At 72.7% G+C, this 56,147-nt stretch carries 49 protein-coding genes (1 of these 49 cut by a window edge); 21 read left to right on the top strand and 28 right to left on the bottom strand.

Features of this window, described 5'->3' with window-relative positions; genetic code table 11:
- The first annotated feature begins 24 nt into the window (after positions 1-24).
- Positions 25-477, top strand: coding sequence for a hypothetical protein (locus ACZ418_RS36935; protein WP_468371658.1), 453 nt, complete (start codon positions 25-27; stop codon positions 475-477).
- 27 nt (positions 478-504) lie between these two features.
- Here the strand turns inward: ACZ418_RS36935 and ACZ418_RS36930 are convergent, their stop codons facing one another.
- The 3 genes from ACZ418_RS36930 to ACZ418_RS36920 form a co-directional block, all read right to left on the bottom strand.
- Positions 505-3,879, bottom strand: coding sequence for a pyruvate carboxylase (locus tag ACZ418_RS36930; RefSeq protein ID WP_468371657.1), 3,375 nt, complete (start codon positions 3,877-3,879; stop codon positions 505-507).
- Positions 3,880-4,036: 157 nt separating this feature from the next.
- Positions 4,037-4,918: a hypothetical protein gene (locus tag ACZ418_RS36925; RefSeq protein WP_468371655.1), complete on the bottom strand. Its 882-nt coding sequence runs from the start codon at positions 4,916-4,918 to the stop codon at positions 4,037-4,039.
- 133 nt (positions 4,919-5,051) lie between these two features.
- Positions 5,052-5,288 carry a PNPOx family protein gene (locus ACZ418_RS36920; RefSeq protein WP_468371654.1) on the bottom strand — a complete coding sequence of 79 codons (237 nt, stop codon included), beginning with the start codon at positions 5,286-5,288 and terminating at the stop codon, positions 5,052-5,054.
- A gap of 467 nt (positions 5,289-5,755) precedes the next feature.
- On the opposite strand from ACZ418_RS36920, the gene ACZ418_RS36915 reads away from it, so the two are divergent.
- Positions 5,756-6,745, top strand: coding sequence for an aldo/keto reductase (locus tag ACZ418_RS36915; RefSeq protein ID WP_468371652.1), 990 nt, complete (start codon positions 5,756-5,758; stop codon positions 6,743-6,745).
- Between the two features lie 343 nt (positions 6,746-7,088).
- Here ACZ418_RS36915 and ACZ418_RS36910 read toward each other — a convergent pair whose 3' ends face one another.
- Entirely contained in the window at positions 7,089-7,445 is a 357-nt protein-coding gene (locus tag ACZ418_RS36910) for a DUF6343 family protein (RefSeq protein WP_468371651.1), read from the bottom strand.
- 377 nt (positions 7,446-7,822) lie between these two features.
- Between ACZ418_RS36910 and ACZ418_RS36905 the strand changes: the two genes are divergently transcribed.
- Positions 7,823-9,076, top strand: coding sequence for an MFS transporter (locus tag ACZ418_RS36905; protein ID WP_468371720.1), 1,254 nt, complete (start codon positions 7,823-7,825; stop codon positions 9,074-9,076).
- A gap of 63 nt (positions 9,077-9,139) precedes the next feature.
- Here ACZ418_RS36905 and ACZ418_RS36900 read toward each other — a convergent pair whose 3' ends face one another.
- From ACZ418_RS36900 to ACZ418_RS36890, 3 genes are read right to left on the bottom strand one after another with little or no spacing between them, the layout of a single operon-like run.
- The gene (locus ACZ418_RS36900; RefSeq protein WP_468371649.1) at positions 9,140-9,883 is read right to left on the bottom strand and encodes a metallophosphoesterase family protein; all 744 of its coding nucleotides are present in this window, start codon (positions 9,881-9,883) and stop codon (positions 9,140-9,142) included.
- The gene (locus tag ACZ418_RS36895; protein ID WP_468371648.1) at positions 9,880-10,158 is read right to left on the bottom strand and encodes a hypothetical protein; all 279 of its coding nucleotides are present in this window, start codon (positions 10,156-10,158) and stop codon (positions 9,880-9,882) included. The genes ACZ418_RS36900 and ACZ418_RS36895 overlap by 4 nt, the downstream gene beginning before the upstream one ends.
- Positions 10,155-10,832: a nucleotidyltransferase family protein gene (locus ACZ418_RS36890; RefSeq protein WP_468371646.1), complete on the bottom strand. Its 678-nt coding sequence runs from the start codon at positions 10,830-10,832 to the stop codon at positions 10,155-10,157. The genes ACZ418_RS36895 and ACZ418_RS36890 overlap by 4 nt, the downstream gene beginning before the upstream one ends.
- Positions 10,833-11,082: 250 nt before the next feature.
- Between ACZ418_RS36890 and ACZ418_RS36885 the strand changes: the two genes are divergently transcribed.
- Positions 11,083-12,237 carry a PP2C family protein-serine/threonine phosphatase gene (locus ACZ418_RS36885; protein ID WP_468371644.1) on the top strand — a complete coding sequence of 385 codons (1,155 nt, stop codon included), beginning with the start codon at positions 11,083-11,085 and terminating at the stop codon, positions 12,235-12,237.
- 91 nt (positions 12,238-12,328) lie between these two features.
- Here the strand turns inward: ACZ418_RS36885 and ACZ418_RS36880 are convergent, their stop codons facing one another.
- From ACZ418_RS36880 to ACZ418_RS36860, 5 genes are all read right to left on the bottom strand, one after another.
- On the bottom strand, positions 12,329-15,079 hold the full coding sequence (locus tag ACZ418_RS36880) for an AAA family ATPase (RefSeq protein ID WP_468371642.1): 2,751 nt from the start codon (positions 15,077-15,079) through the stop codon (positions 12,329-12,331).
- 220 nt (positions 15,080-15,299) lie between these two features.
- Positions 15,300-16,196 (bottom strand): SDR family oxidoreductase, encoded by an 897-nt coding sequence (locus ACZ418_RS36875; protein ID WP_468371640.1) that lies wholly within the window; start codon positions 16,194-16,196, stop codon positions 15,300-15,302.
- A 94-nt stretch (positions 16,197-16,290) separates the two neighbouring features.
- Positions 16,291-17,031, bottom strand: coding sequence for an SDR family oxidoreductase (locus ACZ418_RS36870; RefSeq protein ID WP_468371638.1), 741 nt, complete (start codon positions 17,029-17,031; stop codon positions 16,291-16,293).
- 47 nt (positions 17,032-17,078) lie between these two features.
- The gene (locus ACZ418_RS36865) at positions 17,079-18,086 is read right to left on the bottom strand and encodes an aldo/keto reductase (RefSeq protein ID WP_468371636.1); all 1,008 of its coding nucleotides are present in this window, start codon (positions 18,084-18,086) and stop codon (positions 17,079-17,081) included.
- A 51-nt stretch (positions 18,087-18,137) separates the two neighbouring features.
- Positions 18,138-19,034 carry an SDR family NAD(P)-dependent oxidoreductase gene (locus ACZ418_RS36860; RefSeq protein ID WP_468371635.1) on the bottom strand — a complete coding sequence of 299 codons (897 nt, stop codon included), beginning with the start codon at positions 19,032-19,034 and terminating at the stop codon, positions 18,138-18,140.
- Between the two features lie 123 nt (positions 19,035-19,157).
- Between ACZ418_RS36860 and ACZ418_RS36855 the strand changes: the two genes are divergently transcribed.
- The 3 genes from ACZ418_RS36855 to ACZ418_RS36845 all read left to right on the top strand — a co-directional run bounded on the left by ACZ418_RS36855 (position 19,158) and on the right by ACZ418_RS36845 (position 21,144).
- Positions 19,158-19,907 (top strand): TetR/AcrR family transcriptional regulator, encoded by a 750-nt coding sequence (locus tag ACZ418_RS36855; protein ID WP_468371634.1) that lies wholly within the window; start codon positions 19,158-19,160, stop codon positions 19,905-19,907.
- Positions 19,908-20,332: 425 nt separating this feature from the next.
- Positions 20,333-20,719, top strand: coding sequence for a histidine kinase (locus tag ACZ418_RS36850; RefSeq protein ID WP_468371632.1), 387 nt, complete (start codon positions 20,333-20,335; stop codon positions 20,717-20,719).
- A gap of 68 nt (positions 20,720-20,787) precedes the next feature.
- Positions 20,788-21,144: a response regulator gene (locus ACZ418_RS36845; protein WP_468371630.1), complete on the top strand. Its 357-nt coding sequence runs from the start codon at positions 20,788-20,790 to the stop codon at positions 21,142-21,144.
- Here ACZ418_RS36845 and ACZ418_RS36840 read toward each other — a convergent pair.
- The 3 genes from ACZ418_RS36840 to ACZ418_RS36830 all read right to left on the bottom strand — a co-directional run bounded on the left by ACZ418_RS36840 (position 21,134) and on the right by ACZ418_RS36830 (position 24,136).
- Positions 21,134-21,793 carry a response regulator transcription factor gene (locus tag ACZ418_RS36840; protein ID WP_468371629.1) on the bottom strand — a complete coding sequence of 220 codons (660 nt, stop codon included), beginning with the start codon at positions 21,791-21,793 and terminating at the stop codon, positions 21,134-21,136. The two genes, ACZ418_RS36845 and ACZ418_RS36840, sit on opposite strands and share 11 nt — an antisense overlap.
- Before the next feature lie 125 nt (positions 21,794-21,918).
- Positions 21,919-22,752 (bottom strand): alpha/beta fold hydrolase, encoded by an 834-nt coding sequence (locus tag ACZ418_RS36835; RefSeq protein WP_468371627.1) that lies wholly within the window; start codon positions 22,750-22,752, stop codon positions 21,919-21,921.
- Between the two features lie 355 nt (positions 22,753-23,107).
- Positions 23,108-24,136, bottom strand: a complete 1,029-nt coding sequence (locus tag ACZ418_RS36830; protein ID WP_468371625.1) for a DUF4331 family protein — start codon at positions 24,134-24,136, stop codon at positions 23,108-23,110.
- A gap of 351 nt (positions 24,137-24,487) precedes the next feature.
- Here ACZ418_RS36830 and ACZ418_RS36825 point away from each other — a divergent pair, with 351 nt between their 5' ends.
- The gene (locus ACZ418_RS36825; RefSeq protein ID WP_468371624.1) at positions 24,488-25,546 is read left to right on the top strand and encodes a PAS domain-containing sensor histidine kinase; all 1,059 of its coding nucleotides are present in this window, start codon (positions 24,488-24,490) and stop codon (positions 25,544-25,546) included.
- A gap of 187 nt (positions 25,547-25,733) precedes the next feature.
- Here the strand turns inward: ACZ418_RS36825 and ACZ418_RS36820 are convergent, their stop codons facing one another.
- The 4 genes from ACZ418_RS36820 to ACZ418_RS36805 all read right to left on the bottom strand — a co-directional run bounded on the left by ACZ418_RS36820 (position 25,734) and on the right by ACZ418_RS36805 (position 28,771).
- Complete coding sequence (locus tag ACZ418_RS36820; RefSeq protein WP_468371622.1) at positions 25,734-26,234, bottom strand: hypothetical protein; 501 nt, start codon at positions 26,232-26,234, stop codon at positions 25,734-25,736.
- Between the two features lie 178 nt (positions 26,235-26,412).
- Positions 26,413-26,898: an SRPBCC domain-containing protein gene (locus tag ACZ418_RS36815; protein WP_468371620.1), complete on the bottom strand. Its 486-nt coding sequence runs from the start codon at positions 26,896-26,898 to the stop codon at positions 26,413-26,415.
- A gap of 118 nt (positions 26,899-27,016) precedes the next feature.
- Positions 27,017-27,832, bottom strand: coding sequence for an SAM-dependent methyltransferase (locus tag ACZ418_RS36810; RefSeq protein WP_468371618.1), 816 nt, complete (start codon positions 27,830-27,832; stop codon positions 27,017-27,019).
- Positions 27,833-27,895: 63 nt separating this feature from the next.
- Positions 27,896-28,771: a helix-turn-helix domain-containing protein gene (locus tag ACZ418_RS36805; protein WP_468371616.1), complete on the bottom strand. Its 876-nt coding sequence runs from the start codon at positions 28,769-28,771 to the stop codon at positions 27,896-27,898.
- Positions 28,772-29,344: 573 nt separating this feature from the next.
- Between ACZ418_RS36805 and ACZ418_RS36800 the strand changes: the two genes are divergently transcribed.
- The 3 genes from ACZ418_RS36800 (at position 29,345) to ACZ418_RS36790 (ending at position 31,953) form a co-directional block, all read left to right on the top strand.
- The gene (locus ACZ418_RS36800) at positions 29,345-30,109 is read left to right on the top strand and encodes an ATP-binding protein (RefSeq protein WP_468371614.1); all 765 of its coding nucleotides are present in this window, start codon (positions 29,345-29,347) and stop codon (positions 30,107-30,109) included.
- 340 nt (positions 30,110-30,449) lie between these two features.
- The gene (locus tag ACZ418_RS36795) at positions 30,450-31,115 is read left to right on the top strand and encodes a GNAT family N-acetyltransferase (RefSeq protein WP_468371612.1); all 666 of its coding nucleotides are present in this window, start codon (positions 30,450-30,452) and stop codon (positions 31,113-31,115) included.
- Between the two features lie 40 nt (positions 31,116-31,155).
- On the top strand, positions 31,156-31,953 hold the full coding sequence (locus ACZ418_RS36790; protein ID WP_468371610.1) for an SAM-dependent methyltransferase: 798 nt from the start codon (positions 31,156-31,158) through the stop codon (positions 31,951-31,953).
- Positions 31,954-32,107: 154 nt separating this feature from the next.
- Here the strand turns inward: ACZ418_RS36790 and ACZ418_RS36785 are convergent, their stop codons facing one another.
- The 3 genes from ACZ418_RS36785 to ACZ418_RS36775 form a co-directional block, all read right to left on the bottom strand.
- Positions 32,108-32,371, bottom strand: coding sequence for a hypothetical protein (locus ACZ418_RS36785; RefSeq protein WP_468371609.1), 264 nt, complete (start codon positions 32,369-32,371; stop codon positions 32,108-32,110).
- Between the two features lie 36 nt (positions 32,372-32,407).
- Positions 32,408-34,582 (bottom strand): acetoacetate decarboxylase family protein, encoded by a 2,175-nt coding sequence (locus ACZ418_RS36780; RefSeq protein ID WP_468371607.1) that lies wholly within the window; start codon positions 34,580-34,582, stop codon positions 32,408-32,410.
- A gap of 256 nt (positions 34,583-34,838) precedes the next feature.
- Positions 34,839-35,297 (bottom strand): flavodoxin family protein, encoded by a 459-nt coding sequence (locus ACZ418_RS36775; RefSeq protein WP_468371606.1) that lies wholly within the window; start codon positions 35,295-35,297, stop codon positions 34,839-34,841.
- A gap of 103 nt (positions 35,298-35,400) precedes the next feature.
- On the opposite strand from ACZ418_RS36775, the gene ACZ418_RS36770 reads away from it, so the two are divergent.
- Both ACZ418_RS36770 and ACZ418_RS36765 read left to right on the top strand, forming a co-directional pair.
- On the top strand, positions 35,401-36,345 hold the full coding sequence (locus tag ACZ418_RS36770; protein ID WP_468371605.1) for a GNAT family N-acetyltransferase: 945 nt from the start codon (positions 35,401-35,403) through the stop codon (positions 36,343-36,345).
- A 47-nt stretch (positions 36,346-36,392) separates the two neighbouring features.
- Positions 36,393-37,091: a lipoprotein gene (locus tag ACZ418_RS36765; protein ID WP_468371603.1), complete on the top strand. Its 699-nt coding sequence runs from the start codon at positions 36,393-36,395 to the stop codon at positions 37,089-37,091.
- 100 nt (positions 37,092-37,191) lie between these two features.
- Here the strand turns inward: ACZ418_RS36765 and ACZ418_RS36760 are convergent, their stop codons facing one another.
- On the bottom strand, positions 37,192-39,132 hold the full coding sequence (locus tag ACZ418_RS36760) for a DUF1996 domain-containing protein (RefSeq protein ID WP_468371602.1): 1,941 nt from the start codon (positions 39,130-39,132) through the stop codon (positions 37,192-37,194).
- A 359-nt stretch (positions 39,133-39,491) separates the two neighbouring features.
- On the opposite strand from ACZ418_RS36760, the gene ACZ418_RS36755 reads away from it, so the two are divergent.
- Positions 39,492-41,231: a C40 family peptidase gene (locus ACZ418_RS36755; RefSeq protein ID WP_468371600.1), complete on the top strand. Its 1,740-nt coding sequence runs from the start codon at positions 39,492-39,494 to the stop codon at positions 41,229-41,231.
- A gap of 33 nt (positions 41,232-41,264) precedes the next feature.
- Here the strand turns inward: ACZ418_RS36755 and ACZ418_RS36750 are convergent, their stop codons facing one another.
- Positions 41,265-42,323, bottom strand: a complete 1,059-nt coding sequence (locus tag ACZ418_RS36750; protein ID WP_468371598.1) for an NAD-dependent epimerase/dehydratase family protein — start codon at positions 42,321-42,323, stop codon at positions 41,265-41,267.
- Between the two features lie 202 nt (positions 42,324-42,525).
- On the opposite strand from ACZ418_RS36750, the gene ACZ418_RS36745 reads away from it, so the two are divergent.
- Positions 42,526-43,890 (top strand): FAD-dependent oxidoreductase, encoded by a 1,365-nt coding sequence (locus ACZ418_RS36745; RefSeq protein ID WP_468371596.1) that lies wholly within the window; start codon positions 42,526-42,528, stop codon positions 43,888-43,890.
- 230 nt (positions 43,891-44,120) lie between these two features.
- On the opposite strand, the gene ACZ418_RS36740 is transcribed toward ACZ418_RS36745, so the two are convergent.
- Positions 44,121-45,122: a hypothetical protein gene (locus ACZ418_RS36740; protein WP_468371594.1), complete on the bottom strand. Its 1,002-nt coding sequence runs from the start codon at positions 45,120-45,122 to the stop codon at positions 44,121-44,123.
- Entirely contained in the window at positions 45,119-45,511 is a 393-nt protein-coding gene (locus tag ACZ418_RS36735) for a PadR family transcriptional regulator (protein WP_468371717.1), read from the bottom strand. Before ACZ418_RS36735 ends, ACZ418_RS36740 begins: the two co-directional genes overlap by 4 nt.
- A 328-nt stretch (positions 45,512-45,839) precedes the next feature.
- Here ACZ418_RS36735 and ACZ418_RS36730 point away from each other — a divergent pair, with 328 nt between their 5' ends.
- The 6 genes from ACZ418_RS36730 to ACZ418_RS36705 all read left to right on the top strand — a co-directional run bounded on the left by ACZ418_RS36730 (position 45,840) and on the right by ACZ418_RS36705 (position 55,075).
- Positions 45,840-47,009: a hypothetical protein gene (locus tag ACZ418_RS36730; RefSeq protein ID WP_468371592.1), complete on the top strand. Its 1,170-nt coding sequence runs from the start codon at positions 45,840-45,842 to the stop codon at positions 47,007-47,009.
- 30 nt (positions 47,010-47,039) lie between these two features.
- On the top strand, positions 47,040-47,327 hold the full coding sequence (locus ACZ418_RS36725; protein WP_468371590.1) for a DUF1232 domain-containing protein: 288 nt from the start codon (positions 47,040-47,042) through the stop codon (positions 47,325-47,327).
- A 29-nt stretch (positions 47,328-47,356) separates the two neighbouring features.
- Positions 47,357-48,085 carry a 2-phosphosulfolactate phosphatase gene (locus tag ACZ418_RS36720; protein WP_468371588.1) on the top strand — a complete coding sequence of 243 codons (729 nt, stop codon included), beginning with the start codon at positions 47,357-47,359 and terminating at the stop codon, positions 48,083-48,085.
- 270 nt (positions 48,086-48,355) lie between these two features.
- A complete protein-coding gene (locus tag ACZ418_RS36715) occupies positions 48,356-50,866 on the top strand; it encodes a SpoIIE family protein phosphatase (RefSeq protein WP_468371586.1) in 2,511 nt (836 codons plus the stop codon).
- Between the two features lie 83 nt (positions 50,867-50,949).
- The gene (locus ACZ418_RS36710; RefSeq protein WP_468371585.1) at positions 50,950-53,688 is read left to right on the top strand and encodes a SpoIIE family protein phosphatase; all 2,739 of its coding nucleotides are present in this window, start codon (positions 50,950-50,952) and stop codon (positions 53,686-53,688) included.
- A 67-nt stretch (positions 53,689-53,755) separates the two neighbouring features.
- Positions 53,756-55,075: a tetratricopeptide repeat protein gene (locus tag ACZ418_RS36705; protein ID WP_468371583.1), complete on the top strand. Its 1,320-nt coding sequence runs from the start codon at positions 53,756-53,758 to the stop codon at positions 55,073-55,075.
- Between the two features lie 13 nt (positions 55,076-55,088).
- Here ACZ418_RS36705 and ACZ418_RS36700 read toward each other — a convergent pair whose 3' ends face one another.
- Together ACZ418_RS36700 and ACZ418_RS36695 are read right to left on the bottom strand one after the other, a co-directional pair.
- Positions 55,089-55,322, bottom strand: coding sequence for a hypothetical protein (locus ACZ418_RS36700; protein WP_450983692.1), 234 nt, complete (start codon positions 55,320-55,322; stop codon positions 55,089-55,091).
- A gap of 91 nt (positions 55,323-55,413) precedes the next feature.
- Positions 55,414-56,147, bottom strand: partial view of a glycoside hydrolase family 15 protein gene (locus ACZ418_RS36695; protein ID WP_468371582.1) — the final stretch only. The gene runs 1,117 nt beyond the window's last position; 734 of the gene's 1,851 nt are visible here — the last part of the coding sequence; its start codon lies off the right edge, out of view; it ends in the stop codon at positions 55,414-55,416.

Genomic DNA, 56,147 nt, shown 5'->3' with positions numbered 1-56,147 from the left:
CACAGCACGACGGCGGGAGCGACCATGCGCGGATCAGTGATGGGAACGGCGGTCACCCTCGCGGCCGGCGCCCTGCTGACGGCGGCCATGACCACGGCTTCGGCGAGTCCGCCGACCGCGGCCGCCAAGGCCGATACCCCCCGACCGGTCCTCGTCGACTGCATGTGGCACCAGGATGTCCGGCCCGCTGACTTCATCCTGGCCTGCGGCGACGGCAACAGCCGGCTCTTGGGGCTCCACTGGACGCAGTGGAGCCCGGACGGGGCGACGGCCAAGGGTGTGAACTTCGTCAACGACTGCAAGCCGTACTGCGCGGCCGGCCACTTCCACGGCTACCCGGTGACCGTCCGGCTCGACGAACCCAAGGCCTGGAAGAAGCATCCGAGCGTGCAGCACTACACGCGGATGACCCTCACCTACGTCGATGCCCGGCCCGAGGGGTTCAAGCAGGTCATGACCTACCCGCTCTGGGACTGAGTGCCCGAGACCGGGTAGGCGCCGAGGTCAGGCGAGCTCCGCCAGGAGGTCGCCGCCCTCCACCTGCTGGATGCGGTTGATGGCCAGGCGGGATACGCGGCCCGCCTTCGGAGCCGTGATGGTGGCCTCCATCTTCATCGCCTCGATGGTGGCGACGGTGGCACCGGCGGCGACCTCGTCTCCCTCGGTCACCACCAGGGTCACCACACCGGCGAACGGCGCCGCCACGTGGCCGGGATTGGCGCGGTCGGCCTTCTCCGTCACCGGCACGTCCGAGGCCGCCGCGCGGTCGCGGACCTGGATGGGCCGCAGCTGGCCGTTGAGCGTGGACATCACCGTGCGCATGCCCCGCTCGTCCGCCTCTCCGATCGCCTGCAGTTCGATCAGCAGCCGGACGCCGGGCTCCAGGTCGACGGCGTACTCCTTGGCGGGACGCAGTCCGTAGAAGAACGCCTTGCTGTCCAGCACGCTGGTGTCGCCGAAGGACTGCCGGTGCGTGTCGAACTCCCGCGTCGGGCCCGGGAACAGCAGCCGGTTGAGGGTGGCCCGGCGGTCCTTGGCGAGGCCCTCGCGCTCGTCGGCGGACAGCTCGGGCGCCGGCTTGGGCGCGGCCCGGCCCTGCAGCGCCTTGGTGCGGAACGGCTCGGGCCAGCCGCCGGGCGGGGTGCCCAGCTCGCCGCGCAGGAAGCCGATCACCGAGTCCGGGATGTCGAACCTGTCGGGCGTCTCCTCGAAGTCCTTCGGGGAGACGCCGGCGCCGACCAGGTGCAGGGCGAGGTCGCCGACCACCTTGGAGGACGGGGTGACCTTGACCAGGCGGCCGAGGATGCGGTCGGCGGCGGCGTACATCGCCTCGATGTCCTCGAAGCGGTCGCCGAGGCCGAGGGCCACGGCCTGGGTGCGCAGGTTGGACAGCTGGCCGCCGGGGATCTCGTGGTGGTAGACGCGGCCGGTCGGGGAGGCGAGGCCCGCCTCGAACGGGGCGTAGATCTTCCGCACGCCCTCCCAGTACGGCTCCAGGTCGCCGACGGCCTGCAGGTCGAGCCCGGTCGGACGGTCGGAGTGGTCGGTTGCGGCCACCAGCGCCGACAGCGACGGCTGCGAGGTCGTACCGGCCATGGAGGCCACCGCGCCGTCCACGGCGTCGGCGCCCGCCTGGATCGCGGCGAGGTAGGTGGCGAGCTGGCCGCCGGCCGTGTCGTGCGTGTGCAGATGCACGGGCAGATCGAACTCGCGGCGCAGCGCCGAGACCAGCTTGGCGGCGGCCGGGGCGCGCAGCAGTCCGGCCATGTCCTTGATCGCGAGGACATGGGCGCCGGCCTCGACGATCTGCTGGGCCAGGCGCAGGTAGTAGTCGAGGGTGTAGAGCCGCTCCGACGGGTCGTTGAGGTCGCCGGTGTAGCAGAGGGCGACCTCGGCGATCGCGGTGCCGGTCTCGCGTACGGCGTCGATGGCGGGGCGCATCTGCCCGACGTCGTTGAGGGCGTCGAAGATGCGGAAGATGTCGATGCCGGTGGCGGCGGCCTCCTGCACGAAGGCGTCGGTCACCTCGGTCGGGTACGGCGTGTAGCCGACGGTGTTGCGCCCGCGCAGCAGCATCTGCAGGCAGATGTTCGGCACGGCCTCGCGCAGGGCGGCCAGCCGCTCCCAGGGGTCCTCGGCGAGGAAGCGCAGGGCGACGTCGTAGGTGGCGCCGCCCCAGCACTCCAGGGAGAGCAGCTGCGGCAGGGTGCGGGCGACGACCGGGGCGACGGCGAGGAGGTCCTTGGTGCGCACGCGGGTGGCGAGCAGGGACTGGTGGGCGTCGCGGAAGGTGGTGTCGGTGACACCGATGGTCGGCGACTCACGCAGCCGGCGGGCGAAGCCCTCGGGGCCGAGGTCGACCAGCAGCTGGCGGGAGCCGGCGGGCGGCTCACCGACGGGCAGCGGCGGCAGCTTGGTGACCGGGTCGAGCAGGTCGGGGCGCTCGCCGTGCGGCTTGTTGACCGTGACGTCGGCGAGGTAGGTGAGCAGCTTGGTGCCGCGGTCCGCGGAGGAGCGGGCGGTGAGCAGGTGGGGGCGCTGCTCGATGAAGGAGGTGGTGACCCGGCCCGCCTGGAAGTCGGGGTCGTCCAGGACGGCCTGCAGGAACGGGATGTTGGTGGCCACGCCCCGGATGCGGAACTCGGCCACGGCACGCCGGGCGCGACCGACGGCCGCCTTGAAGTCCCGGCCGCGGCAGGTGAGTTTGACCAGCATCGAGTCGAAGTGCGCGCTGATCTCCGTACCGGCGTGGGTGGTGCCGCCGTCCAGGCGGATGCCGGAGCCGCCCGGGGAGCGGTAGGCGCTGATCCGGCCGGTGTCCGGGCGGAAGCCGTTGGCGGGGTCCTCGGTGGTGATACGGCACTGCAGGGCGGCGCCGCGCAGGGTGATGGTGTCCTGGGCGAGGCCGAGGTCGGTGAGGGTCTCGCCGGAGGCGATCCGCAGCTGGGCCTGGACCAGGTCCACGTCCGTGACTTCCTCCGTCACGGTGTGCTCGACCTGGATGCGCGGGTTCATCTCGATGAAGACGTGGTTGCCGGCGGGGTCGAGGAGGAACTCTACGGTGCCCGCGTTGCGGTAGCCGATCTCCCGCGCGAAGCGCACCGCGTCGTCGCAGATCCGCGCCCGCACCTCGGGGTCGAGGCCCGGGGCGGGGGCCAGCTCGATGACCTTCTGGTGGCGGCGCTGGAGGGAGCAGTCGCGCTCGTAGAGGTGGATGACGTTGCCCTCGCCGTCGGCGAGGATCTGCACCTCGATGTGGCGCGGGTCGACGACGGCCTTCTCCAGGAAGACGGTCGGGTCGCCGAACGCGGCGTCGGCCTCGCGGGACGCGGCCTCGATGGACTCGCGCAGCTGGGCGGGGTCCGCCACGCGGCGCATGCCGCGCCCGCCGCCGCCCGCGACGGCCTTGACGAAGACGGGGAAGCCGATCTCCTCGGCGGCGCGCACCAGTTCGTCCACGTCGGTGGAGGGCTGGGAGGAGCCGAGCACGGGCACGCCGGCCGCGCGGGCGGCGGCGACCGCGCGGGCCTTGTTGCCGGTCAGCTCCAGGGTGGCCGCGCTCGGGCCGACGAAGGTGATGCCCGCCTCCTCACAGGCGCGGGCCAGCTCGGGGTTCTCGGACAGGAAGCCGTAGCCCGGGTAGACGGCGTCGGCACCGGCCCGGCGGGCGGCGCCCACGATCTCCTCGACGGAGAGATAGGCCCGGACCGGGTGTCCCGGCTCCCCGATCTCGTACGCCTCGTCGGCCTTCAGCCGGTGCAGCGAGTTGCGGTCCTCGTGCGGGAACACGGCGACGGTGCGCGCGCCGAGTTCGTAGCCCGCCCGGAACGCGCGGATCGCGATCTCTCCACGGTTGGCGACCAGCACCTTGCGGAACATCCTGGATTCCCTTCAGCTGCCTGCCGGCGACGAACACCACGGTGTCAGCCACGCCCTGCCGTACCTCGCGGCAACCTTAGGGGGTGGCCGCGCGTGTGGACGTGCGAAAACCATCACATCGACAGGGTGGGCGGCGCCACAGGCACGTACGGCGGGATCAGCACTCCAGGGAGGTCATCGCCGTGTCCTCCGACCGTTCCTGTGCCCCTGCCCGTGACCGTTCGGCGCTCGCCGGCACGGGCACGGTCCGGGGCGGTGCGGACGCAGGGGTCACGGACGGTTCCGCGGACACGGGCCCGCGGTCCCGGACGGGCAGCAGGGACAGCAGACGGGCCCGCAGTCGTGCGTGGCGGCCGTGCAGCAGGCCGAGGAAGATCGCCGAGGCCACCGCGATCAGGTGCTCGCGGCCGGCCAGGTTGGGGACGGCGATGGACTCCCACACCATCGAACCGCCTGTCAGGGTGAAGACCACCGGCGCGCGTTTGACCACCGAGAGATAGGTGAACAGGCCGACGACGGCCGCGGACGGTCCGGTGTCGAGCACCTCGGCGTACGTGTGCGGCAGCCCGAAGCCCCACCAGCCGGGGCCCAGCGCGATCATCACGCGGGCGGTGAGCGTACCGGCCAGGGTGGTGGCGTAGGAGATCGCCAGCGTCCGGGCCCGGCCCAGGGCCAGTTCGGCCCAGGCGAAGGCGAGGAACAGCTGGGTGATGCCCGCCCACACGGGCAGGTCGAGCGCCGGGACGTACAGCGACACGGGTGTGCGCAGCAGCGACAGCCATAACGGCAGGTCGGCCCTGACGCCGCCGAGCCGCGTCACCCACACCGCGCCGAGCGGATGCTGGGCGATCGCGTGGAAGAAGACGACACCGAACGCGGCGACGAAGGCCAGCAGCAGCCCGGACAGTCCGCGCCGCATGAGCCGCCGCACGGGTTCGACAACGATGGCGTGCCACTCGCCCCGCAGGGTGCGCCCGGTGAAGCGGGCGAGCCGTGCGAGCAGCGCGCGGCACCACTCGATGCGCGCTTCAGTCGTCATGAGGCACAGCAGCCCATCGCCTTCGGTTCCCCCGTCATGTCCATCGCCCCTTTCACCCCGATCCCGACATTCCGGCCTCAGAGCGTTTTTTCGTGATCCACCCGTTTCAGCCGCCATCGTAGAGATGTACGGATCACTCCCGGCCGGCCCATGTGACGTCGTAGGTGCCGGTGCCGGCCTCGACGCGGGCAGCGGGGTGGGCGAGGACGTTGTGGCACCTGGCCGGGTGGTGCGGGCGGCCGCCGTTGGTGCGCGCGCCGGTCGCGGCGAGCAGGGGCAGCGGTACGCCCGTGAAGTCGCCGCCGACCACGCCGCCCGCGGTCCGGAACTCGTCGATCACCTGCTGGTCGCGCCGCTGCCGTTCCGACATGCGCCCGGTCCCTCCCCCGGTGTGGGCCTCTGTGGTGGTGAGACCCGATCGGTGACAGTTCAGCGAGCCGGGAGGCGAGCGTCAAGATCCTTTACGGATGGACGGGGGTGTGGGAAGACCCACAGGTCCGCAGCGGGGGAATCCGGGCCCGGGAGGCAACCTCCACCCCCTCGGATCCGTCCTCCCATGCAGGCCCCTCGAACGGCTCGGCGCGGCGCGCGGGCCCGAAGCGCCGAGTCGTCCTCTTCACGGTGTATCCGGCGACGGAGCTGCGCAACAAGCCGGTGGTCACCCAGAACGACCTGTTCCAGCTGCCGGTGCGGCTGGATTCCTGGCCGTGCTCGGAGCGTTGCTTGACTTGGAGAGCGCTCCAACTCGTAGCGTCGCAGACGTACGGCCCGTGGGTGTGCGCATCCGTGTGCCGTACGGAGCGACCATCGAGTGTGCGGGAAAGGCTGGGACATCACATGCAGAAGCGCAGTCTGCGGGATCTCGAAGTATCGGCTCTCGGCCTTGGATGTATGGGCATGTCGGCCTTCTACGGCTCCGCCGACCAGGAGGAGGGCATCGCGACCATCCGACGGGCCCTCGAACTGGGGATCAACTTCCTCGACACCGCGCAGGTGTACGGCCCGCTGACCAACGAGTCGCTGGTCGGCGAGGCGATCCGGGGGCACCGCGACGAGTACGTACTCGCAACCAAGTTCAACTACCGGATGGACAACGCCGTACCCGGCGACATGTCGACCGTCGGCCGGCAGGACGGCTCCGCCGAGCACGTCCGTGAGTCGGTCCACGGCTCGCTGCAGCGGCTCGGCACCGACCACATCGACCTGTACTACCAGCACCGGGTCGACCCGAACGTGCCCATCGAGGAGACGGTCGGCGCGCTGGGCGAGCTGGTCGCCGAGGGCAAGGTGCGGCACATCGGGCTGAGCGAGGCGAGCGCGGCGACCATCCGGCGGGCGCACGCGGTGCACCCGATCACCGCCGTGCAGAGCGAGTACTCGCTGTGGACGCGCGATGTGGAGGCCGAGGTGCTGCCGACCTGCCGGGAGCTCGGCATCGGCTTCGTGCCGTACTCCCCGCTCGGCCGCGGCTTCCTCGCGGGCCGCTTCACCTCGCCGGACGAGCTGGACGAGAACGACTTCCGGCGCAACAACCCTCGCTTCACGGACGCCAATCTGGAGGCGAACCTGCGGCTGGCGGCGAAGGTGAAGGAGATCGCCGCCGAGAAGGACGTGACGCCGGCCCAGCTGGCCATCGCCTGGGTCCTGGCCCAGGGTGAGGACCTGGTGCCGATCCCGGGCACCAAGCGCCGCACCTACCTGGAGCAGAACGCCGCCGCGGTCGGCATCGAGCTGAGCAAGGAGGACCTGGCCCGCATCGACGCGGAGCTGCCCGAGGTGGCGGGCGAGCGGTACGACGAGGCGGGGATGCGGGCCGTCAACCGCTGAAGCACCGTGCGGGGAACTGCCGTCTGGCGGCTGCGGGTTCGTCAGCGCCGCGCCCCTCATGGGGCGCCGGTGCGCGCCGCCCTCGCAGCGCGAACCGGGCGGTGCCGACGGCCGCGCCGACCCGGCTCGTCGCGGTGGCGAAGCCGACGTACCAGCTGATCTCCAGGTCGGCCGACGGCCGGCCGCGGCCCTCGCCGGGGCGTACTCGGGGAGCAGCGGGGCACCGATGGCGTAGCCGCCGCCGCAGGAAATGCCGATCAGCGGAGGGCCGACCAGGTCCTCCACCACCGTGGACAGACGCAGATCGCTGGTCAGCGCGCTCATCGCCATGCCGAGGCCCGGCTCACCGGTGGGGGCCCGGCCCCGCCGTGTCCGCGCCGCGCTCCCGCCGCCTGCGCGCGGTCACCACCGCGAGATCCAGTGCCGCCGTCAGCGCGAGGACACCGCACACCACCGCGAGGACGGTCAGCGGACCGCTGCCCGGGCCGGCGCCGGGACCCGAGTGCGCCGCCCAGACGGCGAAGCCCGCCGTCGCCGCGGCGAACAGCGGCAGGAAGACGGCGGACAGCAGCTGTCGCAGCCGAAGTGCGCTGCGGGCGGTGGCCGGTTCGGTGCCGGTGCGCGGGAAGCGGTGAGCGAACGCTCCGGAGCGTGACCGGGGCTCCGGCGACGCCGTGCATCCGTGGTGTTCGTCACGCATGGAGGGCCTCCTTCGACGGGACGCAACGGTCTGCCGCCGACCGCGTAGCCCGGACCCGCGCCCGGCAAACCGGGGCCTGTGAGGAACCCCACGCGCGGCTCAAGTGCCTTATCTGCACAACCCTTTGATCTTCCCGCCGACCCCTCGGCAGAGACCACACCGACCACTGTGCCCTCCCGTCTGCCACGATGGGCGGGCGCCCCGACCGGGCGGCCCAGCCGCGCAGCGCAGCCGGCCCGACGGGTTCCGCCGGTCTCTCCCCGACTCCCTTGGTTGTCGAGTACCCCCCTGTGTCTGCTGCCCCTGCCCTGCCCACATCCGTGCCCAGTTCCGCGCCCGTCTCCCGCTCGCCGTGGCGGTCCTTGCGACACCGCGGCATGCGCTGGTGGTCGGCCGCGAATTTTGTCTCGAACGCCGGCACCTGGATGCAGCTCACGGTGCAGAACCTGCTCGTGCTGCACATCACCGGTTCCGCCGCGGCGACCGGCCTGTCGATCTCGGTGCAGGCGGCGCCGGCGCTGTTCGTGAGCCTGCTCGGCGGCGCGGCCGTGGACCGCTGGCCCCGGAAACTGACGGTCGCCGTGAGCCAGACGCTGCTCGGCGTGGTCGCGTTCACCACGGCTCTGCTGGTGGCGCTGGACCGGATCGACATGACCGCGCTGCTGGTGCTGGCCGCCGTGACCGGCATCATCGCCACCGTCGACGGGCCGGCGTGTGCGCTGCTCGGCAATGATCTGGTGCCCCGGGAGGACGTGCCGTCGGCGATCGGTGTGGGTGCCCTCGTGCACAGCGCGGGGCGGCTGGCCGGCACCGCGCTCGCCGGTGTGGCCGTCGGGTTCCTCGGTACGGGCGCCGCCTACGCCGCCAACGGGCTGTCCTTCCTGTTCGTGGCGTCGGTCGTGCCCTTCCTGCGGCCCGTCCACGGAGCGGTGGCGGAGCCGGCGGCCGCGCCGCGGAGCGCCCCCGCCCCGGCACAGGCGGAGATGAGCGTGCGCGAAGGCCTGCGCTTCTTCGTGCGCCGGCCCCGCCTGGTGGCCCTCGCCGGGATCACCGGCATCAGCTCGGTCTTCGGCCGCAACTACGGCCTCACCCTCGCCGTCCTCGTCACCGGCCCGCTCGCGGGCGGCGCCGGGTCGTTCGGCACCGTCTCCACGGTGCTGGCGGTCGGCGGCATCATCGGCGCGATCCTCGGCGCCCGGCTGCGCAAGCCCTCCGTACGGACCGTGGGGCTGCTCGCGGCGGCGGGCGCCCTCCTCCAGGTCGTCGCGGGTCTGTCGCCCTCGCTGGCCGTGCTGATGGTGCTGGTGCTGCCCATGGCCGTGGTGGAGTCCGTCTCCGACACCGCTGGGACGGCCGTCCTGCAGACCGACCCGCCGGCCCATCTGCGCGGCCGGGTGCTCGGGGTGTGGAGCAGCATCGGCACCGTGTGGAGCCTCGGCGGGCCGCCCCTGCTGGGCCTGCTCATGGAGTGGGCCGGTGCGCGCGGCGCCCTGGTCGCCGGCGGTCTCCTCATCGCCGGATCGATCGGCGCGGGCCTGCTGGTCCGGCGGCGCGGTGGGATGATGCCGGTGACCGTCACCGCGAAGGACGGCGACGTGACAGCGCGGGAGGCGCTGGGTACGTGCGCCTGACCAGTCCACAGGAAACGCGCTGCCTGCACCCCGACCGACCGGGAAGCCCGTGGTCCGGCCGGCTCACCCCGGCGCGTGCTCCTCGTGGCCCGACAGGTTGTAGACGTGGAAGGCCTGGCCGATGACCGGCTGGGCCACGTTCCGTACGCGGACGCCGCCGCTGGTCATGCCGTGCTCGGTGCCCGCGTGCGCATGGCCGTGGACGGCGAGGTCGGCGCCGGCGGTGTCGATCGCCTCCGCGAGCAGATAGCTGCCGAGGAACGGATAGATCTCCTGCGGCTCCCCGGCGAGGGTGTCCGGAACGGGCGAGAAGTGGGTCAGGGCGATCCGGACGTCGCAGTTCCGGTCGGCCAGGTCCTTCAGGGCGGCGTGCAGACTGTCGGCGCACCGACGGCTGTAGCGGACGAACTCCTTCATGAGGGGTTCGCCGAACTCCCCGGCACAGCGTCCGACGAATCCGCCGCCGAAGCCCTTGGTCCCGGCGACCCCGATCCGGGTCTCGCCGTCGCCCACCACGGCCGCCTGTCCCTCCAGGACGTGGGCCCCGGCGTCCCGCAGGATCATGCTGACCTCCTCGGGCCGTTCGTCGTGGTGGTCGTGGTTGCCGAGGACGGCGACGACCGGCACCCCCAGGTCCTTGATCTCCCGTGCGACGACCGCGGCCTCTTCGGTCGTGCCGTGCCGGGTGAGGTCGCCGGCGAGCAGCAGGACGTCGGCGCACTCGCGCAGCGTCTCGAAGGAGGAGCGCAGCGTGCCCTGGCTCTCGGGGCTCATGTGGATGTCCCCGACGGCCGCGACGCGGATCATGTCAGGTCCTCTCCGTGGTCGGGCGAGGAGGTCCCGGCGACGAGGATGTCGCAGTGGACGGGGTGCCCCGCCAGTTCTTCGCGGGCCATGTGGCAGATGTCGTCCCGGCACTGGCTGGACGGCACGGTGCCGGTCAGCAAAATGGCGTCGCCGCGCAGCTCCAGCCGTACGCCGAGCTCTCCGAGGTCCCCGGTGGCCAGGCGCTCGGCGAGATGGGCGACGCGGTAGTCCAGGTTGCCGGCCGCCGGCGGGGGCGGCGGGCTCGTTTCGGTCATGGGTGCCCCTCCTGGGGGTCGATCACGTTCAGCCGTTCGAGGAGGAAGAGGAAGGCGGCCGGCATGGGCTGGTCGCCGCAGGCCACCCGGAGCTCGTCCCAGTCGACCTTCTCGCGGACGGCGCGGGCCACCGGCAGGACGGCCCCGAAATCGCAGTAGTGCTCCGAGAAGGCGCTGATCAGGCTGTGGATCAGGTCGGTCGGGGAGAGGACGGGCATCAGCACCGAGTCGACCGGCAGGACATGGGCGCGGTCGAGCATCTCCTCGGTGACGGGCTGGTGCGCGAGGGCGAAGATGATGTCGATGTTCTGCCCGCGGCAGCTGGTCTTCAGCAGCCAGTCCTCGGGCGGGGTCCGGATGGGCAGGCCGGCCTCGCGCAGGGTGGCGGCCACCGCCTCCGCGTCGTCGGGCAGCACGCAGAAGTCGGCGTCGTGCTGGAGGTAGCGGCTGCCGCCGTGGGCATAGACGGCCACGCTGCCGGCGAGGGCGAAGCGGTGACCGGCGCGCTTGAGCAGGGCGCCGATCTCCTTGGTGGCCTCCAGGATCGCCTGGCTGCGATCCTGCGGCAGGTCCGGTCCGGGCGCGGCAGGCCGGTCCGGTCCGCCCGCGGCGAGGCGGAGCTCGGTGACCTCCGGGCGCCGGAGGGGAGCGGCGTCCTCCCCGTTGTGCGTCATGGCATCTCCGTTCGCGGCCCGCGGCCCCGGGTCGGCCGGTTCGGACCCGGGGCGTACGGGTACCCGGCGCGATCGCACCGACACGGCGCCCGGTCGGGCCGTTCGCGACGCCTCGTCCGCCCCGACCAGCACCGAGGTGCCGGGGTCGGGGATGTCACCCTGCGCTGCGGCGACGCCGACGTGAACATCATGCGGAGGCCTGTGGCCGCACGGGCGTGCATCGTGTCCGGCTCTGGAGCACGCTTGAAGGATGACGCCCTGGCCCAGAGTGGGTCCGCGGCAGCCCTGGCAGTCAGTACACGCTCTGCTGTTGCTCCCGGTCGCGCTCATCGTGGTGATCACGGTGGTGGACATGCAGACCCCCACCAGCGTCCACCTGGGCCCGGCCCTGGTGATCGCGCCCGCGATCACCCCTTCCTTCGCCGGGCCACGGACCACGGCGGCCGTCGGAGCGCTGGCACTGGCCGCGCAGGTTCTCCTCGGCTTCACCCACGGCGGGATCGGCACGATGAACCACATCGTGCAGATCATCACCCTGGCGGTGCTGACGGTGACGCTGGTGATCTACAGCGCGCTGCGGGAGCGCCGGCAGGCCCAGCTGGCCCAGGTCCGCACGGTCGCCGAGGCCGCACAGCACGTGCTGATGTGGCCGCTGCCCGAGCAGATCGGCCCGCTGCGGATCGCCTCGCTCTATCTGGCGGCGGAGGACGAGGCACAGATCGGCGGCGACCTGTACGCGGCGACCCGTTGCGACGGCGCGGTACGGGTCCTGATCGGTGACGTGCGCGGCAAGGGGCTGCCCGCGATCGGCGAGGCCGCGCTGCTGCTCGGCGCCTTCCGGGAGAGCGCCCACCGGCACATCCCGCTCGAGGAACTGGCCGACCTGCTGGAGCAGAGCGTCACCCGTTACGCGGCGGATCTGGACCCGCCGGAGGAGGCGGGCGAGCGGTTCGCCACCGCGCTGCTGGTGGAGATCCCGGACCGGGATCCGGTGACCCGGATGACCAGCTGCGGCCATCCGCCGCCGCTGCTGCTGAGCCCCGGCCACGCCGTCACGGTTCCGAGCCTGCACCCGTCCCCGCCGCTCGGGGTGCACGGCAGCAACACCGAACACACGCTGGACGTCTTCTCCTTCGAGCCCGGTGACACCCTGCTCCTGTACACAGACGGTGTGGTGGAGGCCCGGGACAGCCGCGGCCGGTTCTATCCGCTCACCGAGCGGGCCGCGCTCTGGACCGACGACGCCCCCGAGGCGCTGATGCACCATGTGCGGCGCGACCTGCTCAGCCATGCCGGGGGCCGGCTGGACGACGACGCCGCGCTCATCGCACTGCACCGCACCACAGTCGAACGACGTCGCCATCACGGCCGGGTCGCCGGCACGAACGGCTTCCGGCACGGGTGAGGGCGGCCGGCCACCGCATGACGGACCTCGCCCGGCCCCGGTTCCGGCGCGACGGGCGGCTTCACGGTCATGAGGGCGCCCTACCGAGCCCTCATACCCGGGGGACCGGCTGCGCCTGGGTTCCATCGAGCGCGGCGTGCAGTTGGGTCCTCGAGGTGATCCCCAGCTTGGCGAAGACCCGGGACAAGTGCGCGCCGGCGGTGCGGTGCGATACGTAGAGCCGTTGTCCGATCTCCCGGTTCGTCAGTCCCTGGGCGGCAAGTTGGGCGATCTGCAGCTCCTGCGGGGTCAGGGTATCGAGCGCGGAGCTGCGCCTGGAGCCGCTTTGCTCGCCGGCGGCCCGCAGTTCCCGCCGGGCCCGGTCACCCCAGGGGATCGCGCCCAGCGCGTCGAAGGTATCGCGCGCCGAGCGCAGCGGTTGCCGTGCCTCCACGACGCGCCGTCGGCGTCGCAGCCACTCCCCGTGCACCAGCTCTGTGTGCGCCCGCATGAACGGCTGGGCCGTCAGGTCGGCTTGCAGGGCCTCGGCGAAGTAAGCCTCGGCTTCCCGGACGTCGCGCGCGATCAGTGCCCGGGCCAGGCGCAGCCCGGCATGCAAGGAGGGCGAGGTCGTCCGGGTGCCCGCGTCCTCCAGATCCGCGACGATACGCGCGGCCGCTTCCTGTTCGCCGCTGCGCACGGCGGCGTCGGCCAGTCCGGCCACGGTGTGGCAGCGCAGGGCGATCTGGTACGAGGGATCGGCCGGGTCGTGCATGCGCGAGAAGCGGGCGAAGGCCTCCTCGAACTCTCCGGCGGCCAGCGCGGCGAGCGCTCGGGCGTCCTGGGCGGTGGCCAGCGGAGGACGGGCCCCGACGGGAGTCGCCGTCCGCACCGCCTCGGCCGCGTATTCCTCGGCTCCGGCGAGGTCGCCGCGCAGGGCGGCGATCTTGGCCTGGGTGGCACGCACGAGTGCGTGGAGATAGGGCTGGCCGGTCTCCTGGGCCAGTCGGCCGGCCTCTTCGGCCGCCGGGATGGCGGCGGCCAGGTCGACCAGGTGCGCCGCGCTCCAGGCCTGCGCTGCCAGTGCCCGGGCGAGCAACTGCAGACGACCCTCGGCGCGCAGGCCGGCGACGGAGGATGCCGAATGGGTCTTCGCGAAGTCGAAGTCGCCCAGCAGTACCGCGCCGCTGCCGAGGAGCCGCTCGGCCTGAGGGTCGAGAATGGCGGCTTGAGCAGCCTTGCGGGACCGTTCGATGACGAGTGCGCCCCGGTCGATGGGCGCCGCGTAGGCCAGAATCGCCAGGAGCCGGGGATCGTAGTCGTCGATCGGCAGTTGCTCCGAGACTGCGACGATGCGCTCGCGCTCCGCTCGGGCAGGCGCCATCCAGAAGCAGCGAAGCGCCGCGCTCCACAGGATCCGGATCGCCGTCTCGACCTGGCCCTCCGCGGCCACGCTCTCGGCCAGTTCGGTGAGGGTGCGTGCGTCCATGGCGCCGTGCCGCAAGCCGTCTTCAAAGCCTTCCCGGATCCAGACCAGCCGGGCGCGGCGATCCTGCGGCAGATCATGGCGCGAGGCTCCCGCGAGCAACCGTTCCACGACCTCTCGTCGGCCCAGCTCGACGGCCCGATCGGCGGCGCGCAGAAGTCGGTCCGCGCGCAGGTCCGGGCTGCCGCTCAGGCGCGCGGCGTGCTCGAGCGCGTTGACCGCGCTCTCCACGGCGCCGCGGCGCAGCGCGGCCAGGGCGACCGCCTCGAGTTCGGTCGCCAGATCCTCGTCCGGCGGATCCGTGGCCAGAGCGCGGTGCCGGACGCTGCGGTCCGGCTCGGTGGCCAGCGCAGTGGCCAGGGCGGCGTGCACCGCCCGCCGCCGCTCCTCGCTCGCGAGCTGGTGAATCGCCGAGCGCATCAGGGGATGCCGGAACCGGATGGCGTCGCCGTCCACGTCGATGAGCCGCGCGTCGACGGCGGGGGCCAGGTCGGCTCTGGTGATGCGCTGTCCGCTGAGGATCTCGACGGCGTGGCCGATCTCCGCGAGGTCCTCGCGCTCGTCGAGTGCGGCGACGAGCAGAGCGGTGCCGGTCGGCTCGGGCAGGGGCGTGACTCGCGAGGCGAAGGCCCGGGTGAGCCGTTCGGTGAGCGGCAGCCACGGCGTGTCGAGTGCCTCCGACGTCGCGCCGCCCAGTGCACTGCGGGGGAGTTCGATCAGGGCGAGTGGGTTGCCGGCGGCCTCGGCCAGGATGCGGCGACGCGTGGTATCGGGCAGGCCGGGCGCGTGCGCGTCGAGCAGGGTCGCCGCGGCGTCGTGCGGTAGCGCTGACAGGGTGAGCTCCGGCAGTCCTGCCTCGTCCAGCCGGGACGGTTGGCTGTCCCGCACCGCCGCGGCCAGCAGGATCCGCTCGGACTCCAGCCTCCGGGCCAGGAACGAGATGACGTCGGCGGTGGAGCGGTCCAGCCAGTGGGCGTCCTCGGCCACCAGCAGCAGGGGTGTCCGCGTGGCCACCTCGGAAAGGAGGTCGAGCGTCGCGAGAGCGACGAGGAAGGCGTCCGGGATGCTGCTCTTGGTGCGGCCGAGTGCGGCGTCGAGCATGTCACGCTGGGCTTGCGAGACGACCCTGATGTCCTGCCGTAGCGGTCGCAGCAGCTGGTGCAGGCCCGAGAACTGCACTTGGGACTCGGATTCGATTCCCACGGTCCGCAGCATGCGGATGCCGGCGGCGGAGGCTCGTGCGGTGAGTTCGGCGAGCAGCGCCGACTTCCCGATTCCCGCTTGGCCCCGCAGGAGCACCGCGCCGCCGTGCTGGTCGATCCTGCCCAGGAACTCGTCGATGCGCCGGAGCTCGCCGTCCCGACCGACCAGCGACACCGTCCACCTCCCCCGGGCCCCTGCCCTCCGCGTGCGGGCGCGCAGGCCTGTGCGGGGATTATAGGCGCGGCAGGTTGCCCCAACATCGACAGCGCGTCACGCCCCGGCGTCGGGGGCTACGGGACGAGGTGGGAGAGGCTTGGATACGTGCACGGGGCCTCGCGCGGCTGAGGGGAGGCGCCACGCCGTATGGCACGTCCCCTGAGCCGCTGGGCGGGTGTTACTCGGCGGGCGTGACGGTGAGGAGGTCGGCGAGCCCGACCCGGGTCAGGAAGTCGCGGCGGATGCGGTCGGCGACCTGCGAGACCTCCTCGGAGCCGTCGTCGGCCGGGTCGATGTGGACCCGGTAGGGGCGCCGGCCGGCGGGCAGGGCCACGATGCGAGCGATCTCGTCGGCGACCATCGATGCATCGGCGTCGGCCGGGGCGAGGTCGGCGAGCTTCTTGGCGACCTGGTCCATCAGGCCGGGGTACTTGCTCTCGTACTCCGCCTCCACCGCGCTGTCGGCCGGCTGGCCGGAGTGGGCGAAGTGGTTGGTGCCGCTGGTGAAGGAGCCGGGCACCACGATGGAGGTCTCCACGCCCCAGCGGGCCAGCTCGGCGGCGTAGCTGACGGCGAGGGAGTCCATGCCCGCCTTGGCGGCGAAGTAGGGGCCCAGGTAGGGCGGGGTGCCGCCCTTGACGCTCGAGCTGGAGACCCAGATGACCAGCCCGCGGCCGGCGGCGCGCAGGTGGGGGAGAGCGGCGCGGTTGACGCGCTGGGTGGAGAGCACGTTGACGTTGTAGAGCTCGGCGAGCTGCTCGGGGGTGAACGCCTCGACGGGGCCGGTGACCATGTGCCCGGCGTTGTGGATGAGGACGTCGATCCGACCGTGCTCGGCGATGACCTGGCCGACGGCGGCGTCGACCGACTCCTGGGAGTTGACGTCGAGTTCGATGGAGCGCAGGTCGACGTTGCGCTCGCGGCTGTAGTCGGCGGCTGCCTGGACCTGGGGAGCGTTACGGGTGGTGGTCCGGCGCATGCCCGCGTAGACGGTGTTGCCCTGGTCGGCCAAGGCGCGGGCGGTGAGGGCGCCGAAGCCGCTGGAGGCGCCGGTGATCAGGATGATGTTGCTCATGGAGTCTCCTCGAGACAGGTGGGGCGCTCGGGTGGTGAGGCCAGGAAGCGGTGGCCTCCCGGCGTGCCGTGGTGTTGCTGTACCGGGGCTCGGCTCAGCTCAGGCCGCCGTTGGCGAACAGGACCTGGCCGTTGACCCAGCGGGCGGGGCCGGCCAGGAACGCGACGGCCTCGGCGATGTCGTCGGGGGTGCCCAGCCGCTCCAGCGGAGCGGCCTTGGCCAGGTTGTCGATCGCGGCCTGGTCCTTGCCCTCCAGGAACAGCGGGGTGGCGACGGGGCCGGGGGCGACCGCGTTGACGGTGATGTCCTTGCCGCGCAGCTCCCGGGCGAGGATCAGGGTCATGCCCTCGACCGCGGCCTTGCTGGCCACGTAGGCGCCGTAGTTGGGGAAGTGCGTGCGGGTCACGGAGGTGGAGAAGTTGATCAGTGCGCCGCCCTTGCGCAGCCGGCGGGCTGCCTGCTGGGAGACGACGAAGGTGCCGCGGATGTTGGTGCGGTGCATCCGGTCCAGGTCGTCGAGGTCGAGGGTGGCGATGGGGGCGAGCAGCATGATGCCGGCGGTGTTGACGACGACATCGATGCCGCCGAACTCGCTCTCGACGGCGTCGAAGGCGGCGGCCATCTCGTTCTCGTCGGCGACATCGCCGCCGACGAGGGCGGCCTTGGCCCCCAGGGCGGTGACCGCATCGACGACTTCCTGGGCTCGGGCCTTGTTGCCGGCGTAGTGCACGGCGACCGTGTAGCCCTCGCGGGCGAGGCGCTCGCAGACGGCGCGTCCGATGCCTCCGGAGCCGCCGGTGACCAGTGCGACGCGGTCGGTGGTGTTGTCGGTCATGACAGATGCCCTTTCGAAGCGGGGTGATGGTGCGGGATGAGGTGGACTCAGCGCTCGCTGTCGAGCGTGGCCATCGCCGGGGCGGCGTAGCGTTCGCCGGCAGCGGCCCCGGCGGGGATGGCTGCCTCGATCTCGGCCAGGGCGTCGGCGTCGAGCTTGACGACGGCTGCCCCGAGGGATTCGGCCAGGCGCTCGCGTCGGCGGGCTCCGACGAGCGGAACGACGTCGCTGCCCTGGGCGGCGACCCAGGCGATGGCGACCTGGCTGGTGGTCGCACCCAGGCGCTCGGCGACCTGGCCCAGGGCCTGGACCAGGCGCAGGTTGGCCTCGAGGTTCTCGCCCTGGAAGCGCGGGCTGTGGGCGCGGAAGTCGTCGCCGCTCAGCTCCCGCGAGGGGGACCAGTGGCCGCTGAGCAGGCCGCGGGAGAGCACGCCGTAGGCGGTCAGTCCGATGCCCAGTTCGCGCAACGTCGGGATGATTGCCTTCTCCGGGCCGCGGGAGAGCAGGGAGTACTCGATCTGAACGTCGCTGATGCGGGCGACGGCGGCGGCGCGGCGGATGGTGTCGGGGCCGACCTCCGACAGGCCGATGTGGCGGATGTGGCCGGCCTGCTGCACCTCGGCGAGGGCTCCGACGGTCTCCTCGACCGGGATCTGCGGGTTGAGCCGGGCCGGGCGGTAGATGTCGATGTAGTCGGTGCCCAGGCGGCGCAGGGAATAGGCGAGACGGTCCTTGACGGCCGCGGCGGAGACGTCGTACGGGACGGGCTGGAAGGCGCCGTCGGGGGTACGGCGGGAGCCGAACTTCACGCTGAGGACGACGTCTTGGCGCTTGCGCCCCTTCAGGGCCTCGGCGATGAGCAGCTCGTTGGCGCCCGAGCCGTAGAAGTCGGCGGTGTCGAGGAGGGTCATGCCCGCGTCGAAGGCGGCGTGCAGCGTGGCGATGCTCTCGGCCTTGTCGGCGGGGCCGTAGAGGTCCGACATTCCCATGGCGCCGAGGCCGATGACGGACACCTGGGGGCCGTGAGTGCCGAGCGTGCGGGACGGGAGGGTCATGGTGGTTCTCCTCGGGGAGTTCAGGGTGGACGGGGCCTGGTGGAGCAGCTGTCATGCGCGTTGGAGCAGCGCGGTGATGCCCATGCGGCGGGCCAGGCGCAGGCGCAGTTCCTCGGCGGCGCCATTGACGATCTCGGCGCCGTAGTCGGAGGCGTCGGCCACCGCGCGCCGCGGTCGCTGCCCCTGGGGCAGGTTGACGATGCGGACGATCTCGTCGGCGACGATCTGCGGGTCGGCGGAGACGGCGCCTGCCATCAGGCGCTCGGTGTCCTCGGCCATGGAGGCCAGGTAGGGGGCGATCTTGTCGTAGGCGGCAGTGCGCTCGGTGTCGGCCGGGAAGCCGGCATCGGTGAAGTGCGCAGTGCCCTGAGTGAAGACACCGGGCATCAAGACGGTGGTCTCGATCCCGTATACGGCCACGTCCCAGGCGGTGGAGTCGGCGAAGGCGTCGAAGGCAGCCTTCGCCGCGGTGTAGGGGCCCAGGAACGGCGGGATCGCCCGCGTGGTACCCGAGCCGATCCACAGCAGCAGCCCGGACTCCTGACGCCGCATCACCGGAAGGACGGCCCGGTTCACCCGTAGAGCGCCGACGGCGTTCACATCGAAGGCCCGCAGGACCTCCTCGGGGCTGAAGGCCTCGGTGACACCGACGAGGAGGTGTGCGGCGTTGTGGACGACCACGTCCAGGCCCCCGCCGTCCCGCACCATCTCGGCGACCGCCCGCTCGGCCGACTCCTGGGACAGGACGTCGAGTTCGAGGACGCGCAGGGAGCCTGCCGCGGTACCGGTGGCGTCCCGCAGTGCTTGCGCCTTGGCCGCGTTGCGGCCTTCGGGGTCGCGCATCGAGGCGAAGACAGTGTGGCCGGCTTTGGCGAGGGAGATCGCCGCCAGGGCGGCGATGCCGGTGCCGGCGCCGGTCAGCAGCACTCGGCTGGGCGGTGCGGTCATGGTGGACCTCCAGGCGACAAGGGGTTACGAGGCGTGCGCGACACCTGAGTGAATCAGCGATCACGCATCTAATACAGCAACGCTAACACATCACCGATCACCGTCAAGTGTTATCGTCGATGCATGACAGAGAGTGCAACCGTCCCCCAGCCGCGCGAGCGGATCCTCCAGGCAGCCACCGACCTGCTCACCGCAGGGGGAAGGGAGGCGGTGTCCACCCGCGCCGTCAGTGCGGCGGCCGGCGTCCAGGCGCAGACGATCTACCGCCACTTCGGCGACATGCAAGGACTGCTCGACGAGGTCGCCAGGCGCGGCTATGCCGACTACCTCGCGGCCAAGCACGCCCAGATCGGCGTCGGCGACCCGGTGGAACAGGTGCGCCGGGGTTGGGACTTGCACATCTCCTTCGCGCTCGCGAATCCCGCCGTCTACCGGCTGCTGTACGCCGACCCCCGGCCCGACCTGGAATCCCCTCTGGTGGGAGAGGCACACGCGGTCCTGCTCGGACTGGTGGAAGGCGTCGCCAAGAGCGGCCGGCTGACGACGAGCGTCGAGTCCGCTGCCGCGATGATCCACTCGTCGGGTGTCGGGGTCGCGCTCACCCTGATCGCCGCCCAGGCCGCGGGACAGCTGTCCCGCTACGAAGGGCTGTCCGAGAGCGTCCGGGACGCGGTGCTCGGCTCCGTCCTGGCTCAACCGCAGGAGGCCCAGGAGAGCGGCACCCCCGCGACCGAGGCAGCCGTGCACGCCATCGCCCTCAAGGCCCTGCTCGACGAAGGCGTGCGCAGCCTCACTGCGGGCGAACGCGTGCTGCTGGTCGAATGGCTGGACCGGATCGCCGGCGGGGGCACAGCGGCGGAGCAGGCGCACTGACCGCCGCCCGGCGCCGCAGGCCCGGGCCGTTCTCGGAGGAGCACGCGACATCAAGGCCTTACCCCCAATCGGCTGTCGGCGCCTTACCGCGCCGGTGGGACAAGCCTCTCCTCCGGCCGAGCCACCATCAATCGAGGCCGCACCAGCGGGGGTTGTGGGGAAGCCCCCACACACCGGCCGGGGCGGACCCACGAACCGAGGTCGAAGGGCAGACAGGTGACAGCGATCCGCAGCGAGTACTTCTCGGGGACTGCCCAGCCACGGCACCCTCCACCCGCGGCATCCCGACGGCAGCCCCTTCCCCGAGCCGGAATCCGGGATGCTGGCGCCGATGATCCTTTACACCAACCCCGCCGCCTGCCCCCTGGAGCGCGACGCAGGCGCGCATCCGCGCCGACGAGTCCCGCGCGTCGCAGCGCCGCATCATGGAGAACGTGGCGGCCGTGCGCCGGCAGACCGCGCGGGACCTCCACGACGGCGCTCAGCAGCGGCTCGTCAGCCTGCTGCTCTCCCTTCGCCCGGCCCGCGAGGCGATCGACGCCGCGGCGAACCCGGAGGTGCTCGACCTGCTGGACCAGTGCCTGGCCGACGCCGAGGGTCACATCGCCGTCTCCATCGAGGTGACCGAGGACGGGGAGACACTGCTGCTGCGCGTCGCGGACGACGGCGTGGGCGGGGTGAGCGTGGATGCCGCCGGCAGCGGACTGATCGGAATCGCCGACCGCGTCGCCGCGTTCAGCGGCGCCTTCCGCCTGGCGTCCGAAGCCGGATCCGGGACCTGCGTCCAGGCGCGGCTACCGGTCCCCTCCTGACGGTCCAGGGAGGTTTTCGTGGGGTTGGCCCCATGGCCGCCCGGGGAGCGCGCCGCGATGCTGGTGGCATGAGCATTGACGTGGTGATCGTCGACGACGATGCCCGATTCCGTCGCCTGGCGACCACCCTGCTGACCCGAAGCGGCTGCACGGTCGTGGCAGCCGCTCCGGACGGCGCGTCGGGCATCGAGGCGGCACGGCGTCTGGCGCCGGACGGCATGCTCCTGGACGTCAATCTTCCCGACCGGGACGGTCTCGCCGTGGCCCGGGAGCTGCGCGGCGCCGATCTGCCGATCTCCATCGTCCTCACCTCGACCGAGCTCATCCCCTGGTCGGAGCGGGAGCTGGCGGACGCGGGCGTGCGCGCCTTCATCGCCAAGGAGGCTCTGCTGGACGCCGATCTGCCGTCACTGTTCAGCTCTTGAGGTAGTGCAGCACGGCGAGGACGCGCCGGTGCTGGCCGCTCTCGGCCTGCTGCAGGCCCAACTTCATGAAGATGCCGGTGACGTGCCGCTCGACCGCGGGAACCGTGACGAACAGCTTCGCGGCGATACCCGAGTTCGAATGGCCCTCGGCCATCAGCGAGAGGACCTCGCGTTCCTTGGGGGTCAGTGCGTCCAGGGGGTCGCTGACCCGCTTGCGGTTCACCAGGCTCGCGATGACATCCGGATCCAGTGCGGAACCGCCCTCGGCCACGCGGCGCACGGCATCGGTGAGGACCTCCGCGCCGGCCACCTTCTCCTTCAGCAGGTAGCCCACCCCGCTGGCGTTGTCGCGCACCAGGTCCAAGGCGTAGCTCGCATCCAGGAACTGAGACAGCACGATGACGCCGGCCTCGGGCCGCGTCTCCCTGATCTTCAAGGCGGCCTGCAGGCCGTCGTCGGCGAGGCCGGGAGGCATCTGGATGTCGGTGATCACCACGTCCGGCCGGTGGGTCTGCGCAACCTGGACGAGCTCGACGGCGTCGCCCACCGCGGCGACGACCTCGATCCCGTGGCGGGTGAGCATGGAGGAGATGCCCTCGCGGACGATGGGGTGGTCCTCGCCGAGAACGACACGAAGCGCTGCAGTCATCGCTCAAGATCCTAAGGTGAGTCGGGCCCGGCGGCTACCGTCGCCGGGTACGCCGTTCGGTCTCGGCACGGCGAGAGGGGCCAGGCATGGCGCCTGGCCCCTCTGGTGGTTCGCTCCGGTTGCGGTCAGCGGGACAGGAACCGCAGCAGCGCGGGGTTGACGATGTCGGGATGGGTCCAGGCGACGTTGTGCGGGCCGCCTTCGACGGTGACGAACTCCAGGTCCTTGATCAGGCCGGGGAGGCGCTTGGCGGTGGCGTCGTAGGGCAGGATGCGGTCGGCGTCGCCGTGGATGAGCAGGGTCGGGACGTCGATCTTGGGCAGGTCGGCGCGGAAGTCGGTGAGCCAGGTGTCCACGCACGCGTAGGCGGCGTACGCGGAGGCCGTCACGGCGACGTTGAAGCTGTTGTTCCAGGCCTGCTCGCTGATGCGGGTGCCGCCCAGGACGTCGACGTTGTAGAAGTTGTCGAGGAAGTCCTTGAAGTAGGCGGGCCGGTCGGCGATCACGGCGGCCTTGATGCCCTCGAACACCGAGGCGTCGACGCCCTCGGGGTTGTCGTCGGTCTTGAACAGGAACGGGGGGATGGCACCCATCAGGACGGCCTTGCCGACGCGGGCCGAGCCGTAGGTTCCCAGGTAGCGGGTGACCTCGCCGGTGCCCATGGAGAAGCCGACCAGGACGACGTCGTTCAGGTCCAGGTGGGTGAGCAGGGTGTTCAGGTCGGCGGCGAAGGTGTCGTAGTCGTAGCCGGTGGTGGGCTGGCTGGACTGGCCGAAACCGCGGCGGTCGTAGGTGATGACGCGGTAGCCGGCCTGGAGCAGGGCGCGCTCCTGCTTCTCCCAGGAGTGGCCGTTGAGCGGGTAGCCGTGGATGAGCACGACGGGCTGCCCGGTGCCGTGGTCCTCGAAGTAGATCTCGATGGGCTGGCCGTTCTGCTCGCCGACGGTGATCTTGGACATGGCGGGAATCCTTCGGGTTGTGGTGCCGGCTGCGGGGGTTGGCACTGCATCGGGTACGGCGCTGACCATCTATGCGTGCTTCTCGAAGGTGTCGATGAGGGTGAGCAGCAGGTCGGCGGTGGACGGCTCCTCCGCGTCGACGTGGTCGTGCAGGCCGCGCGCGTGGTGGTCGCCGTGACGTGTCGGAGCGCCTGTGGGGGACGGCGCGCAGGGCCGGCGTGCGTTCCGCGATCGTGTCGCCGCGACGCGGCGAAACCCGCTGCCAGGTCCTGTTCCGGGCGCCGGTGCGCGACGGGTACGGTCGTGCTGCTTACTTGAGAGAGCGCCTGAGTCGGAGAGGTGACCTGCCTGCGCGTCAGGCGGTGGGCACGTAGGGGAACACGGGGCGAGGCTTGGAGGTGACGGACTCCTTGCCGATGCCGAGGGTGATGGCCCGGTTGGCGGCGAAGGAGAACATCGCGTCGGGGGCGTTGTCGATCAGTGAGCGGCCGTTCCATTCGGCGAAGCCGAAGGCGGCGGGGGTGCCGAGGGTGTAGGGCAGGACATTGGGCAGGAACCTCTCGGCCACCGTGCGGCCGTAGGCATCGGGGTCCTCGGCCGTGCCGTAGGCGCGGACCACCCCCGCCACCTTGTCGGCGATCGTCTTGCCGTAGGCCTCGCGGTCCTCGGAGGGGTGCCCCTCGTTGAGGTGGTCGCCCAGGTGCTCGTCCAGCTGGGTGAACAGCGGGTGGAGCATCGGCAGCCCGGCCCGGTTGATCGGCCGCCAGCCGCCGGCGTCGGTGGCGAGGGAGGCGAGCCCCCACACGCCGATCCGGCGGTCCGGGCCGGCGACCGGGACGAGCTCCTCGTCGGTGAGCTCCAGGACGATGGAGTAGACGGTGTGGCCGGCGAACAGGTTCTTCGCCTTGGCCGGGTGCCAGCCACCGAGGTCGACCGTGGTGCCGTTCTCGAACGCGGCGCCGACCGCGTGCAGGACGTCCGGTTCGATCCAGAACGGGTCGCCCGCCTTGCCGACCGAGGCCCGCCCACCCCGGAACTCGACAGTCCGGCCGGTGCGTCCCTGGGCCACGACGGTGCCGGAGGCGAAGTCGTCCCGAGCCTCCGGGCCGGCCAGCCGACGCAGCTGGAACGGCTGAGCGCCGTCGGCCTCCGCCTCGCCGAAGGTGAAGCGGTAGGTGACGTCCTCGACCGCGTCCCCGTTGCCGTCGATCTTGAACTCGTACTTGCCCTCCGGGTGCAGCCCGCGGGGGATGTCCTCACCGGCCAGCGAATGGCTGTGATTGGTGACCAGGACGGTGCCCACCTCCCCGCGGAACACATACAGGTCGGTGATGTCCAGGCGGGGGTCCTGCCGCGCGGTCGGGGAGTCCAGATGGTGAGACATGACGCTCTCTTTTCTCGTCGGGCTGGGGGCCGGGCCGGTGAGGCGGTCCTGGTCCGCCCGGGCTGCCCCTGCTGGTGTGCTGCGGTGACGAGTCTTCCGGGATCGGCTCTCCGGAGCTGTCAGGGAGCCCGCACAGTCCTCGCTCGGGCAGCCCTCACCTGTGCTGTGGGGAAAGCCCTACATGCCGCCGTCGCGACTGGCATGCAGGCACACGTCAACGACGCGCTCGCGTCTCTGCGTCATCCAGCGTCGAATGACGGATGCCCGGCTCCCCCGCTCCCTGCCAGGGTCAAGAACGGCGTCCCGGACATGGGGACGATCGGTACAGCTTTGCCGGCACAGGGGGATGTCATGCCCAACGACGAGATGCTGTCGCGTATTTTGGACCGCGTGCCCCAGCCGATCTGGGTCGTGGATCCGGACGGGCGCATCCTCTACACCAACCCCTCCGCGGTCGCGGTGCTGGGATACGACGACGAGAGTGAACTGCGCGGACGGCCGAGCCATGACACCCTGCACCCTTTCCGGCCGGACGGCTCCCGGTATCCGGCCTCCGAATGCCCGATGCTCGCCCCCGCTCGAACCGGCCGGGCGCTGCACGGCGACAGCGAGTGGTTCATGCGCCGAGACGGATCGTTCATACCGGCCTACTGGTGGGCCTCGCCCATCGATCTGCCCCGTGGACGCGGTGTCATCTACTCCTTCTTCGATCTCACCGAACGGCGGGCGTACGAGGAAGCGAAACGGGAGCGCGACATCGCGCGGGTCCGGGCCGCGGAGTTCGAGGCGACGCAGCGCCGTATCGTCGAGAGCATCGACGCGATCCACCGCCAGACAGCGCGTGATCTGCACGACGGGGCCCAGCAGCGACTGGTGAGCCTGGTCATCGGCCTTCGCCTCGCCAGGCAGATCCTCCCGGAAGGCCCTCCGGGGGCCATGGAACTGCTCGACCAGTCCCTCGACGATGCGCAAGGGGCGATCGACGACCTCAGGAACCTGGCCGCCGGCATCTACCCGCCGGCCCTCACAGCGCGCGGCCTCACTGCCGCGGTGCATGGCCTCGCGGCCCGCAGCCCCATCCCCGCCGAGGTGGTCAGCAACTCCGACCGGCGCCTGCCCGCCGCACTCGAGTCGAACGCCTACTTCGTCGTCGCCGAATCCCTCACCAACGCCGTGAAGCACGCCAAGGCGACCCGGATCGGCATCACCGTGAGTTTCGGAACCGCCCTGGAGATCACCGTCACGGACAACGGAGTGGGCGGCGTCCCCGACAACCCGGTCGGATCGGGGCTCCTGGGCCTGCGGGACCGGGTCGCCGCGTTCGGCGGCGACCTCTCGATCGCGTCACCCCTCGGCCGCGGCACGAAGGTCGCCGCACGCATCCCCATCCCCGAGCCGGCAGCCAACTGACGGCCGGCCTCAAGGGCGTTGCCGCGCTGCGGGAGCGGTGGTGTGACTTGGCAGCGGTGGTGTGACTTGGCAGAGACCAGGCCGGGAAGCGCTCGGGCTTGCGCGCGTAGCGGCGGTGCAGCCGACCGTCACGGCAGGCGTGAGCCCCGCCCCGAGTGGGGGCGGGGCGGGACCGCACGCCCCCCGGTCAGCGGACCGACTTGAGGTCGGTGATCTTCAGGGTCTTCAGGTCGGACTGGACGTCGATCTTGCTGACCTCGGCGTGCGACCCGTCGCTCCAGGTGAGCGTGACCCGGCTGGTGGCGTGGCCGGCGCCGGAACCGGTGTAGGTCACCTTCCACTTCACCGGCACGTTCTGCGCGAAGAGGATGCCGTCGGCGTGCTCCTTCTTCTCGAAGGCAGCGACCTTCTTCTGCGCGGCGGCGGAGAGGTAGAAGGCACGCAGCGCCTTGGCCGCGTCACCGGCGGACTTGTCGTCGGTGGACCAGACGGCGTCGATGTAGGCGCCGTAGAAGTCGGCCACGTGCTGGGTGACGTTGCGCGGGTCGCCCTGGGCGGAGGACACGGCGGCGGCACGGCTGGTGTGGCTCGCGCCGGTGCCCGCGAGGGCGGGCGTCACGGCGGCCAGCGTGAGGCCGCCGGTGAGGGCGGCGGCGGTGACGAGGGTCTTGCGGCTGCGGACGGACATAGGTCTTATTCCCCCGGTTTCGGTACGACCGGGCTGATCCCGGCCGTCGACGCACTTTAAGACCTCATTTCCCTCGCACCGGTTCCGCTTTCTCTCGGCTTTTTCCCACTCCGTTCCCGGAATATGAGGCAGCCGGATGGTTGTGCCGAATTCCGGTCGCCTTTCCGCGTTGTTTCGGTCATTCCGCCTCGGACGGCCGACGGGTGTGCGGTCCCTCGACGAGCCGGGCGAGGTTGTCGAGGGCCATGCGGGTGCCCAGTTCGTTGTCCTCGCGGGGGATGTCGTCGGGGACGCCCTCGTGCAGGATCGCCACGTCCGTGCCGCCGTTGGCCGCGGTGAGCGTGGTCGTCATGGTCATGGTGCCGCGCACGGCGTCGTCGTCGGTCTCGAACTCGAACACCTCCACCACCAGCGCATCGGGCACGAGCCTGGCGAAATGGCCGTGGTAGGTGTCCGTGCGCCCGCCCGACTTGCCCGTGGCGGACGTGTCGCCGTAGGTCAGGGAGACCCGGAAGGTACCGCCCTCCCGGGCCTCGAAGGTGTGGACACGGGCGGTCATACCGGCCGGGACGCGCCAGGCCGCGATGGCGTCGGCGTCGGTCAGGGCCCGGTAGACGGCGTGCGGGGGCGCCTGCACGCGCCGGGAGACTCGGGTGGCGTACATGGGCCCACGCTACCGGCCGGGAAGCCGCCGGACCCGCCGTATGAAAGGGGCGGGGCCGGGATCCGGGAGGTGGGTGCGGACCCCGGCCCCTGCTCTGCGGGGGCCTGCAGCCGGTTTGTCAGGGCTTGCGGGCGACCGCGCCGTACATCGCGATGTCCTCGTCGCGGATGTTCGGCTCTCCGGTGCCGTCGGGATGCCACTTGTGGACCTGGACGATGCCCGGCTCGACCAGCTCAAGGCCCTCGAAGAACTCATGGGCCTCATCGATCGTGCGCAGCCGCATCGGCATGTTGCGGGCCGCGTACTCGCGGGCGACCCGGCCCACCTCCTCGGGCGCGAACTCGGCGGTGCCGATGGACATCGCCAGATAGCTGCCCGACGGCAGCGGCTCCAGCAGCCGGCGTACGACACCGACCGCGTCGTCCGCGTCGAGCATGAAGTGGACGATGGCGATCACGGTGAGCGCCACGGGCTTGTCCAGGTCCAGGGTCTCGCGCAGTTCCGGGGCGTGCAGGATGGCCGCCGGATCGCGGAAGTCGGCCTCGATGTACGAGGTACGGCCCTCGGGCGCGCTGGCCAGCAGGCCCTGGGAGAGGGTCAGGACGATCGGGTCGTTGTCCACGTAGACGACCCGGGACTCGGGCGCCACGGCCTGGGCGATCTCGTGCAGGTTGGGCGAGGTGGGGATGCCGGTGCCGATGTCCAGGAACTGGCGCATGCCCGCCTCCTCGGCGAGCCAGCGCACGGCGCGGTTCATCCAGTCGCGGTTGGCGCGCATGTGGACCGGGAGCGCGGGCCACTCCCGGGACATGGCGTCACCGGCCTCCTGGTCGGCGGGGTAGTAGTCCTTGCCGCCGAGGATGTAGTCGTAGATGCGGGCGGAGTGGGCGTTCTCGGTGTCGATGCGGTCGGCCGGCCATCCGTTGTCGGGCAACGCCGTGTCTCCATTCGGTCGGGGGGTCAGGGGCTCGCGTACGGGGGGCGGTGCGGGTGTGCGTCACAACTCCCTGCGGATCGCGGCGAGCAGGGCCTCGGTCTTTCTGGCGGGCGCGGCCTGGGCGCCGAGCCGGTCCAGCGCCTCCCGGTACACCACGACGTCGTCGGCCTTGTCGAGGTAGACGGCCCCGACCAGGCCGTTGAGGTACACGATGTCGGGCAGTTCGCGGGCCCTGAACCGGAAGAGATGGTAGGCGCCCGCCCGCATCGCCGGGTGCGGGCCGTTGGCGAACGGCATGAGCTGCAGGGTCACATGGGGCAGCCGGTTGATCTCGACGAGGTGATCGATCTGCGCCCGCATCACCTCCGGTCCGCCGACCGGCCAGCGCAGCGCCGTCTCGTCCATCACCACCCACACCCGCGGCGGCGCCTCGCGCTCCAGCAGCTCCTGGCGGCGCATGCGCAGCGCGACCCGGCGCTCGGTGGCCTCGGCGCAGGCGTGCGGACTGTCCGCGCCGAGCAGGGCCCGGGCATAGTCCTCGGTCTGCAACAGGCCGTGCACGAACTGGTTCTCGTACGCGCGGATCTGCAACGCGGCCTGTTCCAGGCTGAGATACGCGGCGAACCAGTCGGGCATCACATCGCGGTAGGTGTGCCACCAGCCGCGCTTGTTGGCCTCGCGCACGGACTTCAGGAAGGTGTCGATCTCGTCCCGGTCGGTGACGCCGTAGACCTGGAGCAGCTTCTCGGCGTCCGCGAGGCGCAGCCGGGCCACCTTGGCGGCCTCCATGCGGCGGATGGTGGAGTGGCTGACGCCGATGGCGGCGCCCGCCTCGGCGTAGCTGAGGCCGGCCCGGGTCCGCAGCTCCTCCAGTTGCCGGCCGAGGATCATGCGCAGGACGGAGGGGGCGCCGCCCCAGTCGGTCTCCGCGGTCATGCCCCACACCCCCTCACCAGGTCAAGGGACACCGTCGCACATGGTCGCTCTCCCGGCCCATTCGATCACGTTCCGGCCAGCATGCGCTTCGCCATTTGCAAATTTCAACTTGCCGGTTGCGGAGCGTTGTTGGCCGGTGCGAGAGTGGATCCACTGCTCCGGCCGACCCAAGGAGCGGGCGGCGCGGCCGGGTTGGGGGAGACCGGGCCGCATTACGGCCTCGTGGGAGGCGTGTCGTCCGCTGCGCACGGTCGGCCCGACACCGCAACCCCCCACGCGAGGCCGGACGAAAGGCGCACGGCGATGGCTCCGCCCTCCCTCCCCCGACCGCTTCACCACCCACCCGAGACCCGGAGCCCCGCCCGGACACCCCTGCCGCCCGGCCCGTCACGCCTGCCGGCGGTACCTCGCCAGAACAGGTCCTCGGACCGCCCGGACCCCACCTCCGCCTCCGGGCAGCACCCGCACCGGTCCCCCACCGACGCCGACCGACCACACCCGATGCCGAACGGGGCGAGCCCGTCAGACCGGGCTCCGGACAGCGAGAGCCGGTCGGATCGGGCACGGGACAACGTGCACCAGCCGCACCCGTCGCTGAACAGCACAAACCAGCCAACCCGAATCCCGGACAGCACGGACCGGACACGCCCGGCGCCGGACAGCGCGGAACGGCGAGACGGCTGGGCGGCCCCCGTAGCCGGACCGCGCCGGTGCTCGGACACGGCCGACGCCCCGGACCGAGCCCCGGACGACGCCGAAGACCGCCCACATCGCGCCGCGGACGACCCCGAGGCGGGCCCGCACCCCGCCCCGGACACCCTGAATCACCCGTACCGGCCGCCGATCGCGGCCGGTGCCCTGAGACCACCCGGAGGCGGGCGCCTCGGTCGACTCCCTGGGCCCCTCGGCCCCGACCGGCTCGCCTCCGGGGACCCGCTCCCCCGCTGCGCCGCCGCGTTCGACCTGCCCGCGCAGCCGGCGGCCGTCGGCACGGCCCGGCGTGTCGTACGGGACCTGCTGACCGCCTGGGGCGTGTCCGAAGGCCCCCGGAACGACGCGGTCCTGGTGACCTCGGAGCTGGTCACGAACGCGTTCGTGCACACGGCCGGTGAGCGCATCGCCTGCCGGCTGCACGGTACGGCGGACCGGATACGGATCGAGGTCGAGGACCAGGACGGCGGCCCCACGCTGCCGGCCGCGCTCTGCCCCGGACCCGACGACCAGCACGGGCGCGGGCTCCTGCTGGTCGCCGCGCTGAGCCGGGACTGGGGCGTGACGCCGGTGTCCGGCCGGCCCGCCCGAGTCGTCTGGGCCGAGCTGCCGTCCGACCACGACTGACGCCAGGCCCGCCACGCCCCCACTCGACCACCCACGGACCATCCCCCACCAGTCCGAAGGATGCCCATGCACATCGTCACCCCCGCTCCGGTCCCGTCCGCCGACCCGTCCTGGACCCGTACCCGCCCCAAGCCCGGCTCCCAGGAACAGGCCGGCTGACCCCGGCCGCCCCATCGCTCCCCCACTTCACCCTCCCGTCCCAAAACCACCCCCACCCACACGCCACCCACCCCCGAACCCCGGTACATTCGCCGCCGGTGCGGGTCGTCCGCATCCCTCGGGGCTCGGCGTCCGTACGAGTCCCGTGGTCGTCGCGCGGACCGTTCGGTCGGGGGTGTGCATGGTCTGGTCGGTCATCCGCCGGAGGCGGGCGGCGACGGCCGGGCTTCCCGTGCCCGGGCGGTGCGGGCCGGAGGCCGGCCGGCATGTCCTGGCCACCGAGCGGCTGTTGCTGTTCACACCCCGGACCCGGCTGGACGTGGCCGCGGCTCTCGCCGCCTGTGCCGATGCCGAGGCGCAGCGCTGGCTCGGCACCCAGGCCGATCTGGTCCTGCCCGATCCCGGCATCCGCAGGGCCCTGCTCGCCTGGCGGCCGGCCGGCGACGACGGCCGTCGGATGCCCCGGACGCTGGCCCAGCCGTACGCACCAGGCCCGGACGATCCACTGCTGCTCGTCTGTGTGCGCAGGTCGGACCTCGGCTATGCCGGCGCCCTCGAACTGGAGCACCGCACGGGCGAGATGGGCGGCTGGCTGGCGCCGGCCTGCCGTGGTCAGGGACTGGGCGCGGAGCTGTTCCGCGCCGGGGCGGCTCTCGCGCACGGGCATGCCGGACTGAGCACGGTCCGGGCGGGCGCGGAGCCCGGGAACACCGCGAGCCGGCGGGCCCTGGCCCGGGCGGGCTTCGTACCGGACGAGGGTCCGCCCCGGCACACCCTGCCCGACGGCCGTGTGGTCGAGGCCGTCTGGCACCGGCACGACAGCGCGGCGGCCTCCCGCTGCCGCTGACGACCACCCGTTACCCCCCACCCCTTCACGGAGAGCCGACGTGACAGACACCGGATTCAGCACGGACCGGATCGACACCGGCAAGCCGCACTCGGCGCGGATGTACGACTGGTTCCTGGACGGCAAGGACCACTACGTCGTGGACGCCGAGGCGGCGAGCAAGGTGCTGGAGCTCTTCCCGGGCGTCAAGGACACGGCCTGGGCCAACCGCGAGTTCATGCACCGGGCCGCCCGCTTCGTCGCCCGCCGGGGTGTGGACCAGTTCCTGGACGTGGGCACCGGGATCCCCACCGAGCCGAATCTGCACCAGGTCGTCCAGGCGGTCACCCCGAGCGCCCGGGTGGTGTACGTCGACAACGACCCGATCGTGCTGCGGCACGCCGAAGCCCTGCTCCAGGGCAGGCCCGAGGGCCGTACCGCCTATCTGCACGCCGATGTCCGAGAGCCGGAGCGGATCGTGGAGTACGCCCGGGAGCATCTGGATCTCGGCCGGCCCGTGGGCCTTTCGCTGATCGCGCTGCTGCCGTTCGTCACCGACGAGCAGGATCCCCATGGTGTCGTCCGGACCCTGCTGGAGCCGCTGCCGTCCGGCAGCTTTCTGACGCTCTCCCACGTCAGCGCCGAGTTCGACCCGGAGGTCTGGGAGCGGATCACGGCCGTCTACCGCTCCGGTGGCACCCAGGTCCAGGCGCGCTCGCACGCCGAGGTGAGCCGGTTCTTCGAGGGCCTGGACCTGTGCGAGCCGGGTGTCGTACCGGCCACGCACTGGCATCCCGAGCCGGGGATGCGGGTCCTCGAGGAGCAGCCGGTGTATGTCGGGGTGGCCCGCAAGCCCTGAGACGGCGCAACACCGCCTCGGGCCGGGTTGATGCGCCGCCACCTCACCCGGGCGGCGGCCGCACGGGTGCGCTGAGCCCGGCGCCGGTCCGGGCCGGTGCAGCCGGCTCAAGTCGTAGGCGTGGCGGACCTCCCCCGGGCCAGTGCGGGACGGCTCAGGCTCCGGCTCGCGCATGGGTGGCCAACGCCTCGGCCGCGGTGCGCAGTTGCTCCGCCGCCGTGGTGCAGGCGGCGGCCTGTTGCTCAAGGGTGGGACGGCTCCAGTCGGGTGCCGCCGGGCAGCCGCTCAGGGTGGCCGCGGTGGCGAGCAGCTGACGGGCGTAGCCGTCCATGAGACCGGCGTCGGCCCGCAAGGTGTCGGCGTGCGCGAGGAGTTCGTCGGCCGAGGCCGTGATCGCTCGGGGGGACTCGGTCACCATGGCGGCTCCCACTCGACTGGGGTAAGGGCTGGGGCTTCAGCGCGGCAGGACGGCGCCGGCGCTGCGGTGGAGCATGAACTGGGGGCAGCTCAGGACGAACCGGGGCCGGGCCCGGTCGATGCCGAGCCGGCGCAGCTGTCCGGCCAGGGGTTCGGCCGCCGCGGTGTCCAGCCGCAGCCGCACGCCGGTGCCGCGGTGCAGCCGCAGCCTGCCGTGCGCCCGGACCAGGGTGCGTACGGTGCTCTCCTTCCGGCGGCCGTAGAGGATCCAGTCGGCCTCCGGGCAGCGGATGCCCGGTCCGAGCCGGCCCTCGACGGTGAGCCCGAGGTCCCGGGACCGGACGGCGATCTGCCGGCCGGTCAGGTCGGCCTCGGCGGTCGTCCGCATCGCTGGCTGGCCCCAGATCTCCCGGGCGACCACACGGGCCTCGTCGCTGGTGACGGCGAGGGAGAGGACGTGGCGCCCGCTGCGGCGCAGGTCGACGCGGCGCAGCAGGTCCGCGGCGACGTCGTACGGGCGCGGCCGCCACAGGTCGTCGACCAGGACGGTCAGGGCGATCTCGATGTACGGGCCGATGGTGGAGCAGCGGTGCTCGTAGAGCGACAGCACGGCGAGGGCCCGTCGGCCCAGTCGGCTCGGGGTCAGCCAGGTGGCGCCGGGCAGCAGTCCGCGCGCCGCGTCGGCGGAGACGGGGTAGCAGAGGTGGGCGGCGGCGGAGTCGTAGTAGCGCACCGGCACCTCGACCGGGCCGGCCGTCGTCGGGATCGAGGTGGTCGGCAGGGTGAGGAAGGGGTAGCCCTCGGGCGGGTGGGCGCGGTCCTTGAGCTGGTAGGCCTGGGTGCGCACGATCGGGCCGCGGTACGGCGTGAGCGCCGCGTCGATGTCCTCGCGGGCCTCGGGGATCACCGTGCGCAGATGCTCGATGTACTCGCGGAGCATGTGGCACAGCGGGAACTCGTGGATGGGCCCGGCGTAGTCGACCTGGTACCAGTGCGGGTGCGGGTCGAACAGGGAGCCCGCGCCCCGGCCGTCCTGGACGGCCGCGATGTCGTGCTGGTTGGTGACACCGGCGACCCAGGTGCGCGGGTCGGCGGGCTTCTCGCCGCCGGCCGGGGAGCCGACGGTGACGACGTGGGTGACCCGGTAGGTGCGGCAGAACTCCTCGTCCTGGGCCAGGTTCAGCAGCGCGGTCCCGCCCTCGCCGTGCCCGATCAGCGCGAGGTCGGCGCCGCGCGGGATGCCGTAGTCAGCCAGGGCGAGCAGGACCGAGCGGGTGTAGGGCGAGTCGGTCGTGAACAGGTTCCGCCAGGCGCCGACGACGTCCTGCGGGGAATGGTTGCGCGGCCGGCCCGGCGTCATGCCGGGCGCCTGGACGACATAGCGGACGACGCCGTCGGGACCCCGCACGTTCTGCACGAGGATCCGCCCGTCGGTGGACAGCACCTCGATGTTGCGCAGAAACCCGAGGAACGAGCCCTCGATGGCGATGAACTGCTTCTCCTGGTCGGTGAGGTCGACTGCCTCGGCCGCCCCCTGGTCCAGGCCGGCGCGGTGCGAGGCGCTGATCCCGTGCAGCGGATGGTGCGGCGGATCGGCGGACGACGCGCGCCCCGTAGCGAGCGCCCAGCCGGTCTCGTCGTGCTTCGGGTCCTCGCCCAGCAGGGCACGGATGGCGAGCAGTTCGGTCATCAGCGGGGTCAGCCCGGACAGGGCCCGCTGGGCGCCCCGGTCCCGGAACAGCGCGCGCAGGGCCCGTACGGCCTCCAGGTCGCGGTCGGCGGTGACAGCCTCCAGCAGCCGGCGCATGCCCGGGTCGCGCTCTAACTCGGGGTGGTCGACGAGCACGGCGGCGATCCTCAGCCGCAGCGAGGTGACGGCGACCAGCGCGGCCAGGCTCTCCCGGCCGAGCACCGCACCGGCAGCGCCGAGCACCTGGCCCATGCCGTTCGGCGCGGTGACCGCCGAGCCGCCGAGGCCCTCCTTGTTCGTCAGGGCCCGCAGCAGCGCCCACTGGGCGGCGAGGCCGGTACGGGGACGGCGGCGCGCGGAGGCGGTCAGGGGCGGCGCGAACAGTGCGGTGCTGGTGCGCGCGGACACCGCGCGGATGCCCTCGGCGACGTCCACCACGTCCCGTGCGCACCGGCGCAGCAGCTTTCTGGCGTCCTGACCGTCCGGCACGGGCGGTCCGGGTGCCTGGCCGTCCGCTCGCATCCGACGCTCCCTCGTTCGACGACGTACGACGACACATGACAGGGTTCAGCCGCGCCGGAGGGCGCGACCCCGGTCCCATCGTCGGCCAGGGACACCGCGGCCGCACCTTCATCCGTCCAGGTAGCGGACGCCCGCCGTGCCCGGAGGAGTGCGGAGCGGTCCACGGGCGGGCCTCGGCCCACGCCGGTCACCGCGCCCGACCGTACGAAGATCGCTCCGGTGGCCGCCCGCGGGCCACCGGTGCCTCACCCGGCGCTCACGCCCCGGGCATCAAGCCCGCCGCGACCGTGGCCCCGAGTTCCCAGCACGCCTCCGTGTCGGCCTTGCCGGGTTCGCCGGTGACCGTCACCGCGTCGGCCGCGCGGCGCCAGCCGAGGCCGGTGGTGATGGCCTCGATGGCCCGGACGGCGCCGGTGACGTCGTTGCCGCCGTGCACGTAGTAGCCGAACGGCCGGCCCCGGGTCTCGTCCAGGCAGGGGTAGTAGATCTGGTCGAAGAAATGTTTCAGCGCGCCGGACATGTATCCGAGGTTCGCCGGTGTGCCGAGGAGGTAGCCGTCGGCCTCCAGGACGTCGGAGGCCGTCGCGGACAGGGCGGCCCGGCGGACGACCCGGACGCCCTCGATCTCCGGTGTCGTGGCGCCGGCGACGACGGCCTCGAACAGAGCTTGGCAGTTGGGCGACGGGGTGTGATGGACGATCAGCAAGGTAGGCACACCCCGCACCCTGCCGTGCCCCTGCGGCGCCTCGCAAACGGCGGGCGTGGCGGGCGCCGCGGTGGGGTAGAGCCTGTGCACGGGGAGGACGGGAGGGGCTGCCGTGACCGGAGCGGGTGCGCGGGAGGCCGATTTCCGCCCGGACCGGCTGCCGGCCGGCTATCGGTGGCGGCCGGCGACCACCGCCGATGTCGACGCGATCCACCGCCTGGTCACCGCGTACGAACACGAGGTGCACGGCCGCGTCGTGACCGGCGCCGACCGCATCACCGCCGAGCTCACCCTGCCCGGTCTGCGGCCGGAGGACGACACGCTGCTCGTGCACGACGGCACGGGCACGCCGGCCGGCTACGGCTGGGTGAAGGGGCGGCGGGCGAGGGTTCATGTGCACCCCGGTCACCGGGGCCGGGGCCTCGGTGGCGCGCTGCTGGCCTGGACCGAGACCAGGGCCCGGTGCGCGGGTGGCGACCGGCTCGCGCAGACGGTCCCCGACGGCGACGGCGCCGCGGCCGCGCTCCTGCGGGCCGGTGGGTACTCGCGGCTGGTCACCGAGTGGCTGCTGCAGATCGCGCTGCCGCACGAACCGGAGGTGCCCGATCCGCCGGCGGGCATCACCGTACGGCCGTTCCGGCACGGCGACGAACAGGCTGCGTACCAGCTCACCGAGGACGCGTTCGACGAGTGGCAGCCGCGGCGGAAGAGCTATCCGGAATGGGCGCGGCACACCGTCGAACGCGCCACGTTCCGGCCGGCGGCGTCACCGCTCGCCTTCGCCGGCGGCCGGCTCGTCGGGGCAGTGCTGTCGCTGGACGTTCCGGGCAACGACGAGGGATACGTGGAGCGGGTCGCGGTACGGCGCGACCACCGCGGCCGGGGCATCGCCCGCACGCTGCTGCGCGAGGCGTTCCGCACCTTCCACCGCCTCGGCAGGCCGGCCTGCACCCTGTGGACGCACTCCGGCACCGGTGCGCTCGGGCTGTACGAGCGCCTCGGCATGACGGTCCAGCGCAGCTCCACCGTCTACGGCAAGCCGCTCGTCACCGGCTGACCTGCCCCCGGCTACAGTTGCGCCCCTGAACAGGAGGGGAGCCGGAAGTGCAGGTCAGGGTGGGGTCCGTGCGGGGCGCGGTGGTCATGGCGGTGGCGCTCGCGGCGGTGCTCTGCGGGTGCGCGAAGTCGGGGGACGGCGACGGGAAGAAAACCTCGGGCGCGTCCCCGAACGCCAGGAGCGAAGAGGCCGGGGGGACGGCGACGGCGAGCGGGGGTTCGATCGGCGCGGCCGGTTCGGACTGCGAACTGCCCGTCCGCTTCGACCTCGCCAAGCACTGGAAGGCCAAGGCGGTGGACGCCGAGGCGGAGCTGTCGAAGGCGTCCAAGGGGTCCGACGGCGATCTGAGCGGGGCGCTGGCCGACGCCTTCCTGCGCCAGGGGCCGGTCACCGCGGCCTGCGAGATCGACGCCAAGCCGGCGGGCCACATCGGCTTCCTGCGCGTGTGGACGGGCACGGCGGGCAAGGCCGACGCGGGCGGCGTGCTGCGGGAGTTCGTCGCCGCGGAGGACCATGTCAGCAAGGCGAAGTACCACTCCTTCCGGACCGGCGGCGGCCTGACCGGCGTGGAGGTGGAGTACCTCTACACCGACAAGCTCCTGGACGAGACGAAGAAAGAGACCGCGCTCGCGGTCAGCACGCCCGACGGCCCGGTCGTCCTGCACCTCGGCGGGATGGACACCGAGGAGCACGAGGCGATGCGGCCCGCCTACGAACTCGCCAAGCAGACTCTCGAGTTGGCCTGAGCGGCACCCTCGGGCGCGCTCAGCCCACGGTCGCGGACCGGCCCAGGTGGGTGAGGGGCCGGCGGCCGCGACCGGTCCCCTCCACCCCGGGGTGCGCCTCTCAGTAACGGAGGCGCCGGGCCCTGAGCAGCATGATCAGGCCGGACAGCGCGAGCAGGGTGCCGAGTGCGGCGGGCCACAGGTGCGCGCCGGTCTCCGCGAGTGCCCCCTGCTTGCCCTGCGGTTGGGGCTGTGCGGTGGTGGGCGGAGCATATCCGGCGGCCGTGGCCTGGGCGGGTGCGGACTGAGCGGGAACGGACCGAGTGGGCGCGGGCCGGGTGAGCGAGGGCGTGGGCGTGGGCGTGTGCCGTGCCGGCTCGGTGGACCTGTCCGCCTTGGTCGAACGGTGGTGCCCGGTCGTGCGGGCCGGTGCGGTCGTGTCGGCCGGTGCGGTCGTGCGGGCCGGTGCGGTCGTGCGGGCCGGTGTGGTCGTCGCGTCGGTCCTCGGTTCCTGTGTGGCTGAGGGCGCCGGCGTGGCGGTGGCGGTGGCGGTGGCGCCGGGCTGTTGCGTCGCACCGCCGCCCGGGGCGGCCGTCGTACCGGAGCCGGAGCCCGCCGTGGGCGACGCCGTCGTACCCGAGTTGTCGCCGTCGGGGCCGCAGGTGCGGCCGGAGTTGATGCAGTCGACCATCTGGCGCATCAGGTCCTCGTCGAAGACGTTGATGAAGTCGCCGTGGTCGGTGACGGGCTTGTGCAGCTGCTCGGGGAAGGAGTCGACCGCGAAGAGCGGGACGGTACGGCCGCCGTCCTGGAGACTGGGTGCCTTGACGTCGTAGACGATCCGCTCCACCAGCTGCGGGATGGCGCGGAAGCCGGCCGGGCAGGAGCCGTCGGGGGCGGTGAAGGCCACGTGGGTGCGGTGGTTGGCGCTGTCGATGTTGCGGCCGTCCCAGCAGCTCTGGAACCGGAAGCTGCGCACCACGTCACTGCCCGGCGGGCACAGCGGGTACTTGTCCTTCAGCTGCCGGTCCTCGTAACCGGTGCAGCTCCAGGACGCGTTGGCGTTGCCGGGCCCGTTGACGAAGGCCTTCGCGTCGCCGGTGATGATGCGCAGCAGGCGGGGCATGGCGGTGACCTTGCCGAGCGGGTTGCCCGTGAAGGTCAGGGTGACCTGCTTGGGCGTGACGATCTGGCCCGCGTTGCCCTCCGTGCCGCCGCCCGGGGATCCGGCGTCCCGCTCCTGGGTGCCGTTCTGCAGGCGCAGCACCGGCCAGTAGTACGAGGACTTGTCGCCCTGGTCGACACAGCTCGTCCCGGCCTTCGCGAGGTCGTCGTCGCTCGCGAAGGCGTTGTTGCCCTGGTTGCCGACGTAGTCGTGGAAGTGGTGGGCGCCGTTGGAGACGCCGGGGGCGACGATGACGTTGTCGGAGTTGAACAGGCCGTTCGCGTTGACCCCGCAGTCGGAGCTGAAGGTGCCGCGCGAGGCGTCGGCCTGCTGCGGCGGGTTCGGCGCAGCAGGCGGTACGGAGGTGATGTCGGCGTAGTCGGAGACGACGGGTCCGTTGCCGCCCTGGCCGGCGCCGGTCGGCTGGGCACCCGAGGTCGGGGTGGCGGAGGACTGGGCGCCTTCGCCCGCGCCGTCGCCGCCGGGGCGCAATGTGCAGGCCGCCAGGGCGTCCAGGCCCTGCGGGCGCTCCCCCGCCTGGTCGATCGCGTCGGTGATCCGGCCGATCGCCGCGGCCCGCTGCTCCTTCAGCGGGCTCATGATCGTGTCGTCGACCGAGCCGGAGTCCTGTCCGCCGGCCTGTCCCGACTGCTGGAGCTGCCGGTAGGCATCGGCCGTCTGCCGGTCCAGCAGGGCGAGTTCGCGGTCCACGTCGGACCGGGCCGCGTCCGGTACGGCGGTGAGCCGGCTGCCGATGTCGGGGCAGTCGATCGTGGCCATGCCCGCGGACAGGACGTGTCCGGTTCCGTTCGTGCCGGATCCGTCACCCCAGCCCTCGGTCGCCGAGGCGTAGACGTTGGCCGCCACGAGGCCGCCTCCGCCCAGCATCAGGGCCATCGCTGCGAAGGTCGCGCGTCGTGCGCCGGTCGGGCGTCTGCGCCGGTTGCGTGCCAAGGTCGTCCCCTGTGTGGTGTGTGCGCCGGTCGGGCATGGAGCTCCCCGGCGTCATACGGAGGGCGGCACGGATGTGTTCAACAGAATCGCGAATTCACCGGGACCTCACAGGAAAACGCGGAACTCGCCCTTTCCCCTTCGAACACTGCCACGAACATCACAAATACGTATCGGACATTTCACGCGTCAATCTTCACACGAGGTACACACGTTGGCTAGGTTGACGCGAGGCCGCCCGGCCCTCGACGGACCGGACGCATCGGCCCAACTGCCCTACGGGGCAAGGAAGGAGCGTGTCTTCCATGGCGCCGGAGAGCCGCGACGAGGCTGCGCAGGACGAGGTTCGGCAGCGGATCGACTCCCTCTACGACCGGGCCGAGAACGAGACCGGGAACTACAACGCGACCCGGGCCATGGCCTCGGTGACGCGCTCCCGGGGCGTCCCGCCGGCCAAGCGCTCGGGGCGGCGACCGGATCCCGCTCTCGACGAGATCGCCCGGCGGTGGTTCGACGGGGCACGCGCCAAGCTCGGCCCGACCGTCCCCGCCGCGCTGCCCGCCGACCGGATGCCCGACCGACCGGCAGCGGCTGCGGGCCGCTCCCGGGGCCGGATGGGCGGCACATCGGACGCCCTGGGCGTGGGCCTGCCGGCTCGACGGCCCGATGCCCTTGAGCGCGCCGCCGACCGCGTGGTGGCCGAGCTGACGGCCGGCCGGGCGACGGATCCGGAGAGTCTCGCCCTGGCGGCACGCGAAAGCGCACGCGCTGCCCTGAACGGGTCTCGGCGGCTTGAACTGCCGAGCGGCCAGGCCGAGTTGCCTGCTCCCGACGGAACAGGTGCGTCCGGCGCGAGCACCGCGTACCTGGCACTGCCCGGCGCGGCAGCCCCGGCGGGGCCCGACACGCGTGGAGTACCGGCCGGTCTCGATCCGGTGGACCCGGCCGGCCTCGGTACCGCGCCGATGGCCGACCCCGGTCCCGTCGAGACCGCCGTCCTTCCGGTGGTCGCGCAGAGCACCCCGGTAGAGGAACCGAGGACACGCCCCGGCCCCACCGCGCCGGGGCGCCCCTCCCCCGCCGCGTCCAAGGCGAACAACCAGCGCAAGCTGGCCGCGGCGAGCGACCTGATCACCCGGTACACCGCGCGGCTCACCACAGCCACCGCGACCGCTCAGTCCGCGCCGACGACGGCCACACCGCCGGCGTCCTTCACGGCCGCACCGCCGGCATCCTTCACGGCCACACCGCCGGCATCCTTCACGGCGCCATCCCCCGCGTCGGTCACGCCCGCATCCTCCCCGCCCATGACGGCCGCACCATCCATGCCCGTTACGGCCGCACCCCTCACGCCGACGACGGCCGCACCGTCGGCTCCCGTCACGGCGACACCCACCGAGCCCGTCACAGCCGCACCACCCACGCAGCCTGCCTCCCCCGCCCCCGCACCCAGCCCGTGGCAGCAGCAGGAATGGGCAGCACCCACCGCACCCACCACAGCCCAACCACCCACACCACCCACCTCCCCAGACCCCGCAACCACCCCGTGGCAGCAGCCGGAATGGGCGGCAGTCACCACGCCCGGTGCGGCGGTGACCGCGATGCCGGTCGTGGACGCCTCGACCGCCACCCCGGCCTCCGGGACCGACACCGCTTCCCTCGCCGCGCTCGCCGAGTCGCCCCGGGCCGTGCGGGCCGCCAAGGCCATCGCGTTTGCCCGGGCGCAGATCGGCAAGCCCTGTGTGTGGGGTGCGACCGGGCCGGACTCGTACGACTGCTCCAGCCTCACCCAGGCCGCCTGGAAGGCCGCCGGGGTCCCGCTGCCGCGGGCCGCGTACCAGCAGGCGCTCGCCGGTGCGCCGGTCACGCTCGCCGGGATCGAGCCCGGCGACCTGGTCCTCTTCTTCGACGACGACCGGCACGTGGGCCTCCATGTCGGCGGCGGCATGATGGTGCACGCGCCGGGCCCGGGATCGTCGATACGCGAGGAGTCGATCTACGGCGCCGGGGAGTCGGCGATCCACCGGATCGTGCGGCCCGCCTGAGCGGTCCGCGGGCCGGGACGACCGGAACCGGGGTCAGCCCCGGCGCCGGTGTGCGCGCCGGCTCTCGTAGTGGTCGAGCAGGGTCTGCGCCAACGGGCGGTAGGTCAGGCCCAGTTCCTCGATGCTGCGGCTGTTGTCGACGCGGAAGCGGATGCCGAGGTGCCTGCGGATGTAGTCCTGGGTGAGACCGAAGGCGGGGCCCAGGACTCGGACCGGCCAGTGCGGAAGCCTGGTGCGCGGCAGCCGGAGGTCTCGGGGGTGGCGGGCGAGGAGGATGCGGGCCATCTCGTGGAACGACGTCATGGTGTCGGCCGCCACGATGTACCGCCCTTGCGCGGCCGGGTTCTCGGCGGCGGCGATGTGCGCGTCGGCCACGTCCCGGACGTCCGCCGTGGTGAAGCTGAAGTCCGGTGCGCCGTAACAGAAGTAGCCCTGGAACAGCTCGTCCAGCAGGAAGAGGCTGCCGGAGTCGGACGCGGGGGTGAACGAGGGCCCGAGGATCAGCCCGGGGTTGACCGACACCATGCGCCAGCGGTCCTGCGCCGCCTCGGCCGCCCACGCGGCGCGTTCCGCCACCGTCTTGGCGTAGTGGTACGGATTGTTCTCGACGGTGCTGGTGGTGTTGAAGTACCGCTCGGAGAGGACCTGGCCGTCCATCGCGAGCACGTCGGCGTAGTCGCCGAAGATCGCGCCCACGGTGGACGTGAACACCAGCGTGTGCACCTCCGGGGTCCGCTCGATCGCCCCCAGTACGTTGCGGGTGCCCAGCAGCGCCGGGTCCACGACGTCCCGTCGGCCGTCCTTGATCCGCTCCGGCATCAGGAACGGTGCGGCCACATGGAAGACGACCGCGCAGTCACGGAACGCCGCATCGAAGGTGCCGTCCTCGATCAAGTCGGCCTCGAACAGCCGGAGTCGGCCGGGGAACGCTTCCTGCAGCTCCCACAGCGGCCGGACCTTGGCCGCGTCGGCCCTGTTCCGCACGGTGGCGTGGACCTGGTAGCCCCGTTCCAGCAGGCGTCGCACCAGATGGCTGCCGACGAAGCCGCTGCCGCCCGTCACCGCTACGCTCGTTCCCGCGTGTCCACCCACGCCCGCCCTCCCCTTCCCGCCGTCCGAGGACAGGGTCGGGCACCGGCCGCTCCAGGGGAACACCCCGGACCATAAGGCGACGCTGGGCAAGTCATAAGATCCACTTATGGGGTCATAGACAGGACCCGCGTACCAACTTAGGTCTGCCTTAGCTTAGGCTTCCTGATCAAGTCGCCCATTCAGACGCGAAGGGAACCTGATCATGCCGCGCCCCCTGCGGGTAGCCATCGTCGGAGCCGGCCCCGCCGGGATCTACGCCGCCGACGCCCTGCTCAAGTCCGAGGTGGCCGCCGACCCCGGTGTGTCCATCGACCTCTTCGAGCGGATGCCCGCCCCGTTCGGCCTGATCCGGTACGGCGTCGCCCCCGACCACCCGCGCATCAAGGGCATCGTCACCGCCCTGCACCAGGTGCTCGACAAGCCGCAGATCCGGCTGTTCGGCAACGTCGACTACCCGACCGACATCAGCCTGGACGACCTGCGCGCCTTCTACGACGCGGTGATCTTCTCCACCGGCGCCATGGCCGACCGCGAACTGTCCATACCCGGCATCGACCTGGACGGCTCCTACGGCGCCGCCGACTTCGTCTCCTGGTACGACGGCCACCCGGACGTCCCGCGCACCTGGCCGCTTCAGGCCGAGAAGGTCGCCGTCCTCGGTGTCGGCAACGTCGCCCTCGACGTGGCCCGCGTCCTCGCCAAGACGGCCGACGAGCTGCTGCCGACCGAGATCCCACCGAACGTCTACGACGGCCTGAAGGCCAACAAGGCCGTGGAGATCCATGTCTTCGGCCGGCGCGGCCCCGCCCAGGCGAAGTTCAGCCCGATGGAGCTGCGCGAACTGGACCACTCGCCGAACATCGAGGTCATCGTCGACCCCGAGGACATCGACTACGACGAGGGCTCGATCGAGACCCGGCGCGGCAACAAACAGGCCGACATGGTGGCCAAGACCCTGGAGAACTGGGCGATCCGCGACGTCGGCGACCGCCCGCACAAGCTTTTCCTGCACTTCTTCGAGTCCCCCACGGAGATCCTCGGCGAGGACGGCAGGGTCGTCGGCCTGCGCACCGAGCGCACCGCCCTCGACGGCACCGGCAACGTCAAGGGCACCGGCGAGTTCAAGGACTGGGACGTCACCGCGGTCTACCGCGCGGTCGGCTACCTCTCCGAGAAGCTGCCCAAGCTGCCCTGGGACATCGACTCGGGCACCGTCCCGGACGAGGGCGGCCGGGTCATCGAGGAGGGCGGCGCCCATCTTCAGTCCACCTACGTCACCGGCTGGATCCGGCGCGGTCCCGTCGGTCTGATCGGCCACACCAAGGGCGACGCCAACGAGACCGTCGCCAACCTGCTGGACGACTACGCGGGCGGCCGGCTGCACACCCCGGCCTCGCCGGACCCGGAGGCGGTGGACGCCTTCCTCGCCGAGCGCGAGGTCCGCTTCACCACCTGGGAGGGCTGGTACAAGCTGGACGCCGCCGAGCGCGCCCTGGGCGAGCCGCAGGGCCGTGAGCGCGTGAAGATCGTCGAGCGCGAGGACATGCTGCGGGAGAGCGGGGCGTAAGTCCGGGACTCCGCAAGGCTCGCGAGGGGCCGGCGCCGATGCGCCGGCCCCTCGCCGTGTCACGCATGAACGCGCTGCGTCCGGCGCGGGCCCGCCCGTGTCGCCGGAGCGCACCGCCTCGGGTTCCGCCTGTGCGCGCCGGTGGCGAAAACCCCGGCGGCTCGGGCCCGTTGCAGTCCGCGCCACCGCGGGGCGGCACCCGTGACGGGCCGCCGACGCCCCCGAGCGGCTCAGCGTGCCGCGAGTTCGCGGCGGCCCGCCACCGTCAGGAGCACGGTCAGCAGGGCGAGCACGGCCGTCTGGGCGAGGCCGCCGCCGGTGTACGCGGCGGCCCCGGGCAGCCGGAGCCAGGGGTAGACGGCGGCGACGCGCACGGCCAGCAGGAGCAGACCGAGCGCGGCGAGGGCGAGGGCACCACCGGGCGCGACGCTCGCCGCGCGGCGCGCGCTCCACAGCAGCCGGCCGAGGGCGGCGACGGCGAAGCAGTTGGCGGGCCCCCACACCAGGTCGTCGGCGACGGGCATGAGCACCAGGGACGCGCCCGTCACCACGCACGCCGCCATGAAGACCAGACCGGGGGTGCCGGCGGGCAGCCGGGCCGGGGGTGCGTCGCGGTGGTGGGCGGCGCACAGCGCGAGGGCGGGCAGCCAGGCGAGCAGCGCCAGCGTCACGACGAACGCCGGCTCCGTGATGACCGTCGCCCCGGTCAGCGAGCGGACCAGCGGCCACAGGCTGGGCACCGCGGCCACCAGGGCGCCGATCCGGGCGAGGCGACGACGGTCGTACAGGAGGGCGAAATAGGCGACCGCCCAGCCGAGCGGCAGGATCCACTGGGCGACGGCGACCGTCGCGGCGAGCAGGCCGTGGTCGGTGAAGTCCGCCAGGAACAGCCGCCGTTCTGCGCCGCCCCGGGTGAAGGACCAGGTCAGCCGCAGGATCGGTGCGACGACCGCGGAGGCCGCCAGGAGCAGGACGGCGGCCAGCGCGAAGAGCCGTGCGCCCGATCCGAGCAGGACGTAGCGCCGGGGTGCCCCGGCGGCGCCGAGGCGGCTGCGCACCGCCAGGGCGGCGATGCTCGCCACCTCGCCGAGCGTGGGCCGGCTCTGGTCCTGGGTCTCGCGGTCGAGGTCCTCCAGATACGTCTCGACCATCTCTTCCTCCCGTTCCCGCCGGTAGTAGGCGGGGAGCAGGCGCAGGACGGTGCGGTAGCGGGTCTCCAGCAGTGTGGTCATGCGTAGCCTCCCGCCAGTCCGGGTGCGGTGGGGGGTTCGAGCCCGGCCGGGCCCGCGGCGGGGCGGGCGGGCGTGCCGGCGCGGCGGCCCTCGGCGATGCGCCGCTTGGCCGCCCCGGCGCCTGCGGCCATCCGCTCGGCCTCCGCGTCCAGGGCGGCCACTCCGTCGTCGGTGAGCCGGTAGTAGCGCCGCAGCCGGCCCTGCTGGACCTCTTCCCGGTCCAGCACGATCAGGCCGTCCGCGGTGAGCCGGTCCAGCACTCCGTAGAGCGTGCCGACCCGCAACTGCACCTCTCCGCCGGAGAGTTCCTCCACCTCGCGCAGGATGCCGTAGCCGTGGCGAGGCTGGTCCGCGAGCGCCGTGAGGACGAAGAACGCCGCCCGGGTCATGCTCTTCGCTGTCATGCGGCCAGGATATATCGCCTGCCGATATATATCGAGCGCTGCTCCTGAAAACTGCGAGAACGGGGTCCGCCCCTAAGCGGATGGGTGGGCGGACCCCGTTCGCCGGACCATTGTGGAAGCCGTGCGAGGGCGCGACCACGTGTGAACGACGGCCGTCCGACGCGTGCCCCGAGCGCCCCGGGTGCAGGGCGCGCGTCCCGTGCGCGGGGGCGTCCGTCCGTCGCGACGCGCCGCCTCCCGGCCCCGGACGACGTGGCGCCCCGCGGAGCGGTGATACTGGAAGGCGCACCCGCCCCCATCAGCAGATTGGCTCATGTCGAACTCCATCGCCGACCGCGCCGCCAGCCCGCAGACCTTCTGGGCGGCCCGTGGCCGCCACACCGGTCCTGTCCCCGAGGAGGTCGTCCGCCGCACCCTGTGCCGGCACAAGGAGAGCGGCGACATCGACGACTTCGCCGAGCCCCCCGTACCCGAGGACGCGGCCCGGCGCGTGTTCGAGGCGCGCTGGCGGGTCGCCGGCACGGTGACCGTGCGGGCCCGGCTCACCCTCGGGACAGGGGAGGGCAGGCGGCCGGGGCACGAGTGGCGGCTCGTCGCGGAGGCGGAGCGCCCGTGGGACGAGGCATGGCCCTCGCCGGCGACGCTGTTCTGGCCGGAGGGCGCAGCGGGCGAGGACGGTTCCTGGGACCACCACGCCACGGTGACCGGAGTGCGCCTGAGGCAGGTCAACGCGCTGCCCGCGGACGACAAGGAGATGCGGCGCAGGCTGCGGGACGCGGCGCGCGAGGCGTGGTGCCTCAATGTCGTCGTGCACGAGGCGATGACCCCGGACGAGCAGGGCACACTGCCGCTGGCCCGGCTGCTGCCGCCGGGCCTCAGGCACCGGGTGGTGGAGCACCGTGCCGCGCCGCACCAGTTCCGTGCCGTCAACTGGGCACTGAAGGACCTCGGCGTCGAGGTGCCGCGCGGCGGCGCGGTGCTGCTGCCCCCGGACCCGGCTCCGGAGGGTTACGACAGCCGCGAGCACACGGTCCGCAGCGTCTTCCTGGACGGTTCCGAGCCCGTCGAACTCCTCGCGGCCCTGCGGCACTTCGCCGCCCTGCCCCGGCCGCTGCCGCGGGAGATCGAGGAGGCGCTGACCGATCTGCGGGACAACTGGACCCTGATGACCCTCCAGGAGGAGCTGGAGCGTGAACGGCTGCAGGTCGCCCGGTACGCCGAGGCGCTGGAGGCGATGACCAAGTCCCGTGACCTGTACAAGGAGGCCGCCGAGCAGGCCCTGGAGGCCCTCGCCGCCTACCGTGACGTCCCCGCGCCCACCCTTCCGCAACAGCAGCCCGCGTCCCGGGCGCCCGGTGCGCTGCAGCAGCTGACCCGGACGTTCGAGCGGCTGAGGTTCACGGCCAAGGGCCCGCGACACTCGCCGCCCGCGGCGGAGAGCGGCAGCCTGGAGCCGGCCGACGGCACGGACCGGTCGTCGTAGCCGTCCAGTCGGAACCCGGAGGGAGGCCACATGGATTCCACCACCGCCCTGCTGGTGATCGGCGCCGTCGTCGCGGCGGTGCTGCTCGCGGTCGCCCTCGGCCTGCTGGTACGGCTGGTGCGCGCCCGGCGCACGCTGCGGCGGGCCGGGCTGCCGACGGGCCCGCGCTGGGTGTTCTGGGGCGCGGTCGCCTATCTGCTGCTCCCCACCGACCTGCTGCCCGACCCCGTCTACCTGGACGACATCGCCGTCCTGCTGCTCGCGCTGCGCAGCCTGCGCGCCGCCCGGCCGCTACCGCCCGGTCCGGACGTGCCCTGAACGGCCGCCGCGGGCCTGATCATGGAGTGATGCAGACCGAGTTCACCGGTATACCCGGTACGCCGAAGGCCCCGGACGTGGCCGTGGTCGTCGATGTCATGCGGGCGTTCACCGTGGCCGCCTGGGCGTTCCGGCGCGGTGCCGAGCGGATCGTCTTCGCCGGTACGCAGCGGGAGGCCCTGGAGCTGAAGGCGCGTCACCCGGGCTGGCTCGCCTTCCAGGACGGCGAGCCGGTGCCGGGGTTCGACCTGGCCAACTCGCCCGCGCGGCTGCGTTCGCTGGACGTGCGGGGCCGTACGGTCGTACAGAAGACCACCGCCGGAACGGCCTGGGCGCTCGCCGTGGCGGACGCCGGCCTGCTGCTGTGCGCGAGCTTCGTGGTGGCCGGTGCGACCGCCGAGGTGCTGCGCCGGGCCCGGCCGGGGACGGTGACCTTCGTCGTCACCGGGGACGGCGGCCGGGCCGAGGAGGATCTCGCCTGCGCCGAGTACATCGCGGACCGCGTCCGGGCGGCCGACGCGGACCCCGCCCCCTACCTCGAACGGGCCCGGCGCTCCGACGCCGCCGCCCGGCTCGCCGACGGCGTGCGCCGGGGCTGGACCGGTGTCCATCCCGACGACGTGGCGATGTGTCTGGAGGCGGACGCCTTCCCGTTCGCCATGTCGGCCGCCCGGGTGGACGGTCGTCTGGTGCTGCGTCCGGTGGACACCGGGCGCCCGGGGCCGGACCGTGCGGGACCGGCACGACCGGCCGGCTGAGCCGGCGCGCGGCCTGGGTGCGGAGCGGCATCGCCGCCGCGGGCGCGCCCAGGCCGCGCGCCGTGACGGCGGGCGGCGGCGGGCCAGGGCGCGTCCCGCAGCCGCGACGGGCCCGGTCGGGTGGCTCCACGGCGGCACACCTCGACCGTCCCCGTCCCTTCCCCCCGGTTCTCTCCCTGTTTCCCGCTCCTACCAGGTGCGTCGCACGGTCCTCCAGGCGCATTCTTGCTGTGTCATCCACCCGAAGGCGCACGGGACGAGGTAGGGGCGATGACTGGGAGCGGTGGCGAGCAGGCGGTCCGCACGCGGGCCCGGCTGGCCGCGCTGCTGGCCGACACCTCGACCGGCGCGCTCGGTGCGGCCGGCGGCCGGGTGGCGGCCGTGTATCTGCGCTCCGGCACCCCGGGCCTGCTGCGTCTCGCGGCCCTCGCGGGGCTGCCCGGCCCGCTGTTCCGGCCCTGGTGGCGACTGCACGTGCACCGCCCCTTCCCCGTCGCCGACGCCTACCGCCTCGGCGTACCCGTGGTGCTGGCGAACGCCGCCGAGACGGTGCGCCGGTATCCGCAGTTCGCGGCGGCCCTGCCCTTCCCGTTCGGATCGGTGCATGTGCCGGTGCCGGGCGGGAGCGAGCCGCTCGGGGTGCTCATGGTGTTGCGCCCGGCGGTGACGGACACCGCGGACGAGTTGCTGGACCAGGAGCTGCTCGACAGGCTCGCCGAAGGCCTGGGCGCCGAGCTGCTCGGGCTCGCCGACGGCGACCCGGGTGCGGTGGTCTGGGACCGTGAGCCGCTGTGTGTCCGGCCGCCCGCGAGCCGCCCCGCGCAGGCCGTCGTGGCGCGGTTCGACTGGGATCCCGTGACCTCGGCGGTGCGCGCGGACGACCGGCTGCATGCCCTTCTCGGGCTGTCCCCCGGCGGCTTCGAGGGGACGGACACGGCGCTCGCGCAGGCACTGGCCCCGCACGACGCGCACCTGGTCCTGGCCGCGCTGCGCGACACCGCGGCCGGGAAGCCGCCCGCCGCGCCGCTGTACCTGCGGGCCCGGGACGGCACGCCGCGGCTGCTGGACCTGTGGCCGGCCACCGAGGGCGGGGCCGGGGAGCAGGTCGGCGGGGTGGTGGTCGCCCCGGGGCGCGCCGAGTCCGCGGACGGCGCGGCCGACCTGCTGCCGCAGGGCGTGTTGTGCCTGGACCGGCTGGGGCTGATCGTGTACGCCAACGAGGCCGCGGCCCGGCTCGCCGGCCGGGACCGGGAGTGGCTGCTCGGGCGCTCGCTCTGGGAGGCGATGCCGTGGCTGGCCGGTGCGCCGTACGACGACCATCTGCGCGGCGCGCTGTTGTCCCCGGGCCCGGTGCACTTCCATGTGCGCCGGCCGGCCGGGGGACGCGGCGAGCCCGGTGCGGACGACTGGCTCGCCGTGTCGGTGCACTGCAGCGAGGACCTGCTGAGCTGCACGCTCGTCCCGGCCAGCAGGATGGACCCACCGGCCGGGCCGGCCGTCGAGGAGCACGTCCTGGAGGACACGGTGACGGTCGGCGGCTCGATGGCGCCGCTGTACCGGCCGATCGCCCTGGCCATCGCGCTGACGGACGCGGTGACCGCCCGGCAGGTGTCGGCGGTGGTGGTGCGGGAGCTGCTGCCCGCGTTCGGCGGCGGGTGCCTCGCCATCTATCTGCTCCAGGAACGGCATTTCTATCTCGCCTGGGAGACGGGCTTCCCGCAGGGGTTCCTCGATCCGTTCGAGGGGATCGGCCTCGACGCGCGGCTGCCGGGTGTGGAGTGCCTGACCACGGGCCGGCCGCTGTTCTTCGAGTCGATGCAGCAGATGGCGGCCGCCTACCCGGGCATCCCGCTGGACGCGGACGAGGGCGCCCGGGCCTTCCTGCCGCTGATCGCCTCCGGCCGGCCGGTCGGCTCGTGCATCCTCGGCTTCGACCGCTCGCGCGGCTTCAGCGCCGAGGAGCGCACGGTCCTCACCGCGCTCGCCGGGCTGATCGCGCACGCCATGGAGCGCGCCCAGCGCTACGACAGCGAGGCGGCCCTCGCCCGTGGCCTGCAGCAGGCGCTGCTGCCCCGCCGGCTGTCGACGCATCCGCAGGTGGAGACCGCAGGCCGGTACCTGCCGGGCACTCAGGGCATGGACGTGGGCGGCGACTGGTACGACGTGGTCGAGGCGGGCGGCGGGCTCGCGCTGGTGATCGGTGATGTGCAGGGGCACGGGGTGCAGGCGGCGGCCACCATGGGGCAGCTGCGCAGTGCCGTACGGGCGTTCGCGCTGGGCGACCGGCCGCCCGACGAAGTGCTCAGCGGAACCAACCACCTGCTGATCGATCTCGATCCCGGTCAGTTCGCCAGTTGCTGCTATCTGCGGCTGGACCCCGCCACCGGCCGAGCCAGGATCGCGCGGGCGGGACATCCGCCGCCGCTGCTGCGCTCTCCCGACGGGCGGACCCGGCTGCTTCACGTCCCCGGCGGTGTCGTTCTCGGGGTGGATCCGCAGGCCCGGTACCCGGTGGCCGAGCTGCTGCTGGAGCCGGACGCGATCCTCGCGCTGTACACGGACGGGCTGGTGGAGCGGCCGGGCGCGGACATCGACGACGGCATCGAGGCGCTGCGGCTGGCGCTCGCCAGGGCCGGGGCCGCCGCCGGGCGCCAGGGCGGGCGGTCGCTGGCCGGAGTCGCCGACCGGCTCACGGCCACGGCCCGGCATGCCACCGACCGCCCCGACGATGTCGCGCTGCTGCTCGCAGCCCGCCGTTCGAGCCCCGTACGCGTGCGGTGAGCGGACCGCGCGACGCCGAACGGCCGTAGCCACCTCGGGTGATGGTCTCGCCGGAGCGGGCCGGGCAGTGTAGACATGGGCACATGGTGCGACTGCCCGGCCGAAGTGCGACCCGGCCGCCCCGACCTTCCGGGCCCCCGCGCGCATCGCAGAGCCCGGGGCCGCAGGGCTCGGGCGGGAACGGCGGCGGTCCCGGGGCGCTGCGGTCGGTGGTGACCGGGCGCAGCGTCGCCGGGCAGGTGTTCGTACTCCAGGTGGTGATCGTGCTGCTGCTGATCGTCGCGGCCGTGGTGGCACAGGTGCTCCAGGTGCGGCGCGACAGCGACATGGATGCCGAGAACCGGTCGCTCGCCGTGGCCCAGTCGTTCGCGAACGCGCCGGGCACGGCGGCCGCGCTGCGCGCCCCGGACCCGACGGCCATCCTCCAGCCCAAGGCCGAGGCCACGCGCAAGGCGACCGGCGTGGACTTCGTCGTCGTGATGAACACCGACGGGATCCGCTACACGCACCCCAAACCCAACCGCATCGGCAAGAAGTTCGTCGGCACCATCGGCCCCGCGCAGGCCGGCGGCACGGTCGTGGAGCACGTCAACGGCACCATAGGGCCGCTGGTTCAGGTGGTGGTGCCCGTGAAGGACTCCGCCGGCAAGGTGGTGGGCCTGGTGTCGGCGGGCATCACCACCGCGCACGTGGGCGGTGCCGCCAAGCAGCAGCTGCCCCTGCTGCTCACGGCGGCAGCGGCGGCGCTCGCGCTGGCCACCGCGGGCACGGCCCTGGTCAGCAGACGGCTGCTGCGCCAGACGCACGGCCTCGGGCCGTACGAGATGACCCGGATGTACGAGCACCACGACGCGGTGCTGCACGCGGTCCGGGAGGGTGTGCTGATCGTCGGCGACGAAGGCCGGCTGCTGCTCGCGAACGACGAGGCGCACCGCCTGCTGGACCTGCCCGAGGACGCCGAGCGGCGCAGCGTGCTGGAGCTGGGCCTGGACGACGAGACGGCGGCGCTGCTGGCCTCGGGCCGGGTGGCCACGGACGAGGTGCACCTGGTCAAGGACCGGCTGCTGGCCATCAACCAGCGGCCCACCGATCTGCGCGGCGGCCCGGCCGGCAGCGTCACCACGCTGCGCGACTCCACCGAGCTGCGCGCCCTGTCCGGCCGGGCGGAGGTGGCGCGCGAGCGGCTGAACATGCTGTACGACGCCGGGGTGGGCATCGGCACCAGCCTGGACGTGTCCCGTACCGCCGAGGAACTGGCCGAGCTGGCGGTCCCGCGGTTCGCGGACTTCGCGACCGTGGACCTGTTCGACGCGGTGCTGCACGGCGAGGAGCCCAAGCCGGGCACCGCACTGCGCCGCGCCGCCTGTGCCGGCATCCGCGAGGACTCCCCGCTGTATCCGGTCGGCGAGCGGATCCGGTTCGTGGCCACCTCGCCGCAGGCGCGCAGCCTGACCAGCGGGCAGTCGGTCCTGGAGCCCGTGCTGCGCGAGGCGCCCGGCTGGCGCGCGCAGAACCCGGAGCGCACCGGTCGGGTCCTGGCGTACGGCATCCATTCGCTGATCACGGTGCCGCTCCGGGCGGGCAGTCTGGTGCTGGGCGTGGCGAACTTCTGGCGTGCGGAGAAGCCGCAGCCGTTCGACTCGGAGGAACTGGCGCTCGCCGAGGAGCTGGTGGCGCGGGCGGCGGTGTCCATCGACAACGCCCGCCGGTACACCCGCGAGCACAGCATGGCGGTCACGCTGCAGCGCAGTCTGCTGCCGCGCTCGCTGCCGGAGCAGGACACGCTGGAGATCGCCTACCGCTATCTGCCGGCGCAGTCCGGGGTGGGCGGCGACTGGTTCGACGTGCTGCCGCTGTCCGGTGCCCGGGTGGCGCTGGTGGTGGGGGACGTGGTGGGGCACGGGCTGCACGCGGCGGCCACCATGGGCCGGCTGCGCACGGCGGTGCACAACTTCTCCGCGCTGGATCTGCCGCCCGACGAACTCCTCGGTCTGCTGGACGAGCTGGTGGCCCGAATCGACCAGGACGAGGCCGCCGCGGACGGCTTCGCGTCGATCGCCGGCGCGACCTGTCTGTACGCGGTGTACGACCCGGTCGCAGGGCACTGCAGCCTGGCCCGGGCCGGCCATCCGCCGCCCGCGCTGGTGCACTCCGACGGCCGGGTGGAGTTCCCGGAGGTGCCGGCCGGGCCACCGCTGGGTCTGGGCGGGCTGCCGTTCGAGACGGCCGAGCTGGAGCTGTCGGAGGGCAGCAGGCTGGTGCTGTACACCGACGGCCTGGTGGAGGACCGTGAGCGGGACATCGACGTCGGTCTCGAACTGCTGAGCGGCGCCCTGCGCGACACGCCGGGCGCCTCACCGGAGGAGACCTGCCGCGCCGTGCTGGACCGGCTGCCGCCCCGGCCGAACGACGATGTCGCGCTGATCGTCGCCCGGACCCGGGTGCTGGGCGCCGACCGGGTCGCCGAGTGGCAGGTGCCGTCCGACCCGGCGGCGGTGTCCGAGGTGCGGTCAGCGGTGACCCGGAAGCTCGCGGACTGGGGCCTGGAGGAGCTGGACTTCACCACGGAGCTGATCCTGAGCGAGCTGGTCACCAACGCCATCCGCTACGGGCGCGGTCCGATCGGGGTACGGCTGCTGCGCGACCGCACGCTGATCTGCGAGGTGTCCGACCGCAGCACGACCTCGCCGCATCTGCGGTACGCGGCGACCACCGACGAGGGCGGCCGGGGTCTGTTCCTGGTCGCGCAGCTCGCCGAGCGCTGGGGCACCCGTTACACCCCCGAAGGCAAGATCATCTGGGCGGAGCAGCCGGTGCCGTAGACCTCCGCGGAACGGTGTTCGGGAATTGTGTTGAGGACACGTCAGCCGACGGGTGATGATCTCCGGCATGTTCTCACGCAGGAATCGCCGCCCGAAGTCGCCCGATCTCGTCAAGGCCTGGGAGTCCCTGGACTCGGGGGATGTGCCCGGTGCGCTGCGGCAGTTGCGGGCGGCCGGTGAGGAGCAGCCGCTCGCGGAGGTGGCCCTGGTGGTGCGGCGAGCCGCGGCAGCGGCGGGCTTCGACGACCTCTCGGAGGCCGCCGCGGCTCTCGTCGCCGACCCCGGACGCCCCAGGGCGCTCTTCGACTTCGGGTACGCGTGCGTCGAACGCGGCGTGTCCTACCTGGCGATCCCGCCGCTCCGCGAGGCACTGCGCCGCAGCGACGGTTCACCGGTCGTGCTGCGGGAACTGGTGTCGGCGTACGAGGACGAGGGCCGGCACCGCGAGGCGGTCACCGAACTCGTCCGGCACGAAGGGACGTTCAAGGACTGGCCGGACCGCTATCTGCTGGTGTTCAACGCCGTGCTGGCGGGCGACCTGGAGCTGGCCCGGCGCCAGCACGCACTCTTGACCGACCCCGAGGACGCGCAGTGGCAGCCGGCGCGGGACCGGCAGAGCCGGGTGCTGGAGCGCGCGGCCGACGCCGAGCGGGTGTCCTCGCTGGACCTGACCGATCTGCGCGGCTGGCAGTACGTGATCGCCGGCACGGTCCTCGGCACCCTGTCGCCGTACGGCTTCGACGCGGGCATGCACGGCCGCTACGCGTGGCTGCAGGACACCCCGGGCGGCTGTCTGCGCGGTCTGCTGCGGCTGCGCACCCTGCTGGAGGCCACCGAGCTGCGGCCCCGGTCGGTGTCGCTGCTGCCCGACCGGGACTCGCGGATCCTCGGTCTCGCCGCGGCCGAGGTGCTGGACCTGCCGGCCGAGCCGTTCGCGCCCGGCCGGACGGACACAGTGGTCGTCGCCTACGACCTCGACGGGCTGGCGGCGCACGACGGCGGCCCGGAGATCGTCGGGCAGCTCTTCGAGCGCGTACCTGGACAGGTGCTGCACGCGCACGCGAGCTGCTGGACGGACCCGCCCGCGATCACCCCGGACAGCGTGGGCCTGCTGCCCCAGTCGGTGGTGCCGCCCTGGGGTGAGCGGCTGCGCGCGGGCGCCGACGGCGGCGTCGAGCGTGGCCCCGCGGACGACCGCCCGGAGGCGGAGCTCGCCGCCGAGGTGACGGCCGCCGACTCCGCCGCCGATCCGGGGGACGGCGAGGGCCCGGCGGACGACGACGCGCCGTTCGCCGCGTTCGCCGGCGCCGTCAAGGGCACCTGGCTGCGCGGCGACCGGGCGCGCGTGGCCTCCGCCGGGCCCGTCCCGAGTTCCCGCTTCGCCTGAGCGGAGGAGGCGGTCAGCCGCTGAGCCGCTCGCGCAGCAGCTCCTTGCCCATCTCGGCGCCCTTGCGGCTGTCGGCCTGAGCCTTGTGGAACAGGTCCATGAGCTCGCGGTCGTTGTCGCGTTCGGCGTCCTGGATGTACGTCTCCAGGCGCAGGGCGTTGTCCAGGCACGCTTCGACGTACCAGATGAGGTCGTAGTTCTTGTCGCGGGTACCGGTGATGCCACCTGTCTCACTGGAGCTGGTCATACGGGGTCTCCTCCTTCTGTCGACCCTGCGGCGTTCTCCTTTCGGAGACTGACGGGTACCCGTACGACCTGCGGACACACCGCCCCGATGGTCAGCCGAGGGCGCGGTCGAGGTTGAAGGCGGCGCTGATCAGGGACAGGTGGGTGAACGCCTGCGGGAAGTTCCCCTGTTGCTCGCCGGTACGGCCGATCTCCTCCGCGTACAGCCCGAGGTGGTTGGCGTAGGTGAGCATCTTCTCGAAGGCCAGCCGGGCCTCGTCGAGCCGGCCGGCCCGCACCAGCGCCTCCACGTACCAGAAGGAGCAGATGGAGAAGGTGCCCTCGTCGCCGCGCAGTCCGTCGGGGCTGGCCTGCGGGTCGTAGCGGTAGACCAGGGAGTCGGAGACCAGGTCCTCGGTGAGGGCGTCCAGGGTGGACAGCCACTTGGGGTCGGTGGGCGCGATGAACTTGGCGAGCGGCATCATCAGCAGCGAGGCGTCCAGCACATCGCCGTCCTCGTGCTGGACGAAGGCGCCCCGGCGCTCGGACCAGCCGCGGTCCATGATCCGCCGGTATATGGTGTCCCGGGCCTGGCGCCAGCGGCGATGGTCGGCGGGCAGCCCGCGGTGGGTGGCGAGGCGGATGGCCCGCTCGATCGCGACCCAGCACATCAGCCGCGAGTACAGGAAGTTCTTGCGGCCGCCACGGGTCTCCCACACGCCCTCGTCGGGCTGGTCCCAGTGGGCGCAGACCCAGTCGACCAGGCGGCACACGTCGTCCCACTGGCGGCTGGAGATCGGCTGCGCCCACTTGTCGTACAGGTAGATCGAGTCGATCAAGGCGCCGT

The sequence above is a fragment of the Streptomyces sp. NPDC030820 genome, assembly GCF_055572075.1.
Note: the sequence above shows the minus strand (reverse complement) of the source record. Positions and strands in the feature narration are given on the sequence as shown.

Bases quoted from the DNA above. Each gene is read 5' to 3' on its own strand.
- ACZ418_RS36905 (WP_468371720.1), top strand. From the start codon at position 7,823: ATGCGCTGGTGGTCGGCCGCGAATTTTGTCTCGAACGCCGGCACCTGG.
- ACZ418_RS36935 (WP_468371658.1), top strand. From the start codon at position 25: ATGCGCGGATCAGTGATGGGAACGGCGGTCACCCTCGCGGCCGGCGCC.
- ACZ418_RS36930 (WP_468371657.1), bottom strand. From the start codon at position 3,879: ATGTTCCGCAAGGTGCTGGTCGCCAACCGTGGAGAGATCGCGATCCGC.
- ACZ418_RS36705 (WP_468371583.1), top strand. From the start codon at position 53,756: ATGTTCTCACGCAGGAATCGCCGCCCGAAGTCGCCCGATCTCGTCAAG.
- ACZ418_RS36875 (WP_468371640.1), bottom strand. From the start codon at position 16,196: ATGAGCAACATCATCCTGATCACCGGCGCCTCCAGCGGCTTCGGCGCC.
- ACZ418_RS36900 (WP_468371649.1), bottom strand. From the start codon at position 9,883: ATGATCCGCGTCGCGGCCGTCGGGGACATCCACATGAGCCCCGAGAGC.
- ACZ418_RS36715 (WP_468371586.1), top strand. From the start codon at position 48,356: ATGACTGGGAGCGGTGGCGAGCAGGCGGTCCGCACGCGGGCCCGGCTG.
- ACZ418_RS36805 (WP_468371616.1), bottom strand. From the start codon at position 28,771: ATGACCGCGGAGACCGACTGGGGCGGCGCCCCCTCCGTCCTGCGCATG.
- ACZ418_RS36815 (WP_468371620.1), bottom strand. From the start codon at position 26,898: ATGTACGCCACCCGAGTCTCCCGGCGCGTGCAGGCGCCCCCGCACGCC.
- ACZ418_RS36825 (WP_468371624.1), top strand. From the start codon at position 24,488: ATGCCCAACGACGAGATGCTGTCGCGTATTTTGGACCGCGTGCCCCAG.
- ACZ418_RS36760 (WP_468371602.1), bottom strand. From the start codon at position 39,132: ATGGCCCTGATGCTGGGCGGAGGCGGCCTCGTGGCGGCCAACGTCTAC.
- ACZ418_RS36740 (WP_468371594.1), bottom strand. From the start codon at position 45,122: ATGACCACACTGCTGGAGACCCGCTACCGCACCGTCCTGCGCCTGCTC.
- ACZ418_RS36795 (WP_468371612.1), top strand. From the start codon at position 30,450: ATGGTCTGGTCGGTCATCCGCCGGAGGCGGGCGGCGACGGCCGGGCTT.
- ACZ418_RS36855 (WP_468371634.1), top strand. From the start codon at position 19,158: ATGACAGAGAGTGCAACCGTCCCCCAGCCGCGCGAGCGGATCCTCCAG.
- ACZ418_RS36710 (WP_468371585.1), top strand. From the start codon at position 50,950: ATGGTGCGACTGCCCGGCCGAAGTGCGACCCGGCCGCCCCGACCTTCC.
- ACZ418_RS36915 (WP_468371652.1), top strand. From the start codon at position 5,756: ATGCAGAAGCGCAGTCTGCGGGATCTCGAAGTATCGGCTCTCGGCCTT.
- ACZ418_RS36850 (WP_468371632.1), top strand. From the start codon at position 20,333: ATGGAGAACGTGGCGGCCGTGCGCCGGCAGACCGCGCGGGACCTCCAC.
- ACZ418_RS36840 (WP_468371629.1), bottom strand. From the start codon at position 21,793: ATGACTGCAGCGCTTCGTGTCGTTCTCGGCGAGGACCACCCCATCGTC.
- ACZ418_RS36725 (WP_468371590.1), top strand. From the start codon at position 47,040: ATGGATTCCACCACCGCCCTGCTGGTGATCGGCGCCGTCGTCGCGGCG.
- ACZ418_RS36885 (WP_468371644.1), top strand. From the start codon at position 11,083: ATGACGCCCTGGCCCAGAGTGGGTCCGCGGCAGCCCTGGCAGTCAGTA.
- ACZ418_RS36735 (WP_468371717.1), bottom strand. From the start codon at position 45,511: ATGACCCGGGCGGCGTTCTTCGTCCTCACGGCGCTCGCGGACCAGCCT.
- ACZ418_RS36925 (WP_468371655.1), bottom strand. From the start codon at position 4,918: ATGACGACTGAAGCGCGCATCGAGTGGTGCCGCGCGCTGCTCGCACGG.
- ACZ418_RS36745 (WP_468371596.1), top strand. From the start codon at position 42,526: ATGCCGCGCCCCCTGCGGGTAGCCATCGTCGGAGCCGGCCCCGCCGGG.
- ACZ418_RS36780 (WP_468371607.1), bottom strand. From the start codon at position 34,582: ATGCGAGCGGACGGCCAGGCACCCGGACCGCCCGTGCCGGACGGTCAG.
- ACZ418_RS36830 (WP_468371625.1), bottom strand. From the start codon at position 24,136: ATGTCTCACCATCTGGACTCCCCGACCGCGCGGCAGGACCCCCGCCTG.
- ACZ418_RS36730 (WP_468371592.1), top strand. From the start codon at position 45,840: ATGTCGAACTCCATCGCCGACCGCGCCGCCAGCCCGCAGACCTTCTGG.
- ACZ418_RS36720 (WP_468371588.1), top strand. From the start codon at position 47,357: ATGCAGACCGAGTTCACCGGTATACCCGGTACGCCGAAGGCCCCGGAC.
- ACZ418_RS36700 (WP_450983692.1), bottom strand. From the start codon at position 55,322: ATGACCAGCTCCAGTGAGACAGGTGGCATCACCGGTACCCGCGACAAG.
- ACZ418_RS36860 (WP_468371635.1), bottom strand. From the start codon at position 19,034: ATGACCGCACCGCCCAGCCGAGTGCTGCTGACCGGCGCCGGCACCGGC.
- ACZ418_RS36785 (WP_468371609.1), bottom strand. From the start codon at position 32,371: ATGGTGACCGAGTCCCCCCGAGCGATCACGGCCTCGGCCGACGAACTC.
- ACZ418_RS36890 (WP_468371646.1), bottom strand. From the start codon at position 10,832: ATGACGCACAACGGGGAGGACGCCGCTCCCCTCCGGCGCCCGGAGGTC.
- ACZ418_RS36835 (WP_468371627.1), bottom strand. From the start codon at position 22,752: ATGTCCAAGATCACCGTCGGCGAGCAGAACGGCCAGCCCATCGAGATC.
- ACZ418_RS36895 (WP_468371648.1), bottom strand. From the start codon at position 10,158: ATGACCGAAACGAGCCCGCCGCCCCCGCCGGCGGCCGGCAACCTGGAC.
- ACZ418_RS36920 (WP_468371654.1), bottom strand. From the start codon at position 5,288: ATGTCGGAACGGCAGCGGCGCGACCAGCAGGTGATCGACGAGTTCCGG.
- ACZ418_RS36845 (WP_468371630.1), top strand. From the start codon at position 20,788: ATGAGCATTGACGTGGTGATCGTCGACGACGATGCCCGATTCCGTCGC.
- ACZ418_RS36870 (WP_468371638.1), bottom strand. From the start codon at position 17,031: ATGACCGACAACACCACCGACCGCGTCGCACTGGTCACCGGCGGCTCC.
- ACZ418_RS36865 (WP_468371636.1), bottom strand. From the start codon at position 18,086: ATGACCCTCCCGTCCCGCACGCTCGGCACTCACGGCCCCCAGGTGTCC.
- ACZ418_RS36755 (WP_468371600.1), top strand. From the start codon at position 39,492: ATGGCGCCGGAGAGCCGCGACGAGGCTGCGCAGGACGAGGTTCGGCAG.
- ACZ418_RS36910 (WP_468371651.1), bottom strand. From the start codon at position 7,445: ATGCGTGACGAACACCACGGATGCACGGCGTCGCCGGAGCCCCGGTCA.
- ACZ418_RS36820 (WP_468371622.1), bottom strand. From the start codon at position 26,234: ATGTCCGTCCGCAGCCGCAAGACCCTCGTCACCGCCGCCGCCCTCACC.